The following is a 57671-nucleotide window of genomic DNA, read 5'->3' on the forward strand; positions in this document are numbered from 1 at the left end:
TCTGATTTTTCTGAAGTAATTAATTCAGAGTCTAAGTCTACTTTTGAATAAGCTTCAACACCTAAATACTCTCTTATAGAAGCTGAATTATATGCAACAGTAAGTAAGGAAAAAGAATTTATAATAGGGCGCACATTAAAATTTAGGTTATCCTTGGCTTCTAAAAATAATTTATAAGTTATGTATTGCTTTCTTAATTTATCTGATCTATCACCTACAACTTTTTGAACTTGTTTTATAGATTCTGCAATTGAATGACCTTTTTTTAGTTCCTGTTCTATTACGCTTGCAGTATATGCAGCTTGTGCAAAAGCTTCCCATTTGAGTAATCCAGCTATATGTCTGACGCCAAGATAAGATGAAACATCCTCTCTTTTTTCATAAATTATACAAGGAATGTTTGATATATCTGATATTTTGAGTTGGTCATCAGTCTTTGGATAAAATCGATCTATACCTAATTGTTTCCTGAGACTTAAATCTGTTATTAGTTTTATTGCAGACGTTCTTCTATTTCCTTCAACTACAGTAAAGTTTATTGTATTATTGTCTATCAACCCTTTTAATGCTTGAGCTAATTTATCAGGATTTGGATAATCAGCGAAAACAAATGTTGAAGGAATTTTATTTGGAACTACAACTATTGGTTCTTCATCAAAATAACCGTTTTCAACTAAAGATAAAGCGACAGCTTCAGTATCAAAATTTTCATAAAGTACAGAAATTAAATCTAACTGAGAAGCTTCTTCAGGATTTTCTAAATAAGGAACTAAACGAGGATTTTCTTGATCAACTTGAATTAATTCTATATTGATATCTAATTGTGGTCTTCTATTTCCTTTACCTGCAAAAGTCATTGTGTATATTTTAAGTTACAAATATATGTAATTATATAGTTTATTTTAAAAAACATATTTTCTATATCAACCCAGCACGTTTCAACAATGCTTCTGGCTTAGGTTCTTGTCCTCTGAATTTTTTATATAATTCCATTGGTAATTCTGTTCCACCTTTAGAAAGTATGTTTTCTTTGAATTTTGCGGCAACTTCTTTATCAAAAATTCCTTTTTCTTGAAAATAAGCAAAAGCATCAGCATCCAAAACTTCTGCCCATTTGTAACTATAATATCCAGAAGAATAACCACCTTGAAAAATATGTGAGAAGGAAACACTCATACAATTTTCGGCAACATCTGGATAAAGTTTTGTGTTTTCAAAAGTAGCTTCTTCAAACGCTTTTATGTTGGTAATATCTTTTGGATCATTTGAATGATAAGACATATCTAAAAGTCCAAAACTAATTTGTCGCATTGTAGCCATTCCTTCTTGAAAACTTGCACTTTCTTTGATTTTTTCAACATATTCTTGAGGAATAATTTCTCCTGTTTTATAATGTTTAGCAAACAAAGCCAAAGCTTTTGGTTCGTAACAAAAGTTCTCCATAAACTGACTTGGTAATTCCACAAAATCCCAAAAAACCGATGTTCCAGAAATACTTGGATAAACTGTGTTGGCTAACATTCCGTGTAAACCATGTCCAAATTCGTGAAATAAAGTAGTAACTTCATTAAAAGTTAGAAGTGAAGGTTTGCTTTCAGTTGGCGGAGTGAAATTACAAACGTTAGAAATATGAGGTCTTTCGTTAACACCATTTCTAATACTTTGATTTTTGAATGAAGTCATCCAAGCACCATTTCGTTTTCCTTTTCTTGGGAAAAAATCAGCATAGAATAATGCTACTAATTCTCCAAATTCATCTTTTACTTCATAAGTTGTTACATCTTTGTGATATTTGTCTACATCAAAAATTTCAGTAAATGTTAAACCAAATAATTTTTTAGCAATAGTAAATGCTCCGTTTAAAACATTTTCTAATTGGAAATAAGGCTTTAATTTTTCATCATCTAAACTGAATAATTTTTGTTTCAATTTTTCAGAATAATAAGATCCATCCCATTTTTCTAAATGATCAATTCCGTCAAATTCTTTTGCGAAAGCGGTTAGTTCTGCAAATTCTCTTTCGGCTGCAGGTTTTGCTTTTTCCAATAAATCATTTAAAAACGATTTTACTTTATCCGGATTTTGAGCCATTCGTTCTTCTAAAACAAAATGAGAATGTGTTTTGTAGCCTAGTAAATTTGCTCTTTCAAAACGTAATTTTGCAATATTTAAGGCATTTTCTTCATTGTTGAATTTATTGTCTTGAAACGCTTTTTTTCCGGCAGCAATAGCTAATTCTTTTCGCAATTCACGATTATCAGCATAAGTCAAAAATGGAATATAACTTGGATAATCTAAGGTAAAAATCCAACCTTCTAATTCCTTACTTTTTGCTAAAATTCTTGCAGCTTCGATAGTTCCTTCGGGTAAACCGCTTAAATCTTTTTCGTTAGTAATATGTAATTGATAATTGTTGGTTTCTGCTAAAACATTTTCTCCAAAAGTTAGTTTTAGTTTTGCTAATTGAGTGTCAATTTCTCGTAAACGAGTTTTTTTATCTTCTGAAAGTAAAGCACCATTTCGAGCAAAACCTTTATATTTTTTATCTAATAATGTTGCTTGTTCAGTAGTTAAAGTCAGATTATCTTTTTGGTCATAAACAGTTTTTACACGTTTAAACAAATCTTCGTTTAAGGTAATGTCATTGCTGAATTCAGTTAGTAAAGGAGAAACTTCTTGAGCAATTTTTTGCATTTCTTCAGAAGTTTCAGCCGAATTTAGATTAAAAAATATCGATGATAATCTATCTAAAGCATCACCTGAGAAATCTAAAGCTTCGATTGTGTTTTCAAAAGTGGCTTTTTCAGAATTATTTATAATAGAATTGATTTCTTCTTTTGCTGCTTTAATAGTCTCATTAAAAGCTGGTTCGTAATCTTCCATTTTTATTTGAGAAAATGGAGATGAAGTATATTTTGTGTTGAATTTTTTTAAAAAAAGTGTCATATTATTTTTTTATTATCGATAAAGTGTATATTTTTACCGATGAAATGTTATTTAATAGTTAAAATCCTTTTTGCCCCAAGCAATTTTTTTAATTTTATAACGAAATAGCAAATTGATTTTTAATAGCTCCAGCGATGGAGCTTTTTTATTTTATAAAGATTCAGAAGACTTAATTACAGCTTCTTTTAGGCTTTCTTTATAGAAAATAATTTTGTCTAAAACACATTTATCAGAAGTTCCAATAATTTGTGCTGCTAGAATTCCAGCATTTTTTGCACCATTCAAAGCAACTGTTGCTACAGGAACACCACCAGGCATTTGTAAAATTGACAAAACAGAATCCCATCCATCAATAGAATTACTCGATTTTACAGGAACACCAATTACAGGAAGTGGCGACATTGAAGCAACCATTCCAGGTAAATGCGCTGCACCACCAGCACCAGCAATAATTACTGAAATTCCACGAGTATGAGCATTTTTACTAAAATCATATAATTTTTCTGGAGTTCTATGAGCAGAAACAATATCTACTTCTACTTCTATATCAAATCCTTTTAAAATATCGATGGCATCTTTCATCACTGGCATATCTGAAATACTTCCCATTATTACTGCTACTTTCATTTTATGTATGTTGTTTATTGTTTGTAGTTTTTTTAAAATTTATTGATTTCCATTGAAAATATATAAAAACGATTATCCAGAATATTAAAATATCATATGATAAATTATTAATATTTGTTCCGTGCTGTAATTCATAACAATTTCCAAAACTTCTTACTTCAAATTGATAATAGAAGTCAAAAGGAAAACCAAAATTATAATTTGGAAAACTTCCTTGTAATTTATTGAAAATTATTGAATAAAATAATGACAAAAAATTCATCACACAAAAAGTGATAAAACTATAAAAGCTAATTTTGAAAAACTTTTTTACCATCAATTAATTACATATTCTGAACACTGAACACTGAACACTGAAATCTGTTTTACTGAACACTGATTACTCTAATCGAATTCTTAACTTCCTCAGCAATCTTTCTAGCTTCAACCATATCTTCGTTTACAATTGTAACGTGACCCATTTTTCTAAAAGGTCTTGTTTGTCTTTTTCCGTAAATATGAGGCGTTACACCATCAATTGCCATTATTTTTTCTATGTTTTCATACACAACTTGACCTTCAAAACCTTCTTCTCCAACCAAATTTACCATAATTCCAGCAACTTTACTTGCTGTATTTCCTAAAGGAAGATTTAAAATAGCTCTTAAATGATTTTCAAATTGTGAAGTGTAACTTGCTTCTATTGAGTAATGTCCAGAATTATGTGGTCTTGGTGCGACTTCGTTTACTAAAATTTCATCATTTTCCGTTTGAAACATTTCAACCGCTAATAAACCAACGTGATTAAAGTTTTCAGAAACCTTCAAGGCAACATCAATTGCTTTTTGAGCAACTTTTTCATCAATTCTAGCAGGACAAATTACATATTCAACCTGATTAGCTTCAGGATGAAATTCCATTTCCACAACAGGATAAGTTTTCACTTCACCTGAAAAGGAACGAACAACAATCACGGCTAATTCATTTTTAAACGGAATCATGTCTTCAGCAATACATTCCACATCTGGAAGATTGATTAAATCTATAGCAGAGCGACAAACTTTTACACCATTTCCATCATAACCAAATTGAGCACATTTCCATACAAAAGGAAACTCTAATTCGTCTTTTTCTAAAGATTGTTTTAAATCATTTAAACCTACAAAACGCAAATGTTTTGAAGTAGGAATGTTTTTTTCGACATAAAAATCTTTCTGTTTTCCTTTGTTTTGAATCAAACGCAAGGTTTTTGGAGACGGAAAAACTGCTAAACCTTCTTCTTCCAGTTTATCTAAAGCGTCAAGGTTTACGTTTTCAATTTCGATAGTCAATAAATTAACCATTTTTCCAAATTGATAAACCGTATCAAAATCCATTAAACTTCCTTTGTAGAAAGCATTGCAGCCAAATTGCGATGGTGCTTCTTCGCTTGGATCAAGCACTAAAGTTTGGATGTCAAATTTTCTGGTGTCAGCCAAAAGCATCTTGCCTAATTGACCACCACCTAGGATTCCTAATTTAAAATCAGAAGAGAAATAATTCATTTGTAGTTGTGTTTGAGCAAAGATATAAATTCCATTTTCTAAATGCTAAAAAATCAAATTCAGAAATGACAAAAACTTAAATTTTCTTCAAAATATTACGCGCACAAGATTGATAAGCTGCAGAATGTTCAAATGCATCTTGTGTTATAATAGGCTTTAACTCTTCGTAAATCCAATTATATTTTTTTCCAAAAACGAATAAAGCTTTCATGGAATAAACCTTTGCGGCTACTTTTTCATTTTGAATTAAACGATCTACTAAATTTTCAATAATAGTGTGTTCTTGGTCTTTTGACAATTCAATTCCGTTTTTCCTGTGATTGCTTTTTGCTAAAAACATGCAGATTTTTGTTGCTGGTCGAACTGCTGAATCATCTTTTAATTTAGATAAAACTTCACAAAATTCATCTATGTATGGAATTAGTAGTTTTAATTTTTTATTACAAACAAGTTCTAACGACCAAAAGGCTTTAACGTGATTTTTATGCGAAATATCAAATGCAATATTGATTAATTCAGCTAAATTATCATCGCTTTTCATAGCAAAATTACTCACTGTAATTCTACTTTTTTTGTGAGCGGTACTTTGGTCAATTTTGTTAAACATTTCTGTAATCATGCTGTAAATATATCAAATTTGTAAAAAAGTTGAAATACTTTATTCGTAATCCTTTCATGTTTAGTAAATTTGTTGTTTATTTTTAATTACAAACAACAAAACCGATTTATATCGGAACAACTACACAATGATACAATTACACGATAAACATTTTACACCTTTTATTTCATCAGACGAAATAGATTTTGCAATTCAAAATATGGCAAAACAAATGGATGATGATTTTTTTGACGAAGTTCCTGTTTTTATTGGAGTTTTGAATGGTTCTTTTAAAGTTATTTCAGATTTAATGAAATATTATAGAGGAATGTGCGAAGTAAGTTTTGTAAAACTAGCTTCTTATGAAGGAACAGAAACAACAAATGAAGTAAAACAATTAATCGGTTTAAACGAAGATTTAGAAGGAAAAACGGTTGTAATTGTTGAAGATATAGTTGATACTGGAAACACAATTGAAGAATTAAAAAGAATTTTAAAAGATAAAAAAGTAAAGCATTTAAAAATCGCAACCTTATTTTTTAAACCTGAAGCTTATAAAAAAGACATTAAATTAGATTATATCGGAATTAGAATTCCGAATAAATTCATCGTAGGATTTGGTTTAGATTATGATGGATTAGGAAGAAATTTACCAGACGTATATCAATTAGCCATAGAAAACACACAAACAGAAATGATTAATATAGTTTTATTCGGAAAACCTGGAGCAGGAAAAGGAACTCAAGCCGATTTTTTAAAAGAAAAATATAGTTTAGTACATCTTTCAACCGGAGATATTTTTAGATATAATATCAAGAATGATACAGAATTAGGAAAGTTAGCTAAAACTTTTATGGATAAAGGTGACTTAGTTCCTGATGAAGTTACAATCAAAATGTTGCAAAGTGAAGTTGAAAAAAATCCAGAAGCAAAAGGATTTTTATTTGATGGATTTCCAAGAACCATTGCTCAAGCAGAAGCATTAGATACTTTTTTAAGTTCAAAAAATCAAAAAATTACGGCAACAGTTGCTTTGGAAGCGGATGATAATATTTTAGTACAACGTTTGTTAGAAAGAGGAAAAACTTCAGGAAGACCAGACGATCAAGATGAGGAAAAAATCAGAAATCGTTATGATGAGTACAATCAAAAAACGGCTCCATTAATGGATTATTATAAGGCACAATATAAATTTAAATCTGTTGATGGAATTGGAAGTATTGCTGAAGTAACAGAAAGATTGAGTAAGGTTATAGACACTTTGTAATTTTTTTTAGATATTTGTAATTATTAAAGAGCTATTCATTTAAATAGCTCTTTTTTTATAACCTTTTACTTATGGAAATTCTTATTATATTATTTTTAATTTTATTAAATGGCGTTTTTTCAATGTCTGAAATTGCTTTAATTTCTGCTAGAAAAAATCGTTTAGAAACAGCTGCCAAAAAAGGAAATATAAAAGCAAAAGCTGCTTTAGAATTAGCTAATTCTCCCAACAAATTTTTATCAACCGTTCAAATCGGAATTACTTTAATCGGAATTCTAACAGGTATTTTTTCTGGAGATAAAATCACTACAGATGTTAAAAATTTTGTTATTTCGTTTGAAGTACTACAACCTTATGCAGATTCAATTGCTGTTGCTATAGTTGTAATAATTTTAACTTTTTTTTCCTTAGTTTTAGGCGAATTGTTGCCCAAACGAATTGGTTTGAATCATCCAGAAGGAATTGCAAAAGCTTTAGCTATTCCTATGAAATATATGTCAAAAATAACGATGCCATTTATTTGGTTGTTGACGATTTCAACGGAATTTTTATTAAAAATATTACAAATAAAACCTTCAGCTGACGGAAAAGTTACGGAAGAAGAAATCAAAGCCATAATAAAAGAAGGAACAGAAGGTGGTGAAGTTCAGGAAATCGAACAAGATATTGTTGAACGTGTTTTTCATATAGGAGATAGAAAAGTTAATTCTCTTATGACTCATAGAAATGCAGTAGTTTATTTGTCATATGAAGATACAGTTGAAGAAATAAAAGCAAAAGTTCTTGAAGATTTGCATTCTTTTTACCCTGTTTGTAAGAATAATTTAGATAATGTTATCGGAATAGTTTCCCTAAAAGAATTGTTTTCAAGTTTTGAAAGTGAGTCATTTGATTTAAAAAAAATCACCAATGAAGCCATTTATTTTATTGAATATACGTTAGCTTACAAGGCTTTAGAGCATTTTAAGACTTCAAAAATTCATTATGCATTGGTTACTGATGAACATGGAGTTTTTCAAGGAATGATTACTTTAAATGATATTTTAGAGGCCTTAGTTGGTGATGCTTCTGATTTTTATCAAGAAGATTTTAAATTAACGGAAAGAGAAGATGGTTCTTGGTTAGTAGATGGACATTATTCACTACATGACTTTCTAACCTATTTTGAAATGGATGATTATTTATCTGACTATGAAGTTACAACGGTTAGCGGTTTAATTATTACTGAATTAGGTGCAATTCCGAAACAAGGACAGAAGTTAATTTGGAATAAATTAGAATTTGAAGTCATTGATATGGATGGAGTAAAAATTGATAAAATTTTAGTCAATAATATCAAAGAAGAATAAAACTTCAGTTTAAGTAATAAATCATACCTTTGCAAAAATAAATAACAAGTTGAAAGAATTAAAAACCTTCAACTTACAACTTAGAATAATACAATGACAGAAGGAAATTTCGTCGACTACGTAAAAATATATGTTTCTTCAGGAAAAGGAGGAAAGGGTTCTTCGCATTTACATAGAGAAAAATTTATTGAAAAAGGTGGCCCAGATGGTGGTGATGGTGGTCGTGGTGGACATGTTTATGTAAGAGGAAATAAAAATCTTTGGACCTTATTTAGTCTAAAATTTTTGCGTCACGTAAAAGCAGGTCATGGTGGTGATGGAGGAAGTTCAAGAAGTTCTGGTTCTGATGGTGGTGATAAATATATTGAAGTTCCATTAGGTACGATTGTAAAAGACAAAGAAACAGGTGATGTTTTATTTGAAATTACAGAACACGATGAAACAAAAATATTGGCAAAAGGAGGAAAAGGTGGTTTAGGAAACTGGAATTTTAGAAATTCAGTGAATCAAACGCCAAGATATGCTCAGCCAGGAATGCCAACCGAAGAAGTTGATATCATTTTAGAATTAAAAGTTTTAGCTGATGTAGGTTTAGTAGGATTTCCAAATGCTGGAAAATCGACTTTATTATCAGTATTAACCTCTGCAAAACCAAAAATCGCAGATTATCCATTCACAACTTTAAAACCTAATTTAGGAATCGTTGCTTATAAAGAATTTCAATCCTTTGTAATAGCAGATATTCCTGGAATTATTGAAGGTGCAGCTGAAGGAAAAGGTTTAGGGCATTATTTCTTGAGACATATTGAACGAAATTCGACTTTGTTATTTTTAGTTCCAGCTGATGCTGATGATATTAAAAAAGAATACGAAATTTTATTAGATGAATTAAGAAGATACAATCCTGAAATGTTAGATAAAGACAGATTAGTTGTAATTTCAAAATCAGATATGCTTGATGAAGAGTTAAAAACTGAATTAAAAGCTCAATTAGATAAAGAATTTAAAGGAACTCCTTATATGTTTATTTCTTCAATCACTAACGTTGGTTTAGGTGAGTTGAAAGATAAATTATGGAAAATGTTAAATGTTGAGATAGAGTAAGACTCAAATTAACAATAAGAACAAAAAAGGCTTTCTATATTTAGAAAGCCTTTTTTTGTAACTCAAATTAATCAACTTTAATTGTTGTATTTGTTGAATGTGCTGAAAATTCAGGGGCATACATACTTTGTAAAGTTGCGATTCCATCATTAAAATTTCCTGAGTTGTTTATTCTAACATCATATTCTAAAACATAAGTTCCTTTGTTGATATTGTCAAAAAAGAAATGTGTTGCTACATCTTTTGTGCTTTTATAATAAGATAAATTGTCTCTTCTTTCATAACTAGAAATCACATCAATAGGTTCAAAACATGAAGCTCTTAAATCTTTTAAATGCACAAATTCTAAATCATTTTCGGTTTTTAAAACTAAACGAATAGTAATTAAATCTCCAGTTTTTAAAGTCTCTTTATTCAGATCTATTAGTTCATTTCCTTTTGTTGTTTTAACTTTCTTATAAAGTGTTTTAGTAATGTATAACGTTTTAGTGCTATCTGTTTTGATGTTTTCTAAATTCTCAAAATATTGCCAATAAACACCACCATAACCAGGAACTTTAGATTTATTATCAACTTTAATTGTTCCCATTTCTTTGGTAATTTCATCTGCTTTCCAATTCAGTTTTATATAACCAGTTTCGGCTTCTTTATCTTTTTCAGATAGTTTTTTAGTAAATATTTTTTCATTTCCAATGGTAAACTTTGTGTTGTCTTTTAAAGAAGTCCAATCACTTCCTTGAAGTAATAATGCATAAACAGCTTCTGTTGTTGATTTAGTTGTAGACCATTTATTGACTTGCTTATTTTTTAACAACCAAACTTTTAATTCATCAACAATTTTATCGTCATTTTCAATTTCAGAAAAAGCTTCAATAAGCATAGCTTGCGTTTCTATAGAAGATTGATACCAATAGTAACCGTTGGTATTTTCTATCCAATACATTCCATTGTCTTCATTTCTGGCAGCAGTTTCTTTTAAGCTTGTTAATATTTTTTTCGCGAAAGCTTTATCTCCAAATCTATTCATTGTTAAAGCTAATAATGCTTTAGAATATAAACTATAAGTCAGCCAATCTTTTTTAAATTCTATTTTTTGAATGTTGATTATGGAATCTATTTTTTCAGAAACAGGTTGCTTTTCAACATAAAAACTTCTAGCATATAAATAATGTAAATTAGAATAAGTATAATAATTGATTCTCTGATTTTTCAACGAACTATTACTGATATACTTTTGATCTAGATAAGGAATTGCTTTTTCTGAAACACTCTTGTAAATTGAATCCTTTTCAGGAAAAAGTTTGCCTAAATGACCCAAGCCTTTTACAATATGTTGCGTAATGTAAAGATTATCTTCTCCACCATCAAACCAAGAAAAAGCACCAGAAGGATTCTGTTTTTCTTTCAACTTTTTCAAAGTAGATTCCATCGATTCTTTCATGGTGCTTAAATCCATTAAAAGCGCAAGTCTATTGTTTTTTGATTCTTCATTTTGTGCATCTAATAACCAAGGAGTTTCAGCTAAAACAATTGATTTTAACTCGTCATTCATGTTTAATTTTGTAGTCGAATTTCCTTCTTTTTTCCAAGTTTCAAATAGAGAAGCCACTTTTGGGTTACTGTCAATAATTTGAGTAGCAATATAATTTGCATAATATTTAGAAAAAGTTTGTTCAGCACATTCATGTTCATATTCCATTAAATAAGGAAGCGATTGCAAGGCCAACCAAGTTGGATTTGATGTATATTCTAAAGTAAACAAATGATTTTTTAATGTTTTAGACGAATTGTTTTTAAGATTAAGAAATTCATACTCTTTTTTAGTTTCACCTTTCACCCAAATTGGAATACTTTCTGTCAACAAAATTTTATTAGAAAGAACAGGCAAAATATTTTCTTCACCATCAGAAAAATTACCAGATTTTGCTACGATTTTATATTGCAAACCCTGTAATCCTTCTGGGATTTTAATAATCCACTCTACTGGAACGCTTTCTTTTGCTTTGCATGAAAAGTTTTTAATGTTTTCTTTATTTGAACAAATTTCATCAATAACAGTGTTGGTTGTTGCATCATATAATTGTAACATGGCAATTCCGATTTTAATTTCTGAAGTCATGTTTACGACTTTTGCACTGATTTTAATTTCATCTTTTTCACGCACAAATCTTGGCATGTTGGTTTGGATCATGACATCTTTTTGAGAAATAATATCCGTTTGAAAATAACCTGTTTCAGCTTTTTTGTTATGAGCATAAAGTCTAAAATTCCATCTTGTTAAAGATTCTGGTGTAGTGAAAGTGAATGAAACTTTACCATCTTTATCTGTTTTTAAATTGGGATAAAAGAAAGCCGTCTCCTTAAAATTGGTTCTCGTTTTTACATTCGAAAGTCCTTCAAAACCTTTTTTAGTAGTAACTACAATTACGCCATTTGCACCTTTGTCACCATACAAAGCTGCTCCTTCGGCACTTTTTATAACTCTCATTTCTAAGATTAAATTTGAATTTAATGTTTGTAAATGGTTAGCTGTGCTTATGGTTCCATCAATTATTATTAAAGCTTCATTATTACCTGAGACAGATCGATTTCCTCTTAAAACAATTGATGTAGTCTTTCCATCTGAAGTTGTATTTATCTGTAAACCAGAAACTTTTCCTGCTAAGGCTTGAACAGCATTTTCATTTGCAGCTTGATTAATTTCTTCATGTTTTATTATTTGGTAGGATGAAGTTACTGCATCTACCTTTCTAGAAACACCAATAATGCCAGTTAACACTATTTCATCACCCACAAAGCCTTCTTGTAGAATAACATCATATTGTCTTTTACTACCAATTATAAATGTGTTTTTCTTTTTTCCTGCAAAAGAAACTTCTAAAACTTCACCTGCTTTTGCTTCTATTTCAAAATTACCATCAAAATCTGTCGTTATTCCTCTTATCGTACCTTTTACAACAACTGTTGCACCAGCTAAAGCTCCTAATTCATCAGATACATTACCTGTAATTATTTTTGCGTTTTTAGGTATATTGGTTTTTCCTTTTATTGATTTAAGGTATTTTTTATTTAGATATACATTATAAACTGTATTGAAATCAAAACCAAATGTGTTTATTTCTGTGCTAAATTTGTTTTCATGATCAGGATATTTTAAAGCGAAATTGAAATTTCTGAAATAAATATTTTCTTTGTCTGCATTATAAAATCTTGGAAAAGCTGGATAATTAGATTGATTATAATGAAAAATATCTTCCCAGTTCTTTTCTACAAATTGATCTAATGAACTATCATACATACTAGCCAAAACTTCAGCTTCTAGTTTCGAATTTAAAATTTTAAAAGACCAATTTTGTACGCTGCCTGGTTCTATTTTGTTTTTCAAGCTTTGAATCTCAATGTTAATTCTTGGATTAATTATCTCTTTTTTAATTGAAAAAAATGTGCTCATATACTCATTTTCCCAAAAAGAAGAGAAATGGAAACTCACATCGTTATTGTATTCTTTCTTTTTATTTATTTTAAATACTCCTTTGCCATTAATTAATTGAATAGTTTGCTCTTCAACTAGTAGTTGGTCATCATAAAATCGAGAAGTAATATATAAATCTTGGATTATTGAACGAATTTCTATCTCAAAAAAATCAGAATCTTCTTTAGTTTTGTCTACATAAGAAAATAGCTGTTCGTTCAAAAAAGGAGATTTAGATGATTTTAATTTAAAATATTTATGGTTTTTAATTAAATTTCCATTATCGTCTTCTGATGAAATTAATAAATAATAATCACCAAGCTTTTCTTTAGTTAAAAAATCAAGATTTGTATCATTAGTTAACTTTGTGTCAAAATCAATTGTTTTAATTAATATTTGTTTGCTTTCAGTATCAGTTTTGTCATAAGGTTCAAACGGAAAAAGTTTATTAAATTCTTCTCTTTTTATAGTTTGTATTTCGGGAAATGAAAATTTTCGGTTTTTTAAAAAAGAATTCTTTTCGATAAAATATATTTCAATTTTACCTTTAGCAGTAATAGGATGATTATTTAAAGTAGTAGTTTCAATTTTTAAGTTGTTTTTTTCTTCTATTTCTAATTCTTCTGAAATATATGAAGTTAATGAAAGCGTTTCAAGGCCTACTTTTAGGAATGTTTCAGCTTCTCTAGTTTCGCCATTTATGTCAGTTATTGTCACATTTATAGTATAATCTAATCTAAATATTTCATCTAAGTTTAAGACACTATCATTCGCAATAAATTCTACTATAAAATCCCCATTTTCATTGGTTTGAATTTCTTGACTTTTAAAAGTATTATCTCTAGAATAGCCATTATTTTTTTTATAAACTTGATTGGAAATTTCATAGACTACTTTTGCATTTGTAAGACTATTGCCTGCTAGAGATTTTGCATTACCTTTTATTTTAATTGTATCACCAACATTATAATTTTCTGTAATTTTTGAAAAATTGATTTCAAATGTTGGTCTTTTGTATTCTTCAACATGAAATCTAAATTCAGTATAATTTCTGTACGAAACATTATCCCAAAATGCATGTTCATCGTTTTCTGCATCATAATATTCTGAATCAATTTCATAATCTTCTGGTTCATCAATTGTTATGTAGAATTCTCCTGTCGTACTATTTTTTGGTATTTCAAATTCACCAAAGATTGATCCAAATTCGTTGGTTTGAATATCATATTCTTTCAAAACAGTATCGTTAGCGTCATTAATAAGCACACGAATACTTACAAAGGGAACGACACTTTTTTTATTTTTTTTATTCTGAATTAAAATTGCTTTAAAGAAAACTTTTTGACCAGGTCTGTATATGGCACGATCGAAGTAAACCATTGCTTTTGCTTCGAAATTTCTGTCATTATATTCGTCTTCATTTGTACCGATGTATCCTTTGTTATAGCTTTCTAGGATAGTGTCATTTTCTTTAATAAAGTAGATTTCTGCACGATCGTAGTTGTTTTTAGAGTTATACGCTCTTTTTTTTATAATTGCTTTGCCGTTTTTATCTGAAATAACTGATTCTTCATTATTACGTACAATGACATTCTCTAATGGTTTTCCTGTTTTATTATCATAAAAATAAAATAAATCATTCGCTGCATCTTTATCTTTAAGAACGCCTATATTAGAAACTACAATTTTTGAAAAAGCATATGCAATGTTTTTACTGTCTGAGTTGTTATTTGACTCAATAAACAGTAAATAATTTCCTGTTTCTAATTTTTCTAATAAAATTTCGGTAGAATATTCAAAGTAGTCATTTTTGTTTAAAATTTTTCGTGTAAAGCGCTTAAAAGCTTTGTTTTTTGCAATATAATCAACGTACAATGAATCTCTTTTACGGTAATCGTAGCTGTTTATTTTATTTTCAACTTCAATAGGAAACTTATAGTAATTGATAGTAATTGAATCAATATTCCTATACCTTAAGTAAGCTCTAGTATTTTCGTTAGAATATATTTTATTTTTAATTTCAATGCTTAGTGATTTACCAATTATTAAGTTTTTTAATTTTTCAGCATTTGAAAGAGTAATGAGATTTGCTTTAGCATTTAGTATTGTGTCTATTAATGCTAAAGTATTATGATGTAAAATTTCTTTTGAACTTTTATGAGTTTGAGAATAATAAAAATTAGCTCTCGCTAAACGTAAATCTTGTTTTAAATATTCGTTTTGGGTTCTGTCTTCTAGTTGTTTAATATTGTCAAAATATAAAACGCTTTTTTTAAGACGATAAAGAAATTTTATTCTTTCAATATAATAGATGTCCCTTACATTATCGTTCTTGTTAATACGATAATATTGTTCTTGTGAAACGTAAAGTTCTATTACTTTTTTTACTTCAGGATGTTCAATTTTGTTCAAGTCATAATAACTTGATAGATTGTAATCATATAATCCTGTATCATTGAATTTATTTGTATCTAATTGATTTTTGTAATCCCATTGGCTTACTTTTTTTAAAATATGGTCAGAATATTTTTCTAATAAAAATGCGTAAACACTAATTTCTTTATTATTTGAATAGGGAGACGTTTCAAAAATTTCTTTAAGGTCATCTATGTAAATGTTCATTAAAACTTTTCTGTTTTCTAAAGAATTTTCGAAAGCAAAATTAATTTCTTCATCAAAATCTTCACTCGTCCATGTTAAAAAGTTAGTACTTAAATTGTTTTCAAGATTTGTTCGTTTACCTATAAGATATCTTTTGTTATTGTAATAATCCGTTAGAATTTTAGCATAGATATAATTAAGAATGGCTTTGTTTTCTTTTGAAGCCTCTTTAATTTCTTTTCTAAGATTTGAAATTATTGTTGATTGAGCATCTTCATCAAAAACTTGTTCAAATTTTGACAAATAGAAAAAACATTTAACAATCGTTACATCATCTTTTTTTCGTTTTGCCTTTTTATAAATAGATTCAACTTCTTTTTGAGCAGATTCTATTTTTCCATCTAATTCATATTGATAGACTTTTTTCCAATTTGAATCAAAATTTTGACTGAATCCAAAATTTAAACTTAAAAATAAAATTACGAGGTATATTTTTTTAAACATAAGTGTGTTTTATACTATAGAGATGAAAAATACAAAAAAGGTTGGAAATAAGGATAAATATTTTTTTTATAAATAATAACCAAAATCATTTCACTATTTTTGAGCATAATTTAAAGCAATGAAAATTAAACTATTATTTTTTTTATTATTTTCTACAGTTATGATCGCTCAATCAAGTTTTGATAGAGCAGAAAAATTGTATTCAGAAAATAAACTTTCTGATGCAAAAAAACTATTTGAAGACTATTTAAATGCAAATCCAAGTCATTCAAAATCCATTGAATATTTAGGAGATATTGCTGGAAAAGAAAAAAAATGGGATGAAGCTATTTCAAATTATAAAAAATTAAAAGACAAATTTCCATCTACTGCAAATTTTCATTACAAATATGGTGGTGCAATGGGTATGAAAGCTAAAAGTGTCAATAAATTCAAAGCATTAGGAATGATTGATGATATTGAAAATGCTTTTCTTACAGCAGCAAAATTAGACGAAAAACACATTGATACACGTTGGGCATTAGTAATGTTATATATCGAATTACCCGGAATTGTTGGAGGAAGCGAGACAAAAGCTCAAAAATATGCAACCCAATTAATGAACTTATCTAAAGTTGACGGTTATTTATCAAAAGGATATATTGATGTGTATTTTGAACGTTACTCAAAAGCTGAAGCCAATTATAAAAAAGCACACGAAATAGGAAATTCAAATACAACCTATGAAAAATTATATGATTTGTATTTGAATAAAATGAAGAATAAAACGAAAGCAAGTCAATTAAAAAACGAATTTGAAAAATAGGTTAAAAGTTTATGAGGTTATGAGTTTAAAAGGTTTTGCGACCAAGCTCATAACCTATTAACCTTCTAACCCTTTAACCTAAAAGAATGAGAACACATTTCATAGCCATTGGTGGAGCAGCCATGCACAATTTAGCTCTAGCCTTACACAATAAAGGATATCAAGTTACAGGTAGCGATGATGCTATTTTTGAACCATCTAAGTCAAGATTAGATAAAAAAGGATTATTACCTCAAGAAATGGGTTGGTTTCCAGAAAAAATCACTTCAGATATTGAAGCTATAATTTTAGGAATGCATGCAAAAGAAGAAAATCCAGAATTGTTGAAAGCACAAGAATTAGGGTTGAAAATTTATTCTTATCCTGAATTTTTATACGAACAATCTAAAAATAAAACACGAGTTGTAATTGGTGGTTCACACGGAAAAACTACAATCACTTCTATGATTTTGCACGTGATGCATTTCCATAATATCGAAGTAGATTATATGGTTGGAGCACAATTAGAAGGATTTGACACAATGGTTCATTTAACACACGAAAATGATTTTATCGTTTTAGAAGGTGATGAATATTTATCTTCACCAATTGATAGACGTCCAAAATTTCATTTATATCAACCAAATATTGCTTTGATTTCAGGAATTGCTTGGGATCATATTAATGTGTTTCCAACGTTTGAAAATTATGTTGAACAGTTTGAAATCTTTGTAAATCAAATTACAAAAGGTGGAATTCTAATTTATAATGAAGAAGACGAAGCTGTGAAAAAAGTGGCGGAAGATTCACAAAACACTATTAGAAGACTAGCATACCAAACTCCAAGCTATACTGTTGAAGACGGAACAACTTTGTTAGAAACACCAGAAGGTCCAATGCCAATTGAAGTTTTTGGAGCACATAACTTAAATAATTTAGCTGGTGCAAAATGGATTTGCCAAAACATGGGAGTTGATGAAGCTGATTTTTATGAAGCCATTGCAACATTCAAAGGTGCAAGCAAACGTTTAGAAAAAATCGCAGAAGGTAAAGGTAAAGTAGCTTATAAAGATTTTGCACATTCACCAAGTAAAGTTTCTGCCACTACAAAAGCTGTAAAAAACCAATATCCAAATAGAAAATTAATGGCTTGTTTAGAATTGCATACTTACAGTAGTTTGAATGCAGAATTTTTAAAAGAATATCAAGGAGCATTAGATTCTGCTGATGTTGCTGTAGTTTTCTATTCACCAGATGCTGTAAAAATCAAACAATTAGAAGAAGTGACTTACGACCAAATAGCTCAATCATTTCAAAGAGAAGATTTAATTATTTATACGAATCCAAAAGAGTTTAAAGAGTTTTTATTTGCTCAAAATTTTGATAATTCTGCTTTACTATTGATGAGTTCAGGAAATTATGGTGGTTTGGACTTTGAGGAAGTGAAAGGGTTGATGATTTAATTTGGAAATTTGAAGATTTGGAAATCATTTTCAAATCTTCAAATTGTTTAATTTTCAAATTTATAATGTCCAACAATCTTATAACTAAACAAACAATCTTGTAAAACTTGTCCACCACCAACATTGTGAACAATTAGATTTCGTTTTTCTCCCGAAGCGTCGGGATTAGATTTTAAATGAGTTACAATTCCTATATGAGGTAATTTTCCGTTAATCATCCAAGTTACTAATTCACCCGTTTTGTAATCAGAAGCATTTTGGCTAACCTTTAATTTTTCTCCTTTTCTTTCAAAAAAGACTTCTAAATTTGGAACTCTTCTGTGATCAATATTTGTGTCAGTTTTAGTTAAGCCCCAAGTTTTTGGATATTTTGAAAAATTAGATATCATGTCTTCATGAACTTCTTTTTGTAAATCAATATTCAATTTTCTGTAAGCACGAATTATAACATCTGTACAAACACCTGTTTTTGCAGGAACATCACCATTTGGATATTTAATCGAAACATAACTTGGTGTATAAACTACTTTGTCATCAATTATAGAAATAGCAGCATTTGATAATTTTTCTGCAAAAGATTTCGGATTTTTAATATTAATATCTTGAACAATTTCCTTTTGATTTAAAGAAATCACTTCAGTTAGTTTAGTCTCTTCTTTGCAAGAAAAAATAGAAAATAGTATTGATATTAATAGAAATAATTGCTTCATCATTTATTTTAATTTGTGAAAATTTGTGAAATCTGTGTGATAATCAAAAAATTCTAACGTTTTTATTTTGAAGTTATTATAAAATTATTTTCATTTGTACTTTAATATAAGCCAAATAAAAATATGTACACACCAATCAACCAATGGGCTGAAGACGATCGTCCACGTGAAAAATTTCTACTTAAAGGAAAATCTTCCTTATCTGACTCCGAATTACTTGCTATTTTAATTGGTTCTGGTTCTCGAAACGAGAGTGCCGTTCAATTATGTCAACGTATTTTAGCATCAACAAACAACAATCTTAATCAGTTAGGAAAAATTTCGGTAAACAAACTCACAAGTTTTAAAGGAATTGGTGAAGCAAAAGCCATTTCAATCGCAGCAGCTTTAGAATTAGGAAGACGAAGAAGAGCAGAAGAATCTGTTGAATTAAAGAAAATCACATCTAGTAAAATGGTTTTCGAAATCATGCAACCCATTATTGGTGAATTGCCTCACGAAGAATTTTGGGTTTTGTATTTGAATAATTCCAATAAAGTAATTCATAAATCACAACTCTCAAAAGGTGGTTTAACAGGAACAGTTGTAGACGTTCGTTTGATTTTTAAAACTGCTTTTGAAAACAATGCAATCTCAATTATTCTAACTCACAATCATCCTTCAGGAAAATTATTGCCTAGTGATGCTGATATTCAAATTACCAAAAAAATTAAAGAAGCTTCAAGACATCTTGAAATAAACGTTTTAGACCATATTATCATCACAGAAAATGGTTATTATAGTTTTAATGATGAAGGTATTTTTTAGAAAAGTTTAAGAAATTAATACGTTTCAAATTCATATCTTGCCACTTGTAAAATTAGAATTCAAAATTCAGAAATTAGAATTTAAAAAGTATGATAAGTACTAAAGACATTACATTTCAATATCCAAAAGGAGAATTATTTCACATGCCAGCATTATTTTGCACAGCAGGAAATACAATTCTTATTACAGGGAATTCAGGAAGAGGAAAAACAACGTATTTGCATTTGTTGGCAGGTTTATTACGTCCAAAATCAGGCACAATAGAAATTGATAAAACAGATATAGTTACATTATCCGAAAGAAAAAACGATTCTTTTAGAGGAAAAAATATCGGAATTGTTTTTCAAAAACCACATTTCATTGCTTCTTTAACAATTTTAGAGAATTTAGAAATGACAAGTTGGTTAGCAACAGGAAAGAAAAATTCGGCTACAGCCAAAAAACTATTAGGTCAATTAGGATTAACAGATCATGCATCGAAATTGCCTTCACAATTAAGTGTTGGACAACAACAACGTGTTTCAATTGCTAGAGCTTTAATCAACGAACCAAAAGTACTTTTAGCTGATGAACCAACATCTAGTTTAGATGATAAAAACACTGAAACTGTAATAGAATTGTTAACTTCTTTATCAAAAGAATACAAAGCAGCTTTAATTATAGTAACGCATGATAACAGAATTAAAGAGAAGTTTCACAACCAAATAACAATGATATGATAGCAAAATTAGCTTGGAGAAACATTTGGTTTAAACCTTTGAACACTATTTTGAGTGTCATTTTATTGATGTCAAGTGTCGCGATAATTACGGTTTTAATTTTACTAGAAAAACAATTTGAAGAAAAATTCAACAGTAATATTGATGGAGTAGATTTAGTAATGGGAGCACAAGGAAGTCCTTTGCAATTAATACTTTCGTCAGTTTATCAAGTTGATGCACCAACAGGAAATATTAGTTATGATTCTACAAAAGTTTGGATGAAAAGTCCTTTTGTTGAAAAAGCAATTCCCCTAGCGTTTGGAGATAATTATAGAGGTTTCAAAATTCTTGGAACAACGCATGATTATTTAGAAAAATATGGTGCAATTCTTTCAGAAGGAAAGTTGTTTGAACATAATTTTGAAGTTGTAATAGGAAATGATATTGCTCAAAAATTAAACATTAGAGTAGGAGATAAGTTCTTTGGTTCACATGGTGATGCAGCAGAAGGAGAAGTTCACGAAAATGAAGCGTACACTGTTGTTGGAATTACTGAAAAAACCGGAAAAGTTGTAGATAATTTGATTTTATGCAACATTCCAAGTGTTTGGCAAATGCACGGAAGTCACGAAGAACATAATCATGATGAGGAAGTTTCTACAAATCCTGCTCACGGAGAAGAAGGCCACATACATAGTGATGATGAGCACGAACATGTTTCAGAAAGTCCAGCACATGGAGAAGAAGGACATATTCACGATGATCATGAAAACGATTTAACTATAGATGAACCAGGAATGGAAATTACAGCTATTTTATTGAAGTTCAGAAATAAAATGGGAATTGTAACTTGGCCAAGAATCATTGCACAAAATACAAAAATGCAAGTAGCTTCACCAGCAATTGAAGTCAATCGTTTATTCAAATTATTCGGAATCGGAATTGATGCATTACGTTATCTAGCTTACGGAATCATGTTGATTTCTGGAATTTCAATATTCATTGCTTTATTCAATACTTTAAAAGAAAGAAAGTTTGAATTTGCCTTATTAAGAGTAAGTGGAGCAGGAAGATTTAAGCTTTTAATGTTAGTAATGATAGAAAGCTTATTATTATGTGTTGTGGGATTTCTTTTTGGAACGATTCTTGGAAGAATTGCCTTGATGGTGCTTTCCAATTCAGCAGAAGATGATTTTAAAATGAGTTTCAATCCTTATGAATTTATTTGGGATAAAGAAGGAATTCTATTTTTACTAACTATCTTTGTAGGAATCATTGCAGCGTTAATTCCGGCTATAAAAGCCTATAATTTAAATATATCAAAAACATTAGCAAATGGGTAATTTTACCAAAATAGTAGCAGCATTTTTTATTGCATTTTTCTTATTTAGTTTTTCAAATTCTGAAAAAACTTCATTAAAAATTAAATCTAAATCATCTTCAAATGCATTTTTTGCAGAAGATACTTTGACTTGGAAATTATTAGGAGAAATTAAATACAGTAAAAAAACAGTTAAAGATTACGGAGAAGTTGAATTTCCTGTTGTAAATCCTAAATTAAAAGCATTAGGAAAAAAGACTGTTGTAATAAGTGGTTTTATTATACCAATTGATTCAAAGAGTTTTGCAATTAGTAAAAACGTTTTTGCAGCTTGTTTTTTCTGTGGAAAATCTGGGCCAGAAACTTTAGCAGGAATTAAGTTTAGAGGAAGTTTGCCAAAACTAAATACAGATCAATACGTAACTTTAAAAGGAACTTTTAGATACAACGAAACAGATATTGAAGATTGGATTTATCATATCGAAGATGCTGTAATTGTAAAAAAATAAGATGTTCAAACATAAAAAACATTTGTTCTTTGATTTAGATCATACGCTTTGGGATTTTGATAAGAATTCAGGTTTTGCATTTGATGCCATATTTAAAAATCAAGGATTTGATATTTCTTTACAAGAGTTTCTAAATATTTATATTCCAAGAAATCAATATTATTGGAAGTTGTATCAAGTCAATCAAATTTCACATCAAGACTTACGTTATTACAGATTAAAAGATGTTTTTGATGCTTTACATTTTGAAGTTTCTGATGAAATCATACATCAATTATCGGATGATTATATTAAATATTTACCTGAATACAACCATCTTTTTGACGGTGCAATTGAGTTGTTAGATTATTTGAAGCCAAATTATCAATTACATATTATTACCAACGGTTTTAGTGAAGTTCAAGATAAGAAGTTGCATAATTCAAACATCGGACATTATTTTGAGACCATAACAAATTCAGAATTAGCAGGACAAAAGAAGCCAAATCCTATTATCTTTGATTATGCTCTAGCTATTGCAAAAGCATCAAAAGAAGAAAGTATTATGATTGGTGATAGTTTTGAAGCCGATATTTTAGGAGCTTTAGATTTTGGAATAGACGCAATCTTTTTCAACGAAAATAAAACAGAAATAAAACACGATGTTTACCAAGTAAATCATCTTTTAGAATTAAAAAACATATTATAAAATGAAGAAAATTATTTTTTTATCAATGTTGCTGTTTTCACTGATGTCAGTAGCTCAAGATTATTATGAAGTAATCATTATGCCTAAAAAGTTTGATTTTTTAACTGAAGAAAATCAATATAATTTAAATGTATTATGTAAATCATTTTTTGAAAAAGAAGGATTTAAAGTTTATTATACAACAGACAACTTACCAAAAGATATTGCAAATAATAGATGTAATGCTTTGTTTTTAGACTTAGAAGAAGAGAGTAATATGTTTAAAACAAAGATTAAAGTTGAATTAAAAGATTGCCAAAATAACACAGTAACTTTTAGCGAAGAAGGAGAGTCAAGAGATAAAAGTTTTGACAGAGCTTATAATGAAGCAACTCGAATTGCCTTAGTGTCCTTAAGAGGTTTTACAAAATTTAAGAATCCAAACAGCTCAAAAATAGCTGTTTCTAAAAATGAAGTTGAAGTTACAAAAATAGAAGAACCAGAAATACATGTAGATGTAAACCCTATAAAAATTAATGATTCAAATTCTAAAGGTTTAAATTCAGAAATTACAAAAAACGGTTACAATTTAGTTGATGAAAACAAAAACATAAAATTTGAATTATTAAAAACTTCAAATCCAACAATATTTATTGCAAAAAAAGGAAATTTTCAAGGAATTTTTACTTTAAACGGAATGAACTCAAAGTTTGAAAGCTATCAAAACAATGAATTAGTAGTTGAAAAAGTTGAGGTAAAGTTTTAATTTTATTGATAAATCTTCACAAAAACGACATCACCTTTTTTGTCAACCTTTATAACCAAAAACTTAGAATGCAATGGCCAAAAACCTAAACGTTCTTGAGCAATCATGTAATATAAATGATTTTCATTAATTCGTTCTGGTTTACCAAGTAATTCTAAAATTGAGTCTTTTTTCAATTTTTTCAACGTGTCACTTTTTATCAAACCATGAAGCATTTGATTTCTAAAAGGATAATCCATTTCTTTTTTAATACTCCATTTTGAAGCATCAAAAGAAATCTCATCAACAACTTCTTTTTGACAACTTATAAAAAGAATCAGAATAAAAAAAAATATTTTTTTCATGATTTACTATTTTCACCCCATAACCTATAACCCATAACCCATAACCTAATACCCATATTTCCCTTTCCAACGATTCTTCAAAAACTGACGAATTTCCTTTTCACGAGCATTTTCTCCAGGATCAAAGAATTTAGTTTCCGATAAATCATCAGGTAAGAATTCCTGTTCAGCAAAATTATTGGCAAAATCGTGCGAATATTTATATTCATCACCATAACCTAACTCCTTCATTAATTTCGTTGGAGCATTTCGCAAATGTAAAGGAACAGGCAAATCACCAGTTTGTTTTACAATTTGTTGCGCTTTTCCAATGGCCATATAGCTCGCGTTACTTTTAGCGGAAGTTGCCAAATAAACCGCACATTGACTCAACAAAATTCGGCTTTCAGGATAACCAATCGCAGTCACAGCCTGAAACGTATTGTTTGCCATTATCAAAGCTGTCGGATTTGCATTTCCAATATCTTCACTAGCTAAAATCAGCAATCTTCTAGCAATAAACTTTACATCTTCACCACCTTCAATCATTCGAGCCAACCAATAAACCGCACCATTTGGGTCACTTCCACGAATCGATTTTATAAAAGCCGAAACAATATCATAATGCATTTCACCTGTTTTATCATATAAAACTGTGTTTTTTTGCGCTAATTGCATTACTTTTTCATTCGTAATTTCAATTAAATCTCCTTCACTTGCATTAATGACTAATTCAAAAATATTCAATAATTTTCGACCATCACCACCAGAAAGTCGCAATAAAGCTTCCGTTTCTTTCAGTTGAATATCTTTTGTTTTCAAATAAGCATCGGTTTCCATCGCTCTATGCAACAAAGCTTCCAAATCAGTTTTCGAAAACGGATTCAAAACATAAACCTGACATCTTGACAACAAAGCCGGTATCACCTCAAAACTCGGATTTTCTGTCGTAGCACCAATTAAAGTCACCCAACCTTTCTCAACAGCAGCCAACAATGAATCCTGTTGCGATTTACTAAATCTGTGAATCTCATCAATAAACAAAATCGGATTTTTTGCCGTAAACAAGCCACCACTTTGTTTTGCTTTGTCCAAAACCTCACGAATATCCTTCACACCACTGTTAATTGCGCTCAAAATGTAAAATGGACGTTTACTTTCTTCAGCCATAATTTGAGCCAAAGTCGTTTTTCCCGTTCCAGGTGGTCCCCACAAAATCAAGCTAGGAATAATTCCTTTCGCAATCTGATGCGTTAACGAACCTTGTTCACCAACTAAATGCAGTTGACTAATATATTCAGATAATTGTTTTGGTCGAATTCTTTCGGCTAGTGGTGCTTCCATTTGGTAAAATTACATTTTTTCATTTTTAAGGAAAACAAAAAGGTTCGAAACTTTACTTTCAAACCTTTTTTATTTGTAAATGAAGATGTCTGTTATTCAGATTTATCGTTATTAGTTGATAATAATAAATCTCGTGTGTTTTTTTGAACCGTTATGGCAGAAAATAAACTTAATAAAAATGACATCCCATAAAACCCTTTTTCACTCAATAGTAAGTCAGCATTCCAAAGCCCAATTACTAAAAGAAGAATAGATGTTAATGTTGTAAACCAGCTAATTCCATAATACATATCCGTTACAGGAATTCCTTCTAATCGATCTCGAACCGATTTTTGAACCGATATAACAGAAAATAGTCCAAATAATAAAATAGCAAAATAATATCCTTTTTCATTGAGTAGCATTTCTGCATTCCATAGGCCAATGCAATATGAAACCATTCCAGCTAAAAGAGCAATCCATGAGGCTCCAATAAAAGCATTAGTAGGTTTTTGCAGTACAAATGCTTCTAGATTTTTGTTTTTTGAATTGTAAGTCATTTTTTCAGTGTTACTTAATTGATTTGCTTCCATAATTTTTTAGTTTAAATTTCTAAAGCAAAGAAAACAAGATGTTGTACTGAAAACAATGAACTTGGGTTAACAAATTCGCTATTATTAAATTTTTCCGCGAATTCTACTCAAGGCTTGTGGAGTTATTCCAATATAGGAAGCCAAATATTTTTGAGGAATTTCTTGAATTAATTGAGGCTGTTCTTTTACTAAATTTAAATAGCGGTCAGTTGGTGATTCAATTAGGAAACTCAATTCTCGTTTTGATTTATATCTAAAAAATTCTTCAGCAAAAATTCGTCCTATTGATTCTCCAACTTTAGTGTGATTATATATTTCAAACAAATCTTCTCGCGATATAAATATAACTTTTGATTTAGTTAAACTTTGAATGCATGCAACACTTGGAGTTTGTGTTAAAAAAGAAGAATAACTACTTAAAAACTTGTTTGGAAATCCAAAATCAATGGTGACATCCTTTTCAGCTAGCCCTATAAATAATAGAAAAACACCTTCTAAGACAAAATAAACTTTATCTTCAATGGCATTTGATGTGATTAGGAATTCTTTCTTTTTAAATTCTTTTTCTTGCAGTTTAGAAGCAATAAATTGCCAATTACTTTCAGAAATACTTACTTTTTCGGATAATATTTTTCTTAATCTTTCCACGAAATAAATATAATAGCTTTTTGTCGACTGTACAATGTTATACTACAGTAAATGTGTTTTTATGACAAAATATGTTTTTTTATGACAAATAAGCATAAAAAAACATTTGGCTTTATCTTTGAACAAACACAAACAATTCTTTGTGAAACTTTGCGTTTCCTTTGAGAAACTCTGTGTAATAAAAATGATTTCCGTTTTCACGGAAAATAAATATGAACAAAATAAAAGACAATCCATTCAAATTCACACCATCGGTAATTCTATTTCCGTTGTTGTTTGTATTAGTATTATGGATTGTGTTTTGGGTAGAACATCATTATCACGTAGATTTAGCACATTACGGAATTTATCCAAGAACAGGTTTTGGATTAAAAGGAATTATTTTTAGCCCATTTCTTCATGGAGATTTAGAACACTTGTTTAATAATTCGATTGCATTGTTTGTACTCTTATTGTTCTTACGATATTTCTATAGAGAACAATCTGTAACCGTAGTCATAATAGGAATCCTGTTTTCAGGATTAGGAACATGGCTTATTGGAAGACCAAGTTATCACATTGGAATTAGTGGATTGGTTTATGCTTTAGTCAGTTTTATTTTCTTCAAAGGTATTTTTACCAAATACTTTAGATTAGTTGCGGTTTCCTTAACCGTAATCTTATTATATGGAGGAATGATTTGGTACATGTTTCCAGAAGTTGGTAAAAATAACATTTCGTGGGAAGGCCATTTATTTGGATTCCTAACCGGATTTGTATTGAGTTATTTCTTAAAAACACCACAGTTTGACAAAGCTATTTTCTATGATTGGGAAAGTCCAGATTTCAATCCAGAAAATGATCCTTTTATGAAAAACTTTGACGAAGACGGAAAATTCGCTCCACCACCAAAACCCGAAGAAGTGGTGAGAGAATATTTCAATTCATCCATAAAAGTGATTTATGATTTTATTGGAATTAAGAAAGATTGACGATTGTAGATTAACGATTTTTGATTTCAGAAGTTTTATTTAAATCTTGTCATGCTGAACTTGATTCAGCATCTTTTTTTTTAAGTTAATAGATTAAAAGTTAAACGATTATTATTCTATTTTAAATTCAATTATTGGTTTATAATCAAAATATAATAGTAAGGATCTTCCATTTTTTAAATCTGATAAATTCAATTCAAACTCTAAATTATTTTCATTTTTAAAATTAGATATAATGTAGTTTTTTCTGTCTATATTATAAGAAATAGAACTAACTTTTTTATCTGTTAAAAATTTGAAATTAATTTTACTAACTTCTTTTTTATTAATAATTCCACTTATTGGATATATTAGTTCAAAGTCATAATTATGAATGAGCGGTGAGTTTAAAAAATCTTGTTTATCTATTTTTTCTATTAAAATTGCATCTTCGTAATTGTCTGGATAATGCTGTTTTATGAATAAATTAGGTTTAGTTAAAAAGTAAAAATAATCAACTTTTTTTTCAAAACCATTATTATAAGTTCCTGCACCCCAAGTTGCGTCAATCAGATATTCTTTGTTGTCAATTGTAACTATATTCCAAGCGTGATCAGAATAATATCTATTGCCAATATCTCTAACATGAGCTTTTGCATTTCCTGAAACTACTTTTGAATTAATGTTTAAATCATCACAGATAACTTTAAATAATGTCGAATAACCTTCACAGACAGCTTTCTTTTTTGATATGACTCTTGATGAAAGCTTTTTTTCAAACTCAGCTTTATTTTCATTAAATTCTGACTCTGTAGAATATGAAAAGTTGTATATACCATATTCTTCTGGGTCGTAAACAATGTTGTTAGTAATCCAAGTATAGACAGCTCGAGTTTTTTCAAAGTCGTTTGAGAAATCTGAAGATATTTGTTTAGCAATTTTTACTGTAGAACTAAATTTATTTGGATATTTTAAAACAATAGAATCAACTTTCGTATAATTTTGAGAACTACTTAAGGTTGAAAAAAGACTACACGATATTAAAATAAAAATATACTTTTTCATAAATCTAAAATCAATATTCTTCAATCAGCAATCTATTGTCTCTGTCTTACAACCTCATATAAAAAAGCACCACAAGCTACAGAAACATTCAATGATTCAATAGTTCCGTACATAGGTAATTTTGCTTTTTCATCTACAATTTTCAAAACAGATGGGTTTACACCTCTATCTTCGCTTCCCATAATGATAGCCAAAGGTTCGTTTAAAGCTAAACTATAAATAGTGCTTTCTGTTTTTTCTGTGGCAGCAATAGTTTTTATACCACTTCCTTGCAAATGAAAAATTGCATCTTTAATATGATCTACTTTACAAATTGGCACATTAAAAACAGCACCAGCACTTGTTTTAACCGTGTCACCATTTACAGGAGCTGAACCTTGTTTTTGAACAATAATTCCATCAACACCTGTGCATTCAGCAGTTCTGATAATTGCTCCAAAGTTACGAGCATCAGATAATTGGTCTAAAATTAAAAATAAAGGGGTTTTTTCTTTAGCCAAAACAGATTCAATTAAAGTTTCTAAATCATGAAAAGAAACCGGAGAAATAGTAGCCACAGCACCTTGATGATTTCCAGAAGTCAAACGGTTTAATTTTTCTACAGGTACGTAAGAAAAATTAACGTTGTTCTGTTTCATAGCTTTCATCAAATCCTTCATCAAGTCACCTTGAAGTTCCTTTTGTAAAAACACTTTATCAATTTCTGTTTTTGATTGAATTGCTTCAATTATAGCACGTATTCCAAATATTTGATTATCTCTTTCCATTTGGCAAAAATAGTGTTTTTATTAGAATTTTAAATATTTTAATGTCCGAATATCTGAAAATCTGAATATCCGAAAATCTATTTAAAAATATGTCTTAAAACTCACGTGAACAATTGAGTTGGAAAGTTTAATGTTTTGGTCGTTTGTAGAACCATTGGCATAAATGAAATTAAACAATCCGTTTTTGGTAAAAAGTCCAAAACCAAAACCCAATCCCAATAAACTATCGCTCAAATTAGAAGTTTTATCTTGAAAATAGCCATAATCAATTATCGAATGTGCATAAATACTTGGTGCCATCATGTAGCGATATTCAGTTAAAATTCCGCTGTAAGCATTAGCTTGCAAACTGTTTTCACTAAAACCACGAATCGAATTTATGCCGCCAAAACGATGTAACTCATTGATTATATAGTCATCACTTTGTAAATAGAAAGTTTCGTTTTTAATATTGATAATGTTCTTATCGTTCAAATATAAATTGTGACTAAAATTGACTTGTCCAAAAAATTGATTCGTTTTTAAAGAACTAATGGTTCGATTTCCTGTTCCTAATTTAATATTGAATTTTGTTTTTTCAGGAAATAGAAAATCATCAGTATTAAAGTCAACAAAATCAAAAGTAGAAGTCAAAAATGTATTCGTAAAATCATTGATACTAAAAGAATTTGTGTTTTGAATATCAACCGAAGTCGTTTTTTGGTAACCCAAATATACTTTCGAATTGTACTTGAAGTAGTAACCTAAATTTAAATCAGTCTTTGTATTTTGAAAGGTGCTGTCTTGTTTGAAAATTCGCAAATCAGCTTTAATTCCAAACGGACTTTTAAACATGTACGGAATTTCAGTTCCTAAATTAAAACTCGATTGTTGTTTTCCATCATTTTTCCAAAACAAACTCAATTTTTCACCAGAATTTAGAATATTCTGCAATTGTAAATCCAAATAACCATTAAAACGAAGATTGGAATTTTCATCATTGGCAAATCCTATAAAACCATCAAATTTATTAGGTTTGGCTTTTTCGAGATAAACATAAACTTTAGTAGAATCTTTTGTGAAAAGAATTTCAGGATATTTGGTTTGAGTAACAAAGCGCAATTCATTAAAATCTTTATAAATTTTAGAAACATTATCTTGATTGAATTCCAATCGTCGTGCTTTTTTTAAAATCGCTTTTTTAATTCCGTATGGAAATTTATCATAACCTTCAATTACGATATTGGTTAAATTTCTTTTTTGATTTAAATCTAAAACTAATTTAGCTTCCAAATAATTATCAACCTGATTGTAGTCTGTTAATTTTAGTTTTGCCAATGAATATCCTTTCTTTTCAAGTAAAGAGATTTTATTTTGCATAAAAGATTCAACATTCTCAATAGGTAGTTTTATGGAATCATTTTCTAGACTTAAAAGTTCTTTTTCTTCTGCTGAATTTATACCTATATATATACGTACAAGTTGAACTTTGTTTTTTAAACTGTATTTGAAAAAGAATATACTATCATTTAATTTTGATTGAAGTAATAATTTATTTTGAAAATAACCTTTGTATTGAAATTTCTGTTCTAAAGACTTTTGTTCTTCAATTATGGAAGCAACGTTTATGTGTTTTTTGATATAGCCTATGCTGTCAATTATTTTTGTTTCTGCTGCGTTATTTCCTTCAACAATAATTTCAAATTGTTGTGAAAAAGAGAGTTGAAAACAAAATAGAATTAATAAAAAAAATAAGTTTTTCATAGCATTTATCTAACGCAAAAAAACAAAATTAATTTCAAATAAACTTTTAAAACTATAAATGATTATTTAAAATGTAAAAGTATTGAGTAACAAAGTTTTGAAAATTAATAAATTAGATTTGTTTTGTTAAAATATATTCATACATTTGCAACCCGTAAAAAAGCGGGAATTAATAAATCACAAGAAAAATTAGTATTTAATTATGCCAACAATTCAACAATTAGTAAGACTAGGGAGAACCCAAATGACTAAGAAGAGTAAATCGGCTGCTTTAGATTCTTGTCCTCAAAGAAGAGGAGTATGTACGCGTGTTTACACTACTACACCAAAAAAACCAAACTCTGCAATGCGTAAAGTAGCAAGGGTTCGTTTGACAAATGGTAAAGAAGTGAATGCTTACATTCCTGGAGAAGGACACAATCTACAAGAGCACTCGATAGTATTAGTTAGAGGTGGAAGAGTAAAAGATTTACCAGGAGTTAGATACCACATCGTACGTGGTGCTTTAGACACTGCCGGAGTAAGCGGTAGAACACAAAGAAGATCTAAGTATGGTGCAAAACGTCCAAAAGACGCTAAAAAGTAAATCAAAAATCAGTCTAAAGGTTAATGTCTAAAGGTTTGAAAGTATTGTGCTTTCTTCTTTTGATTGTTAAACTTTGACACAAACGAAAAGAAATGAGAAAAAGAGCGGCAAAAAAAAGACCCCTTTTACCAGATCCAAAATTTAACGATCAGTTGGTAACACGTTTTGTGAACAACTTGATGTGGGATGGTAAGAAATCAACAGCTTTTAAAGTTTTTTATGATGCATTAGACATTGTAGAAGCAAAAAAAGGTGATAATGAAAAATCAGCTTTAGAATTATGGAAAGACGCTTTAACAAACGTTATGCCTCACGTAGAAGTACGTAGTCGTAGAGTTGGTGGAGCTACATTCCAGATACCAATGCAAATTCGTCCAGATAGAAAAATTTCTACTGCAATGAAATGGTTAATTCTTTATGCTAGAAAAAGAAATGAGAAATCTATGGCTGGAAAATTGTCATCAGAAATTTTAGCAGCAGCTAAAGAAGAAGGTGCAGCAGTTAAGAAAAGAATGGATACTCACAAAATGGCAGATGCAAATAAAGCATTCTCTCACTTCAGATTTTAATAAATAAGAAATGGCAAGAGATTTAAAATATACAAGAAATATAGGAATTGCTGCTCATATTGATGCTGGTAAAACAACAACAACTGAGCGTATATTGTTCTATACTGGAAAATCACACAAAATTGGTGAAGTACATGATGGTGCTGCAACAATGGACTGGATGGCACAAGAGCAAGAAAGAGGTATTACAATTACTTCTGCTGCTACAACTTGTGAATGGAATTTTCCAACAAAACAAGGTGCAATTTTACCGGAATCAATACCTTATCACTTTAATATTATCGATACTCCAGGTCACGTTGACTTTACAGTAGAGGTAAACCGTTCGTTACGTGTATTAGATGGTTTAGTTTTCTTATTTAGTGCAGTTGATGGTGTTGAGCCTCAATCTGAAACTAACTGGAGATTAGCTGATCAGTACAGAGTTCCAAGAATGGGGTTTGTTAACAAGATGGACCGTCAAGGGTCTAACTTTTTAATGGTATGTCAACAAGTTAGAGATATGCTAAAATCAAACGCAGTTGCAATTACATTGCCAATTGGAGAAGAAAATGATTTTAGAGGTGTAGTTGACTTAGTGAAGAATCAAGCTATTGTATGGCATGATGAAACATTAGGCGCTACTTTTGATATTATTGACATTCCAGCTGATATGGTTGATGAAGTTAAAGAATACAGATCTATCCTTATAGAAGCAGTTGCTGATTATGATGAGAATTTGTTAGAAAAATTCATGGAAGATGAAAACTCTATAACAGAGGAAGAAATCAATAACGCTTTAAGAGCGGCTACTATGGATATGGCTATCATTCCAATGATCGCAGGTTCTTCTTTTAAAAATAAAGGAGTTCAGTTTATGTTGGATGCAGTTTGTAAATATTTACCATCTCCAATGGATAAAGAAGGTATCGAAGGGATTCATCCTGATGATGCTGATTTATTAGAAGAAGATCAAACAAAAATATTACGTCGTCCTGATACAAAAGAGCCATTTGCTGCTCTTGCATTTAAAATTGCTACTGACCCTTATGTTGGTCGTTTAGCTTTCTTCCGTGCATATTCAGGTCGTTTAGATGCAGGTTCGTATATTTTGAATACACGTTCTGGAAATAAAGAAAGAATTTCTCGTATCTACCAAATGCATGCTAACAAGCAAAACCCAATCGATTATATCGAAGCAGGTGATATTGGAGCAGCAGTTGGATTTAAAGATATCAAGACTGGAGATACAATGTGTGATGAAAAACACCCAATTATTCTTGAGTCAATGAAGTTCCCTGATCCAGTAATTGGTATCGCTATTGAACCTAAAACAAAAGCTGACGTTGATAAGATGGGTATGGCTTTAGCTAAATTAGCTGAAGAAGATCCAACATTTACAGTTAGAACTGATGAAGCTTCAGGTCAAACTATTATTTCAGGAATGGGTGAGTTACACTTAGATATTCTTGTAGATAGAATGAGACGTGAATTCAAAGTTGAGGTTAACCAAGGTGAGCCTCAGGTTGAATATAAAGAAGCATTTACAAAATCAGCTACGCATAGAGAAACATATAAGAAACAATCTGGAGGACGTGGTAAATTCGGTGATATCGTATTTACACTAGAACCAGCTGAAGATGTAGATGGTAAACCAGCTGTAGGATTACAGTTTGTTAATGCAGTAAAAGGTGGTAACGTTCCTAAAGAATTTATACCAGCTGTTGAAAAAGGTTTCCGTGAAGCAATGAAAACTGGTCCATTAGCAGGATATGCTGTGGATAGTTTAAGGGTTACATTGTCAGATGGATCTTTTCACCCTGTGGATTCTGATGCTCTTTCTTTCGAGTTAGCAGCAAAAATGGGATACAAAGAAGTAGCTAAAGCTGCAGGAGCTGTAGTTCTTGAACCAATCATGAAAATTGAAGTTATTACTCCAGAAGAAAATATGGGTGATATCGTAGGTGATTTGAATCGTCGTCGTGGTCAAGTAAATGATATGGGTGATAGAAGTGGTGCAAAAACTATTAAAGCAGATGTGCCTTTATCTGAAATGTTTGGATATGTAACAACATTAAGAACATTATCATCAGGTAGAGCAACTTCTACAATGGAGTTTTCACACTACGCAGAAACACCTTCGAATATTTCAGAAGAGGTAATCAAAAAAGCAAAAGGTAACGCTTAATTCTAAAGAAAATGAGTCAAAAAATCAGAATAAAATTAAAATCTTACGATCACATGTTGGTAGATAAATCTGCTGAAAAGATTGTAAAAACTGTTAAAAGTACAGGTGCTGTTGTAACTGGACCAATTCCATTACCAACACACAAAAAGATTTTTACTGTGTTGCGTTCACCACACGTAAACAAAAAATCACGTGAGCAATTTGAACTTAGTTCATACAAAAGATTATTAGACATTTATAGTTCTTCTTCTAAGACTATTGATGCTTTAATGAAATTGGAATTGCCAAGTGGTGTTGAAGTAGAAATTAAAGTATAGTTTCAAACACTGTTAAGTCAGTTTAAAATAAAAGCCGCTAGTATTTGTTTACTGCGGTTTTTTTAATCTTTAATACTAAGTTGATTGCTGAATTATTCATTTAAAAATAGTTAAGTAATTAAGTTTGTATTAATTAAATAATATTTATATATTTGCACCCTTGTAAAAAAGAGTGTATGTATATAAATGTGCACAAAAAATAAGTAGTAATTAATAATTAGTTTAATATGTCTGGGTTAATCGGAAGAAAAATTGGCATGACTAGCATCTTTGATGAGAACGGGAAGAATATTCCTTGTACTGTAATTCAAGCTGGTCCGTGCGTAGTTACCCAAGTCAGAACCATAGCGGTTGACGGGTACGAAGCTCTTCAACTTGGTTTCGATGACAAAACTGACAAACACTCTATTAAAGCTGAAGAAGGTCACTTCAAGAAAGCAGGAACAGATGTTAAGAAGAAAGTCGTTGAATTCAAGTATTTTGAAGAAAAACACAACTTAGGTGATGTGTTGAATGTGAATTTATTCATAGAAGGAGAATTTGTAGATGTACAAGGTGTATCTAAAGGTAAAGGTTTTCAAGGGGTTGTTAAACGTCACGGATTTGGTGGTGTAGGACAAGCAACTCATGGTCAACATAACCGTTTAAGAGCACCGGGTTCAGTTGGAGCTTCTTCTTATCCATCTAGAGTATTCAAAGGAATGCGTATGGCTGGAAGAATGGGTACAGATAACGTAACAATTCAGAATCTTAGAGTTTTAAAAGTCGTTGCAGACAAAAACCTTTTAGTAGTAAAAGGATGTGTGCCAGGACATAAAAACTCTTACGTAATCATTCAGAAGTAATGGAAGTAAAAGTATTAGATGTAAACGGAAAAGAAACTGGGAGAAAAGTACAACTTTCTGATTCAGTATTCGCAATTGAACCAAATAATCACGCAGTATACCTTGATGTTAAGCAATATTTAGCTAATCAAAGACAAGGAACGCACAAAGCTAAAGAAAGAGCTGAAGTTGCTGGAAGTACTCGTAAGATTAAGAAACAAAAAGGAACAGGAACTGCCAGAGCTGGTAGTGCTAAAAACCCTTTGTTTAAAGGTGGAGGAACAGTATTCGGACCTAGACCAAGAAGTTATTCATTTAAATTGAATAAATCTTTAAAGCGTTTAGCAAGAAAATCTGCCTTCTCAATCAAAGCAAAAGAAGAAAATTTAGTAGTAGTTGAAGACTTCAATTTTGAAGCTCCAAACACTAAAAATTTCATTAACGTTTTGAAAGCTTTAGGGTTAGATAATAAAAAATCTCTATTTGTGTTGGGTGATTCAAATAAAAATGTATATTTGTCGTCACGTAATTTAAAAGGGTCTAGTGTAATAACTACTTCAGAATTAAGTACTTATGGTATTTTGAATACTAATAAATTAGTATTAATGGAGAGTTCGTTAGAAGGAATTGAAACTAATTTAAGTAAATAAGAAGGTATGAATGTTATAATTAAACCTATCATTACTGAAAAAATGACAAAAGACGGTGAAATTTTTAACCGTTTTGGTTTTGTGGTTGACAAAAAAGCAAACAAAATACAAATTAAGAAAGCTATCGAGGCTTCTTATGGAGTTACTGTTGAAAACGTTAACACAATGAATTACAGATCTGATAGATCGGTTAAATACACTAAGAGTGGTTTAATCGTTGGTAAAACAAATGCTTATAAAAAAGCAGTTGTACAACTGAAAGAAGGAGAAGCAATAGACTTTTATAATAATATCTAATAAAACAAGATGTCAGTTAGAAAATTAAAACCTATTACCCCAGGACAGCGATTTAGAGTTGTAAATAGCTTTGACACTATTACAACTGATAAGCCGGAGCGAGCATTGCTAGCACCGAAAAAACGTTCAGGAGGTAGAAATAGTCAAGGAAAGATGACCATGCGCTACACAGGTGGTGGTCACAAACAAAAGTATCGTATTATCGATTTTAAAAGAACTAAGCATGGAATTCCTGCTACGGTTAAAACAATCGAATACGATCCAAATCGTTCAGCATTCATTTCATTGCTTGCATATGTAGATGGAGAAAAAACTTACGTAATTGCGCCAAATGGTTTACAAGTTGGTCAAACAGTAGTTTCAGGTCCAGATGCGATTCCAGAAATTGGAAACACTTTACTTTTAAGTAAAATTCCTCTAGGAACAGTTATATCATGTATTGAATTAAGACCAGGTCAAGGAGCTGTTATTGCTCGTTCGGCAGGTACTTTTGCTCAATTGATGGCAAGAGATGGAAAATATGCTACAATTAAAATGCCTTCAGGTGAAACAAGATTAATCTTGCTTACTTGTTCAGCAACAATTGGAGCGGTTTCAAACTCTGATCACCAATTAATCGTATCTGGTAAAGCAGGTAGATCAAGATGGTTAGGAAGAAGACCAAGAACTAGACCAGTAGCTATGAACCCAGTTGATCACCCTATGGGAGGTGGAGAAGGACGCTCTTCAGGAGGTCATCCACGATCAAGAAAAGGAATACCAGCTAAAGGTTATAGAACTCGTTCTAAGGTTAACCCGAGTAGTAAGTATATTGTTGAACGCAGAAAGAAATAATTAGATAGACATGGCACGTTCATTAAAAAAAGGACCATTTGTACATTACAAGCTAGAGAAAAAAGTTCAAGCTAATATTGAAGGAGGTAATAAAGGTGTTGTTAAGACTTGGTCTAGAGCATCAATGATTACTCCAGATTTTGTTGGACAAACGATAGCTGTTCATAATGGTCGTCAATTTGTTCCAGTATATGTTACTGAGAACATGGTAGGACATAAATTAGGAGAATTTTCACCTACAAGATCTTTTAGAGGTCACGCAGGTGCGAAAAATAAAGGTAAAAAATAAGAAGCAATGGGAGTTCGTAAAAGAGAAACAGCAGATGCAAGAAAAGAGGCTAATAAGTCTATAGCTTTTGCCAAATTAAATAACTGCCCTACTTCACCTAGAAAAATGCGCTTAGTTGCGGATATGGTAAGAGGTCAAAAAGTAGAACTAGCTCTTAATGTTTTAAGATTTAGTACTAAAGAAGCTTCAAGAAAATTAGAAAAACTATTGTTATCAGCTATTAATAACTGGACACAAAAAAATAGTGAAGCTAGTATTGAAGATGCAGGTTTATTTATAAAAGAGATCAGAGTAGACGGTGGTGCGATGTTAAAAAGACTTCGTCCAGCTCCACAAGGTCGTGCACACAGAATAAGAAAACGTTCTAATCACGTTACAATCGTATTAGGGCAATTAGATAACACACAAAGCAATTAATAAACAGTATGGGACAAAAGACAAATCCAATAGGGAATAGACTTGGTATCATCAGAGGGTGGGACTCAAACTGGTACGGTGGAAATGATTACGGTGATAAAATCGCTGAAGATTATAAAATCAGAAAGTATATCCACGCTCGTTTATCAAAAGCTAGTGTATCAAAAATAATTATCGAGAGAACTTTAAAACTTGTAACCGTTACTATCACTACTGCTAGACCTGGTATTATTATCGGAAAAGGTGGCCAAGAGGTAGACAAGTTAAAAGAAGAACTTAAGAAAATTACTGACAAAGAAGTTCAAATCAACATTTTCGAAATCAAAAGACCCGAAATTGATGCCTTATTAGTAGGTGCAAGTATCGCGCGTCAAATTGAGAATAGAATTTCTTACAGAAGAGCAATCAAAATGGCTATTGCAGCAGCTATGAGAATGAACGCAGAAGGTATTAAAGTACTTATCTCTGGTCGTTTAAATGGAGCTGAAATGGCACGTTCTGAGCAATTCAAAGAAGGTAGAATTCCTTTGTCAACTTTCAGAGCTGATATTGATTATTCATTATCTGAAGCACATACTACTTATGGTAGAATGGGTATCAAGGTATGGATAATGAAAGGTGAGGTTTACGGTAAAAGAGATCTTTCTCCGTTAGTTGGTATGGACAAAAAACAGTCTAAATCTTCAGGATCTTCGCCAAAAAGAGATGGTGGTAGACCAAACAATCGCAAAAGAAAGTAATTATTTAAACTAAAGAAAAAATGTTACAGCCTAAAAGAACAAAATACCGTAAGGTACAAAAGGGTAGAATGAAAGGAAATTCTCAAAGAGGACATGTACTTTCTAGTGGAATGTTTGGAATTAAATCGGTTCATGAAAAAGGAGTATTCTTAACTTCACGTCAAATCGAAGCTGCACGTATCGCTGCAACTCGTTTTATGAAGAGAGAAGGCCAATTATGGATTAATGTATTCCCAGACAAGCCTATAACTAAGAAGCCTCTTGAAGTACGTATGGGTAAGGGTAAAGGTGCAGTCGAATATTGGGCTGCAGTTTGTAAACCTGGAAAAATAATGTTTGAAGTTGGTGGTGTTCCACTATCAGTTGCAAAAGAAGCTTTACGTTTAGCAGCACAAAAACTTCCAGTGAAAACTAAGTTTGTTGTTGCAAGAGACTTTGAAGCATAATCAAAATTAATTATGAAACAATCAGAAATTATAAGTCTATCAGCAACTGAGTTACAAGAAAAACTTAGCCAGTTAAAGAAAACATACGCTGATCTAAAAAATGCTCACGCGATTTCTCCAATTGAGAATCCGTTACAACTAAGAGCTTTAAGAAGATCTGTTGCAAGAGTTACTACTGAATTGACTAAAAAGTTACAATAATTGTACACTGCTGAAAGATGGAAAAAAGAAATTTAAGAAAAGAGAGAATTGGGGTTGTTACTAGCAACAAAATGACAAAATCTATTGTTGTTTCTGAAACAAGAAGAGTAAAACACCCATTATACGGTAAGTTCGTGTTAAAAACTAAGAAATACGTTGCACACGACGAAACAAACGACTGTAACATTGGAGATACTGTAAAGATCATGGAAACACGACCTATGAGTAAATTGAAATGTTGGAGATTAGTTGAAATCATTGAAAGAGCTAAATAATTATGGTACAACAAGAATCAAGATTAAAAGTAGCAGACAATACAGGAGCAAAAGAAGTTTTGACTATCCGTGTATTAGGAGGAACGAAACGTCGTTATGCCTCTGTAGGTGATAAAATTGTAGTTTCTATAAAAGACACTGCTCCTAACGGAAGTGTAAAAAAAGGAGCTGTATCAACTGCAGTTGTTGTACGTACTAGAAAAGAAGTGAGAAGAGCTGATGGATCTTACATCCGTTTTGACGATAACGCATGTGTATTGTTAAACGCTGCAGGTGAAATGAGAGGGACTCGTGTTTTTGGACCAGTTGCCAGAGAACTTCGTGAAAAACAATTCATGAAAATTGTATCATTAGCACCAGAGGTGCTTTAATTCTAAAAAATGATGACAAAGTTAAAAGTAAAATCAGGAGATTTAGTTAGAGTAATTGCTGGAGACCATAAAGGTGAAGAAGGTAAAATCGTAACTATTCTACGTGAAAAAAATAAAGCGATTGTTGAAGGTGTAAATATGGTTTCAAAACATACTAAACCTAGCGCAACTAATCCACAAGGTGGAATCGTAAAGAAAGAAGCAGCTGTTCATATTTCTAACCTGTCTTTAATCGACCCTAAGTCAAATGAAACGACTAAAGTTGGTTTTAAACAAGAAGGAGATAAGAAAGTGAGATTCTCAAAAAAATCTAATCAAGTATTATAGTGATGGCTTACATACCTAGACTAAAAGAAGAATATAAGAGCAGAGTAATTTCTGCACTTACGGAAGAATTCGGTTACAAAAACGTAATGCAAGTGCCAAAACTTGAAAAAATCGTTGTAAGCCGTGGAGTTGGAGCAGCTGTTTCTGATAAGAAATTAGTAGATTATGCTGTTGAAGAAATGACAAAAATTACCGGACAACAAGCGGTAGCTACTATTTCTAAGAAAGACGTTGCGTCTTTCAAATTAAGAAAAGGTATGCCAATTGGAGCTAAAGTAACTTTGCGTGGTGAAAGAATGTATGAGTTTTTAGATAGACTTGTAACTTCAGCTTTACCACGTGTAAGAGATTTTGGTGGAATTAAATCTGATGGATTTGATGGAAGAGGTAATTATAATTTAGGAGTTTTAGAGCAAATCATTTTCCCAGAAATTGATATTGATAAAGTTAACAAAATCTCTGGTTTTGATATTACATTCGTAACGTCAGCACCTACAGACAAGGAAGCAAAATCTTTATTAACAGAACTAGGATTACCTTTTAAAAAGAACTAAGATATGGCTAAAGAATCAATGAAAGCCCGCGAGGTAAAAAGAGAAGCAACAGTTGAAAAGTATGCTGAAAAAAGGAAAGCTTTGAAAAAAGCTGGAGATTATGAAGGTTTACAAAAATTACCTAAAAATGCATCTCCTGTACGTTTACACAATCGTTGTAAATTAACAGGAAGACCAAGAGGGTATATGCGTCAATTTGGACTTTCTCGTGTTACATTCCGTGAAATGGCTAATCAAGGATTAATTCCAGGTGTTAAAAAAGCATCTTGGTAATCTCGCAATAAGTTTGTACTTTTGCAATCCAAAAAATAATTTTAACTGGTTATAGGTTCATTTGGTGAGTACCATTTGAAAACCATAATCGTAATTCATACATGTTATGTATACAGATCCAATAGCGGATTATCTAACGAGAGTTAGAAATGCTGTGAGAGCTAATCACAAAGTGGTTGAGATTCCAGCATCAAACCTTAAAAAAGAAATCACAAAGATTTTATTTGATCAAGGTTATATTTTAAGTTACAAATTCGAAGATGCTACTGTTCAAGGTACTATCAAAATCGCACTTAAGTACGATAAAGAAACAAAAGAATCTGTAATAAAAGATATTCAAAGAATTAGTAAACCAGGTTTACGTAAATATTCAGGTTCTTCAGAGATTCCTAGAATTCTTAACGGTTTAGGTATTGCAATTGTTTCTACATCAAAAGGTTTGATGACAGGAAAAATGGCAAAACAACAAAACGTTGGTGGAGAAGTAATTTGTTACGTATACTAATATAAAAGAAAAATGTCAAGAATAGGTAAAAATCCAATTGCAATTCCAGCAGGAGTAACAGTAGATGTTAAAGACGCTGTGGTTACAGTAAAAGGAAAATTAGGCGAGCTTACTCAAGAATTTTCTGATGTAACGGTAAAAATAGAAGATAACCAAGTTATCGTTGAACGTTCATCAGATCACAAAGACGAGAGAGCGAAACACGGACTATATCGTTCTTTGATCAACAACATGATTGTTGGTGTTTCTGAAGGTTTTTCAAAACAATTAGAGCTAGTAGGAGTAGGTTATAGAGCATCTAATCAAGGTCAAAGACTTGATTTAGCTTTAGGATTCTCTCACAATATTGTACTAGAAGTTGTTTCTGAAGTAACTGTTGAAACAGTATCAGAGAAAGGTAAAAATCCTATAGTAAAATTATCATCATTTGACAAACAATTATTAGGTCAAGTTGCTGCTAAAATCAGAGCTTTTCGTAAACCTGAACCTTACAAAGGAAAAGGAATTAAGTTTGTAGGTGAAGTATTAAGAAGAAAAGCAGGTAAATCAGCTTAAAATTTAAGACTATGTCATTAACAAAAACGGAAAGAAGACAAAGAATAAAATTCAGAATTAGAAAGATTGTGAGCGGAACTGCTGCACAACCTAGACTAGCTGTTTTTAGATCTAATAAAGAAATCTATGCTCAAATCATAGATGATGTAAACGGTGTTACATTAGTAGCAGCATCTTCAAGAGAGAAAGGTGTTACTAAAGGAACAAACATTGAAACTGCAAATGCAGTAGGTAAGTTGGTAGCTGAAAAAGCTCTTAAAGCAGGTGTATCTACTATCACTTTTGATAGAGGAGGGTATTTATACCACGGACGTGTTAAATCATTAGCTGAAGGCGCAAGAGAAGCTGGACTTAAATTCTAAGATATATGATCAATAATTATAAAAACGTAGAACTAGTAAAACCAGGAGGACTTGATTTAAAAGACCGTTTGGTGAATGTTAATCGTGTTACTAAAGTTACAAAAGGAGGTAGAGCATTTGGTTTTTCTTCTATTGTAGTGGTGGGTGATGAAAATGGAGTTGTTGGACATGGTACTGGAAAATCTAAAGATGTTGCTGAATCAATTGCAAAAGCAGTTGAAGATGCAAAGAAAAATCTTGTTAGAATTCCATTACAAGGACAATCAGTTCCTCACGAACAAAAAGGTAAATTTGGTGGAGCAAGAGTATTTTTAATACCAGCTTCTCATGGTACTGGAGTTATTGCAGGTGGTGCAGTACGTGCGGTACTTGAGTCGGTAGGTATTCATGATGTATTATCAAAATCTCAAGGTTCATCAAACCCTCATAATGTGGTTAAAGCAACTTTCGATGCATTATTGCAAATGAGAAGCGCTTACACAGTTTCAAAACAAAGAGGAATATCTTTAGAAAAAGTATTTAAAGGTTAATAATTCAAGGAAAAAATGGCAAAAATATTAGTAAAACAAGTAAAAAGCAAAATCAATTGTCCTCTTACACAAAAGAGAACTCTTATTGCTTTAGGTCTAAAAAAAATGGGACAAGTTGTTGAGCATGATGACAACCAAGCTATCCTTGGAATGGTAAACAAAGTAAAACACTTAGTTTCTGTTGAAACTAAATAACATATACAGTTATGAATTTAAGTAATTTACAACCAGCGGAAGGTTCAACGCACAACCAAAATAAAAGATTAGGTAGAGGAGAAGGTTCTGGTAAAGGTGGTACCGCGTCACGTGGACACAAAGGAGCTAAATCTCGTTCTGGTTATTCTAAGAAAATTGGTTTTGAGGGAGGGCAAATGCCTCTTCAAAGACGTGTGCCTAAGTTCGGATTTAAAAATATTAACAGAAAAGAATATCAAGGTGTTAATCTTGATACACTTCAAATGTTAGTTGACAACGGAGTAGTAACTGATACTGTAGATTTTACAGTTTTAGTTGATACAAGATTAGCAACAAAAAATGAACTAGTTAAAATTTTAGGTAGAGGCGAATTAAAAGCGAAACTTAAAGTGAGTGGACACAAATTTACTGCTACTGCAAAAGCCGCTATTGAAGCAGCTGGTGGAGAAGTAGTAATCTTATAACAAATAGTATAGTAAAATGAAGAAATTTATAGATTCTTTAGTTAATGTTTGGAAAATCGAAGAGTTAAAAAACAGAATTCTGTTAACTCTAGGATTGTTATTGGTGTATCGTTTTGGTGCTCAAGTAACACTTCCAGGTATTGATGCTACTAAACTAGGAAATTTAACTAGCCAAACCGATCAAGGTATTGGCTGGTTAATTGACGTTTTTACAGGTGGAGCATTTTCTCAAGCATCTATTTTTGCTTTAGGAATTATGCCTTATATCTCTGCATCGATTGTAGTACAATTGATGGGAATAGCAGTTCCTTACCTACAAAAACTTCAAAAAGATGGTGAAAGTGGAAGAAAAAAGATAAACCAAATAACAAGATGGTTGACTATTGCAATTACTTTAGTTCAAGGTCCTGGTTATATTTATAATCTTTATTCAACGCTTCCTCCTGATGCATTTTTATTAGGATTTAATTCATTCCAATTTTTATTCTCAGCAGTATTAATCTTAGTTACAGGTACTATTTTTGCTATGTGGTTAGGAGAAAAGATTACTGATAAAGGTATTGGAAATGGTATTTCATTATTAATTATGGTAGGAATTATCGCTAGAATGCCACAAGCATTCATGCAAGAGATAGCATCAAGAACTTCTCAAGCAAATGGTGGTGCACTTATGATCGTAATAGAAATAATAATATGGTTACTAGTAATAGTAGCATGTGTATTGTTAGTCATGGCTGTTAGAAAAATTCAAGTTCAATATGCACGTAGAACAGTTTCTGGTGACTTTGAACAAGACTTAATGGGTGGTGGTGATAGACAATTTATACCATTAAAATTAAACGCATCGGGTGTAATGCCAATCATTTTTGCACAAGCAATTATGTTTATCCCTGCTGCATTAGCAGGATTATCACAATCTGATAATGCACAATCAATCGCAACAATGTTTAAAAATCCATTTGGATTAGTATATAATTTAGTATTTGCATTATTAATTATAGTGTTTACTTATTTTTATACTGCGATTACAATTCCAACTAATAAAATGGCGGATGATTTAAAGAGAAGCGGTGGATTTATTCCTGGTATTAAGCCAGGTTCAGAAACTTCAGACTTTTTAGATAAAATCATGTCATTAATTACGTTTCCAGGTTCATTATATTTAGCTTTAATTGCTGTGTTCCCTGCAGTTGCTGTTAGTTTATTAGGTGTTCAAGGATCGTGGGGTTATTTCTACGGAGGTACTTCGTTGTTAATTATGGTTGGAGTTGCAATAGATACTATTCAACAAATAAATTCTTATTTATTGAATAAACATTACGATGGGTTGATGAAAAGTGGTAAAAACAGAAAAGCAGTAGCTTAATTATTTATGGCAAAACAATCAGCAATAGAACAAGACGGAACAATAATTGAAGCATTATCAAATGCTATGTTTCGAGTAGAATTAGAAAACGGGCACATTGTAATTGCTCACATCTCTGGAAAAATGCGTATGCATTATATCAAATTATTACCTGGTGATAAAGTGAAACTAGAAATGAGTCCTTACGATTTGTCTAAAGCAAGAATCACATATAGATACTAAATCTAATAGCATGAAAGTAAGAGCATCAGTTAAAAAAAGAAGTGCCGAGTGCAAAATTGTACGAAGAAAAGGCAGATTATACGTAATCAACAAAAAGAATCCTAGATTTAAACAAAGACAAGGATAATTATGGCAAGAATAGCAGGGGTAGATATACCTAAACAGAAAAGAGGAGTTATTGCTTTAACATACATTTTTGGTATTGGTAATAGCAGAGCTAAAGAGATTTTAGAAAAAGCTCAAGTTAGCGAAGACAAAAAAGTTTCAGATTGGAACGATGAAGAAATCGGAGCAATTCGTGAAGCTGTATCATTTTTCAAAATTGAAGGTGAATTACGTTCAGAAGTTCAATTAAACATCAAACGTTTAATGGATATTGGTTGTAATAGAGGAATTCGTCATAGAGCGGGTCTTCCTTTAAGAGGTCAAAGAACTAAAAACAACTCAAGAACAAGAAAAGGTAAAAGAAAAACTGTTGCTAACAAGAAAAAAGCAACTAAATAATAAGTAATATGGCTAAGGCAACTACAAAAAAACGTAAAGTTATTGTTGAATCAACAGGAGAAGCTCATATTAGTGCAACTTTTAACAACATCATTATTTCTTTAACAAATAAGAAAGGTGAAGTTATTTCTTGGTCTTCAGCTGGTAAAATGGGTTTTAGAGGTTCTAAAAAGAACACTCCATACGCAGCTCAAATGGCAGCAGAAGATTGTTCAAAAGTAGCTCTTGACGCTGGTCTTAAGAAAGTAAAAGTTTACGTTAAAGGACCAGGAAACGGTAGAGAATCTGCAATCAGATCATTACATAATGGTGGAATTGAAGTTACAGAAATTATTGATGTAACACCAATGCCTCATAATGGATGTCGTCCTCCAAAAAGAAGAAGAGTTTAATCAAATATATTTACTATATTTGCACTCTTAAAAAAAATATTTTAGTATAAACTAGATAGAATTACGATTATCGAAGGATTAGACCTGAATTCATAATCTCTATCTTAAACAATTAAAAATGGCAAGATATACTGGTCCAAAAACTAAAATTGCTCGTAAATTTGGCGAAGCAATATTCGGAGAAGACAAAGCCTTCGAAAAAAGAAATTATCCTCCTGGACAACATGGAATGTCTAAAAGAAGAGGAAAAAAATCTGAATACGCAATCCAGTTAATGGAAAAGCAAAAAGCTAAATATACTTACGGTATTTTAGAAAAACAATTCAGAAACTTATTCAAAAAAGCATCTGCAGCTTCTGGTGTAACTGGAGAAATCCTTTTACAACTTTGTGAGTCAAGATTAGACAACGTAGTTTACAGAATGGGTATTGCTCCTTCTCGTAGAGGTGCACGTCAAATCGTTTCTCATAGACACGTTACTGTAAATGGTGAATTAGTGAACATTCCTTCTTATCACATCAAACCAGGTGATAAAGTAGCTGTTCGTGAAAAATCTAAATCTCTTGAAGCTATCGATCGTTCTTTATCTAATGCATCTCAAGTTTATGAGTGGATTACTTGGAACAATGATACTAAGGAAGGTACTTTTGTATCTATTCCTCAAAGACTTCAGATTCCAGAAAACATTAAAGAGCAACTAATCGTAGAGTTGTATAACAAATAAAAATACACATTAAGCGAATTATGGCAGTATTTAATTTTCAGAAGCCCGATAAAGTTATCATGATCGATTCAACCGATTTTGAAGGTAAGTTTGAATTCAGACCTTTAGAACCTGGTTACGGATTGACCGTTGGTAATGCACTTAGAAGAGTTTTACTTTCTGCATTAGAAGGTTTTGCAATAACATCAGTAAGAATTGAAGGTGTAGAACATGAGTTCTCTACAATTCCTGGTGTAGTTGAAGACGTTACAGAAATTATCCTTAATCTTAAACAAGTACGTTTTAAACGTCAAATTGAAGATATTGATAACGAATCTGTTTCAATGTCTCTATCAGGTAAAGAAGTGTTAACAGCAGGTGATTTTCAAAAATTCATCTCTGGTTTCCAAATCTTAAACCCAGATTTAATTATCTGTAACCTTGATAGCAAAACTTCAATTAATATGGAACTTACTATCGAAAAAGGTAGAGGATATGTTCCAGCAGAAGAAAACAAAAAAGCAAATGCACCAATTGGTACAATTTATACTGACTCAATTTACACACCAGTAAAAAACGTTAAGTATTCAATTGAAAACTTTCGTGTGGAACAAAAAACTGACTATGAAAAGTTAGTTTTCGAAATCCAAACAGATGGTTCAATCAATCCAAAAGACGCATTAACTGAAGCAGCTAAAACGTTGATTCATCACTTTATGTTGTTTTCTGACGAAAGAATTACACTTGAGGCTGACGAAATTGCTCAAACAGAATCTTATGACGAAGAGTCATTACACATGAGACAGTTGTTAAAAACTAAACTTGTGGATATGGATTTATCAGTAAGAGCATTAAATTGTTTAAAAGCAGCTGAAGTAGACACTTTAGGAGACTTAGTATCTTTCAACAAAAACGACTTAATGAAATTCCGTAACTTCGGTAAAAAATCTTTAACAGAATTAGACGAATTAGTCGCTGTAAAAGGTCTTACTTTCGGTATGGATTTAGCAAAATACAAATTAGATAAAGAATAAATTACTTCATATTTTGCTCTCCAATAGTGGATTGTAGCAAGATGAGGGTTAAATAAAAAGTCATGAGACACGGAAAAAAATTCAATCACTTAAGTAGACAAAAAGGACATAGAGCATCTATGCTTGCAAATATGGCTTGTTCACTTATTGAGCACAAACGTATCAATACAACAGTTGCAAAAGCGAAAGCTTTAAGAGTGTTTTTTGAGCCGTTAGTTACAAAATCAAAAGATGATACTACACATAACCGTCGTATTTGCTTCGCTTATTTAAGAGACAAATATGCTGTTACTGAGTTATTCAGAGAAGTTGCTGCTAAAGTTGGAGATCGTCCAGGTGGATACACACGTATCATCAAATTGGGTAATCGTTTAGGAGATAACGCTGATATGGCAATGATTGAGTTAGTTGACTTCAATGAATTGTACAACGGTGGTAAAAAAGAAGAGAAAAAAGGAAGAAGCCGTAGAGGTGGTAAAGCTAAAAAAGCTGAAGATACTACTACTGCTCCTGTTGCAGAAACTCCTGCTCCTGAAACTTCTGAAGAATCTACTGATAAAGCAGAATAATGAATATCAATTCATAAATACAAAAAAGGATAAGCTAATTTTTAGTTTATCCTTTTTTTTTGAATTTTAGTTTTTTGGAGCAGTAAGGTTTGGGCTTTATCTGGCTATGTAATTCCTGCTGTCCATTCTATTCCCGATAAATCGGGAGATGCCATTCCCATCAGGGCTAGAAGAGAATCTATTCAAATGTTTATAAACTTATTTTTTTAAAAAAAAGAATTACACTAAATTTGCAAAACAACACACACAACAAATGCAATACACTACAAAACAAAAAGCCATCGTATTACTAGCAGATGGAACTATCTTTCACGGTAAATCAATTGGAATTAGCGGTACAACTTTTGGAGAAGTTTGTTTCAACACTGGAATGAGCGGTTACCAAGAAATTTTTACAGATCCTTCTTATTTTGGACAAATCATGGTAACAACCAATCCTCATATTGGTAATTATGGTGTAAACGTTAACGAAGTAGAATCAAATGGAGTGAAAATTGCCGGATTAATTTGCAAAAACTTTAGTTTCAATTATTCACGACCAGATGCTTCTGAAAGTTTGTATGATTATTTTGAAAAACAAAATATCGTAGCGGTTTCAGATGTTGACACAAGAGCTTTAGTAAGTTACATTAGAGAGAATGGTGCACAAAATGCCATCATTTCTACAGACGGAACATCAATTGAAGATTTAAAAGCTCAATTAGCAAACGTTCCAAACATGAAAGGATTAGAATTATCTTCTAAAGTTTCTACGAAAGAACCATATTTTTATGGTGACGAAAAAGCTACTTATAAAGTTTCAGCCTTAGATTTAGGAATTAAAACTAATATTTTAAGAAACCTAGCCAAAAGAGATTGCTACATAAAAGTTTTTCCTTTTGATGCATCTTACGAAGATTTAAGCAGTTTTAATCCTGATGGATATTTCTTATCTAACGGACCTGGTGATCCAGAACCATTACATCAAGCACAAAAAACTGCGAAAGAAATTATAGCCAACAACAAACCTTTATTCGGAATTTGTTTAGGACATCAAGTAATAGCTTTAGCCAACGGAATTTCGACATACAAAATGTTCAACGGTCACAGAGGAATTAATCATCCTGTAAAAAATCTATTGACAGGTAAAGGAGAAATTACTTCGCAAAATCATGGTTTTGCAGTAAATAAAGAAGAATTAGAAAAACATCCAGATTTCGAAATCACACATTTACATTTAAATGATGATACTGTAGCCGGAATGCAAATGAAATCTAAAAACTGTTTTTCTGTACAATATCATCCAGAAGCAAGTCCAGGACCACATGATTCTGAATATTTGTTTGATACGTTTATAGAGAATATAAAAAAATATAAGTTACAAGAAGTTTAAAAAATGGTCAAACCTTACAGGTTTTTAAAACCTCTTAGGTTTTTTTATAAAATTCACAAAAGGTTTAAGATAAATTATCTAGCCCTGATTGTAATGGCATCCTTTTTACACCTGATAGGTTTTTATAACCTGTTAGGTGTAAAAAGATAGAATGAAAAGCAGGAAAATGATACCTAAATAAGGCCCAAGCCTTTCGCTTCTAAACTACTAAAACGTTATCGTTTATAAGTTTTAAAAGGATAGCATTGAATTGTTTTTCAATTTCGTAAGTTTGTAAAGTTTCAAAAATTCTTAAATCAAAAATCGTTAATCTTAAATCATAAATCTAAATGAGTATAATTATCAAAGTACACGCAAGACAAATATTAGATTCTCGCGGAAACCCAACAGTAGAAGTTGATGTAATTACAGAAAACGGAATTTTAGGTAGAGCAGCTGTGCCAAGTGGAGCTTCAACCGGAGAACACGAAGCAGTAGAATTACGTGATGGTGGAAAAGCCTACATGGGAAAAGGAGTTTCTAAAGCTGTTGAAAATGTAAACACGACTATTGCTGCAGAAGTTGTAGGAATGTCTGTTTTTGAGCAAAATTCTATTGATAAAATGATGATTGAATTGGATGGAACTCCCAATAAATCTAATTTAGGAGCTAATGCCATTTTAGGAGTTTCTTTAGCCGTTGCAAAAGCAGCAGCAAACGAATTAGGAATGCCTTTGTATAGATATGTTGGTGGAGTTTCTGCTAACACATTACCTGTTCCAATGATGAATATCATCAACGGTGGTTCGCATTCTGATGCTCCAATTGCATTTCAAGAATTTATGGTTATGCCGGTTAAAGCGAAAAACTTTACGCATGCTATGCAAATGGGAACTGAAATTTTCCACAATCTTAAAAAAGTATTACACGATAGAGGTTTATCAACAGCAGTTGGTGATGAAGGTGGATTTGCTCCAAATTTAGAAGGTGGAACAGAAGATGCTTTAGATTCAATCAAATTAGCCGTTACAAATGCAGGTTATACTTTTGGTGATGATGTAATGATCGCTTTAGATTGTGCTGCAGCAGAATTTTTTGTAGACGGAAAATACGATTACTCAAAATTTGAAGGAGCAACTGGAAAAGTAAGATCTTCACAAGAACAAGCTGAATATTTAGCTGATTTGACAACAAAATATCCTATCATTTCTATCGAAGACGGAATGGACGAAAATGACTGGGCTGGTTGGAAAACATTAACAGAATTAGTTGGTGATAAAGTACAATTAGTTGGGGATGATTTATTCGTGACAAACGTAGAAAGATTAGCAAAAGGAATTGCAAACGATACAGCAAACTCGATCTTAATTAAAGTCAACCAAATCGGAACTTTAACAGAAACAATTGCAGCTGTAAATATGGCACATAATGCTGGTTATACGTCAGTAATGAGTCATCGTTCTGGAGAAACAGAAGACAATACTATTGCAGATTTAGCAGTAGCTTTAAACTGTGGACAAATCAAAACGGGTTCAGCTTCACGTTCAGATAGAATGGCAAAATACAACCAATTATTAAGAATCGAAGAAGAATTAGCTGAAGTAGCTTACTTCCCAGGAATGAGAGCTTTTAAGCAGAAATAAAACAATATTATCATATTGAACTCTTGTACTGAATTTATTTCAGTATGTTTCAGTATCTAAGCCCTTCTAGAGTTTTAAACTCTAGAAGGGTTTCTTTTTTACATCAAATTCTAATTCAAAACACTCAAATTCTAAATCACCCTAAATTCCTAAAAAGTAAATGTTACATTTGTTTATCAATAGTATTAAGATGAAAGCAAAAATATTTATATATCTCTTTTTATTCCTTTCGATAGGTATTCAAGCACAAGATAAAGTGATGGATAGTTTACAAAATGAATTTAAAAAAGCAAAAAACGATATTGATAAAACAATGGTTTTAAATGCTATTGCAGATCAATACAAATATTCTGATCCAACTAAAATGGCTGAATATGGAAATCAAGCGTTACAATTAGCTAAAAAAATCAAATATAAAGTTGAAGAAGGGAATGCTTATTTAAACATTGGAACTTCAAACATTATTTTAGGCGATTATAAAAAAGCATTGGATAATTTTATTTTAGCTAAAGCTATTTTTGAAGAAAACAACACTTCATCTACTAAAAAAGAAGTGGCTCAAGGTTTAGCTAAAGCTTATGGTAGCATGGGAATTGTTTTTTCAGAACAAAGCAATTATGCAAAAGCTCTAGAATATTACCTAAAATCTGTGAAAATTTATGAAGAATTAAAGGACGAAAGTAAATGTTCTAAAATTTACAATAATATTGGAGTAGTCTATAAATCTCAAAGTTCAGATTTTAAAGCCTTAGAATATTTTATTAAAGCACAAAAAATTCAAGATAAATTACAAGATGTAAATGTCGGAATCACTTTAACCAATATTGCAAACATTTACCTTAAACAAAAAAGTTTAGACAAAGCTTCAGAATATTACACTTTAGCGAAAAAAGCTTTAGAGAAAAATCCAAATCCAAGAGCTTTAGGTGAATGGTATAATAATAAAGGTTTGTATTTTAAAGAGAAAAATCAAGATAATGATGCTGTTTCAAGTTGGGAAAATGCTATAGCAACCTTTAAAAGTATTGATGATAAATTCGGTTTAGCAGATACTTACATTTTTCTAGGGGAATTTTATTTGGAGGAAAATCAATTAGATGAAGCACTACTTAATACAAATAAAGCATTGACTTTAGCCACTGAAATTAATGTATTAGAACAAAAAGCAGTTTCAGAAAAATTATTGAGTGAGATTTATGCTAAAAAAGGTAACTCAAATTTAGCTTTAGAACATTTTCAGAAATATAGTGTAGCCAAAGACAGTTTGACTAATGAAGAAAACATCAGAAAATCGGTTGAAGCTTCCATGAATTACGAATTCGAAAAGAAGGAATTACTTCAAAAAGAAGAAAATGAAAAAAGAGAATTAGTTTTACAAGAAGAAGCTAAAAGCTCAAAACTAAAATTATTATTCGGTGCATTAATCGCTTTGTTGTTATTCGGAATTGGATTTTTAATTTACAACAGAACGCAACTGAAAAAGACTTTAACGCTACAAAAAGAATTAGCTGAATACGAACAAAAAGCCTTGCACTTACAAATGAATCCTCATTTTGTATTTAATTGTTTGGGTTCAATTTCTAGTTTTATTGTACAAAACGGAACAGATTCAGCCATAAAATATTTGTCAAAATTCTCAAAATTAATGCGTTTGACTTTAGAATATTCTAAAGAATCGTTAATTCCAATTGATAAAGAAATAGAAAGTTTGCAAAATTATTTGGAGCTGGAGCAACTACGATTTAATCACAAATTTAATTTTGATATTCAAAAAAGTGCTGATATTGAAGATGATGTAGCTTTGCCACCTTTATTAATTCAGCCTTTTGTAGAAAACGCAATAATTCATGGAGTAATTCCGAAAAAAGAAATGGGAAATGTAACAATCGATTTTTCAATAAAGGATGATTCCCTAATTTGTACTATTTTAGATGACGGAATTGGAATCAATCAATCTAAAATAAATAAAGAAAATTCAGTCGTAGCACACAAATCAATGGCTTTAGATATCATTACCAAACGATTAGAAATGATTGCTTCCTCAACAGCCAAAAAAGCTACCATTGAAATTGAAGAGTTAAATGAAAATAATGAAATTAAAGGAACAAAAGTGATTTTACAATTACCGTTACAATATGTTTTATAAATTTTGCACAAACTCTTTTAACCTTTTAACCATTTAAACTCATAACCTAAAAAAGAATGATAAAAGCCATATTAATAGACGATGACCAAAACCTGAGAGAAGGAATGAAAGGTTTGTTGGAACGATTTGCACCCAATATAGAAATCATTGGTGAAGCAGATAGTGTTGCAACTGGTATCGAAGCAATGGATACTTTAAAGCCACAAGTTGTCTTTTTGGATATTCAATTAAATGACGGGACAGGTTTTGATATTTTGGAACAATTGGCTGCGAAAAATGGAGCTATTAAGTCGAACATCGTTTTTATTACAGCACACGAACAATATGCCATAAAAGCATTTCGATTTAGTGCTTTGGATTTTTTATTGAAACCCGTTGATCCAGATGAGTTACAAAAAGTGATTGTAAAAATCGAATCGGTTTTAGAGAAAACTAATGATTATGCTCACATTGATTTGTTGTTGGAAAACATTAGAAAAAAAGTAGATAATTTCAAACGAATAGCCCTTTCTACTTCAGATGGAATTCATTTGTTTGATATCAGCGACATTATAAGATGTGAAAGTGAAGACAATTATACCAAGTTTTACATAAAAAATAATAAACCAGTACTGATTTCAAAAACGTTGAAAGAATACGAAGAATTATTAACCGAACACGGATTTGAAAGAATACATCAATCGCATTTGATTAATTTAAATTATTTGAAATCTTACATTAAAAAGGACGGTGGTTATGTAATTATGGCTGATGAAAGTCATTTACCAATTTCACAACGAAAACGAGAACGATTGCAAGAAATTTTGAAAACCATTTAATCTTTGTCATTCTGAACCTCTTGTGCTGAATTTATTTCAGTATGATTCAGAATCTAATAATCTAAAGAGGCTTCGAATTCTAACTCAAAACACTAGTTTACTCATTGAGTAATTAAAATAACAAAAAACAATATTAAATTTATATAAAATATTAAAGTCATGAAGAAAATTATACTCTTGCTTCTTTTTATAACAGGAACATTATATGCACAACCACCAATTGCGCAACCAAATGATTTAATTGTTTGTGATGATGTTTCTGGTGATGGAATTGAAGTTTTTGATTTAACCATAAATGAATCTCAAACTTTAAACGCATTAAATCCTGCTTTATATTCAATAAAATACTTTACTTCATTAGGTGATGCTCAAAACAACCTTACTCCAATTATAAGTGAAAATAGTTATATTAATACAACAAATCCTCAAACTATTTATGTAAGAGTTGAAGAAATTGCAAACTCAACAAATTTTGCTACAACGACTTTTAATTTGATTGTTAATCCATTACCATCAGCTGCAATTTCCCCTAATCCTTCTACGTGTTCAGGTGAATCGTTTAATTTAGGATTTCTTGGTACACCAAACGCAACACTTCAATATACAGTTGATGGAACTCCACAAACAATTATTTTAGATTCAAATGGATCAGCAACATTGTCATTTGCTAATTTGATTGTTAGCACTACAATATGTTTAGTTGATATTACATCTTCAACTACAGGTTGTACTCGCATATTAACAGCTTGTGAAATGATTCATGTGTTTCCTGCTCCAAACATCAATCAACCACCAAACTTGATAGTTTATGAAAATCCTTTTGATGGTTTGGCAATCTTTGATTTGACTCAAAATGAAGTAACTATGGCTAATGGTGACCCAACATTGATTTTCACTTACCATACAACATTAATGGATGCACAAAACAATACCAATGCAATTCCAAATCCAACAGCACTTGTAAATTCTACCAATCCACAAACAATATATGTAAACGCAATTAATAATGCAGGTTGTACTACTACAACTAATTTCGATTTAATAGTAATCGATTCAGTAAACGGTATCGTTTATATTCCAGATGCTAATTTTAAAGCTAAATTAATTGCTTTAGGAGTTGATACCAATACTGATGGAGAAATACAGTTTTCAGAAGCATTAGTTCCAACAGTTTTGGATGTTTCCAATTCCAATATTGCAGATTTAACCGGAATTGAAGCCTTTACTAATCTTTCAACTTTAAATTGTTCTATAAATAATTTAACAACTCTTAATCTATCTAGTAACTTGATTTTAACTAGTCTTTATTTTCCTTTTAATCCGCAATTACAAACGGTGTTTATTAAAAACGGAAGTGATGAAAGTTTAAATATAGGTTCAGGAAGTTGGTTGGAAAATTTCCTAAGTACAAATAATCCAAGTTTAGTTTATATTTGTGCAGATCAAAATCAAGTAGCAAACATTCAATCATTAGTAAGTGGTTCAGTAAATGTGAATTCGTATTGCACTAATAATCCTGGAGGAAATTATAACAGTATTTCTGGACTTATACAATATGATTTTAATAGTAATGGCTGTGATGCTTTAGATAGTCCAGCTTCTTATATGGCATTAAATTTAAGTTTGAATGCAGTTTCATTAAATGGCTCAGTTTTTACAAATTTTAATGGAAACTATATTTACAATACAAACCAAACAGGAACATACGAATTAACACCAAACATAGAAAATCCAACTTATTTTAATGTTAGCCCAAATCCAGCCAGTGTAAACATTTCGGTTATTGATAATACTACAACTACTCAAGACTTCTGTATTACACCTAACGGAGTTCATCCAGATTTAGAAATCGTAATTGCACCCATAACTCCAGCAAGACCAGGATTTGATGCTGTTTATAAAATTGTTTACAGAAATATTGGAAATACTACTTTAAGTCAACAATACGGAATCAACTTTTTCTATGATGAGAATGTGCTAGATTTTGTTTCAACTACTTATGCAACATCTTCAGTGGGTTCAGGTTCTTTGAGTTGGGATTATGCCAATTTAAAACCATTTGAAAACAGAAGTTTTTATGTTACACTTAATGTAAATGGTCCAACAGAAACTCCAGCCGTAAATATTGGTGATGTTCTAACTTTAACCGCTTCAATCTTACCTTCAGCAGGAGATGAAAACACGTTTAATAATTTATTTCAATTCAATCAAACGGTTGTGGGTTCTTATGACCCAAATGATATTACTTGTCTTCAAGGTGATGTAGTTGCGCCATCTTACATAGGACAATATCTTCATTATGTAATAAATTTTGAAAATACAGGAACGTATCAAGCAGAAAATATTGTGGTGAAAACACAAATAAATCCGGCTGACTTTGATATTACTACTTTACGTTTAATGGAAGCTTCTCATAATGTGACAACAAGAATTAATAATAATTTAGTCGAATTTATCTTTCAAACCATAAATCTAGACACAGGTGGACACGGAAATATATTATTAAAAATTAAGACTAAAGGAGATTTGCTAACAAGTGATATAGTAACCAATAAAGCCGATATTTATTTTGATTATAACTTTCCAGTGGAAACTAATTTTGCAAATACAACTTTTCAGGTTTTAAGTAATTCAGTTGTAACAATTGATAATTCAGTTGGTGTTTATCCTAACCCTGTAAATGATATGGTAAATATTAAAGCAAATACAGCAATTAGTTCTATTGAAATTTATGATGTTCAAGGAAGAATTATTCATAAGAAAATTACAAATCAAAAAACAGAATCAATTGATGTCTCTGCTTATTCAAACGGAATTTATTTCCTAAAAATAAAAACAGAAGTTGGTGAAAAAGTAGAAAAAATAGTTAAAAAATAATAATTTTGATAGTTTGTTACTTAACCCTTTTAGAATTCAAACTCTAAAGGGGTTTCTTTTTTTTAGATCAATAAAAGATTAAGAAAAATTAAGGATTTTCTAAATGAACCTAAATATCTTAATGGTTTAGAATTCTGATGAGGCTTTTTTACTACACAAAGCTAAAT

General features: G+C 30.8%; 63 protein-coding genes (1 of these 63 only partly in view). 49 read left to right on the plus strand and 14 right to left on the minus strand.

All coding sequences use genetic code 11. The features are described 5' to 3' along the window. The 5 genes from AAC008_RS10840 to AAC008_RS10860 all read right to left on the minus strand — a co-directional run. Positions 1-857, minus strand: partial view of a hypothetical protein gene (locus tag AAC008_RS10840; protein WP_339889318.1) — the 5' portion only. It extends 334 nt beyond the left edge of the window; the window shows 857 of its 1191 coding nt (coding positions 1-857); the start codon lies at positions 855-857; its stop codon lies beyond the left edge, outside the window. Positions 858-918: 61 nt separating this feature from the next. Beyond that, positions 919-2946: a M3 family metallopeptidase gene (locus AAC008_RS10845; protein ID WP_339889319.1), complete on the minus strand. Its 2028-nt coding sequence runs from the start codon at positions 2944-2946 to the stop codon at positions 919-921. Between the two features lie 150 nt (positions 2947-3096). After that, positions 3097-3573 carry a 5-(carboxyamino)imidazole ribonucleotide mutase gene (gene purE / locus AAC008_RS10850; RefSeq protein ID WP_339889320.1) on the minus strand — a complete coding sequence of 159 codons (477 nt, stop codon included), beginning with the start codon at positions 3571-3573 and terminating at the stop codon, positions 3097-3099. Positions 3574-3938: 365 nt separating this feature from the next. Further along, complete coding sequence (locus tag AAC008_RS10855; protein ID WP_339889321.1) at positions 3939-5096, minus strand: 5-(carboxyamino)imidazole ribonucleotide synthase; 1158 nt, start codon at positions 5094-5096, stop codon at positions 3939-3941. A gap of 76 nt (positions 5097-5172) precedes the next feature. Beyond that, complete coding sequence (locus AAC008_RS10860) at positions 5173-5703, minus strand: hypothetical protein (protein ID WP_339889322.1); 531 nt, start codon at positions 5701-5703, stop codon at positions 5173-5175. A gap of 139 nt (positions 5704-5842) precedes the next feature. Here AAC008_RS10860 and AAC008_RS10865 point away from each other — a divergent pair, with 139 nt between their 5' ends. The 3 genes from AAC008_RS10865 to obgE all read left to right on the plus strand — a co-directional run bounded on the left by AAC008_RS10865 (position 5843) and on the right by obgE (position 9414). Next, entirely contained in the window at positions 5843-6961 is a 1119-nt protein-coding gene (locus AAC008_RS10865) for an adenylate kinase (protein ID WP_339889323.1), read from the plus strand. A gap of 71 nt (positions 6962-7032) precedes the next feature. After that, a complete protein-coding gene (locus AAC008_RS10870) occupies positions 7033-8310 on the plus strand; it encodes a hemolysin family protein (protein WP_339889324.1) in 1278 nt (425 codons plus the stop codon). A gap of 93 nt (positions 8311-8403) precedes the next feature. Beyond that, complete coding sequence (obgE, locus tag AAC008_RS10875; protein WP_339889325.1) at positions 8404-9414, plus strand: GTPase ObgE; 1011 nt, start codon at positions 8404-8406, stop codon at positions 9412-9414. Positions 9415-9481: 67 nt separating this feature from the next. On the opposite strand, the gene AAC008_RS10880 is transcribed toward obgE, so the two are convergent. Then, complete coding sequence (locus AAC008_RS10880) at positions 9482-15991, minus strand: alpha-2-macroglobulin family protein (protein ID WP_339889326.1); 6510 nt, start codon at positions 15989-15991, stop codon at positions 9482-9484. A 118-nt stretch (positions 15992-16109) separates the two neighbouring features. On the opposite strand from AAC008_RS10880, the gene AAC008_RS10885 reads away from it, so the two are divergent. Both AAC008_RS10885 and AAC008_RS10890 read left to right on the plus strand, forming a co-directional pair. Beyond that, a complete protein-coding gene (locus tag AAC008_RS10885) occupies positions 16110-16796 on the plus strand; it encodes a hypothetical protein (protein ID WP_339889327.1) in 687 nt (228 codons plus the stop codon). Between the two features lie 86 nt (positions 16797-16882). Then, positions 16883-18238 (plus strand): Mur ligase family protein, encoded by a 1356-nt coding sequence (locus AAC008_RS10890; RefSeq protein ID WP_339889328.1) that lies wholly within the window; start codon positions 16883-16885, stop codon positions 18236-18238. 47 nt (positions 18239-18285) lie between these two features. On the opposite strand, the gene AAC008_RS10895 is transcribed toward AAC008_RS10890, so the two are convergent. Then, positions 18286-18948 carry a DUF1287 domain-containing protein gene (locus AAC008_RS10895; RefSeq protein ID WP_339889392.1) on the minus strand — a complete coding sequence of 221 codons (663 nt, stop codon included), beginning with the start codon at positions 18946-18948 and terminating at the stop codon, positions 18286-18288. Between the two features lie 123 nt (positions 18949-19071). Between AAC008_RS10895 and radC the strand changes: the two genes are divergently transcribed. The 6 genes from radC (at position 19072) to AAC008_RS10925 (ending at position 23719) form a co-directional block, all read left to right on the plus strand. After that, complete coding sequence (gene radC / locus AAC008_RS10900; RefSeq protein WP_339889329.1) at positions 19072-19755, plus strand: DNA repair protein RadC; 684 nt, start codon at positions 19072-19074, stop codon at positions 19753-19755. Between the two features lie 89 nt (positions 19756-19844). Next, positions 19845-20474, plus strand: coding sequence for an ABC transporter ATP-binding protein (locus tag AAC008_RS10905; RefSeq protein ID WP_339889330.1), 630 nt, complete (start codon positions 19845-19847; stop codon positions 20472-20474). Further along, positions 20471-21799, plus strand: coding sequence for an FtsX-like permease family protein (locus AAC008_RS10910; RefSeq protein ID WP_339889331.1), 1329 nt, complete (start codon positions 20471-20473; stop codon positions 21797-21799). Before AAC008_RS10905 ends, AAC008_RS10910 begins: the two co-directional genes overlap by 4 nt. Then, positions 21792-22286 (plus strand): hypothetical protein, encoded by a 495-nt coding sequence (locus tag AAC008_RS10915; protein WP_339889332.1) that lies wholly within the window; start codon positions 21792-21794, stop codon positions 22284-22286. Before AAC008_RS10910 ends, AAC008_RS10915 begins: the two co-directional genes overlap by 8 nt. Before the next feature lies 1 nt (position 22287). Further along, the gene (locus tag AAC008_RS10920; RefSeq protein ID WP_339889333.1) at positions 22288-22974 is read left to right on the plus strand and encodes a YjjG family noncanonical pyrimidine nucleotidase; all 687 of its coding nucleotides are present in this window, start codon (positions 22288-22290) and stop codon (positions 22972-22974) included. 1 nt (position 22975) lies between these two features. Further along, positions 22976-23719, plus strand: a complete 744-nt coding sequence (locus AAC008_RS10925) for a hypothetical protein (RefSeq protein ID WP_339889334.1) — start codon at positions 22976-22978, stop codon at positions 23717-23719. Positions 23720-23721: 2 nt separating this feature from the next. Here AAC008_RS10925 and AAC008_RS10930 read toward each other — a convergent pair whose 3' ends face one another. The 4 genes from AAC008_RS10930 to AAC008_RS10945 all read right to left on the minus strand — a co-directional run bounded on the left by AAC008_RS10930 (position 23722) and on the right by AAC008_RS10945 (position 26606). Beyond that, positions 23722-24063 (minus strand): hypothetical protein, encoded by a 342-nt coding sequence (locus AAC008_RS10930; RefSeq protein WP_339889335.1) that lies wholly within the window; start codon positions 24061-24063, stop codon positions 23722-23724. Positions 24064-24108: 45 nt separating this feature from the next. Beyond that, positions 24109-25386, minus strand: a complete 1278-nt coding sequence (locus AAC008_RS10935) for a replication-associated recombination protein A (protein WP_339889336.1) — start codon at positions 25384-25386, stop codon at positions 24109-24111. Positions 25387-25478: 92 nt separating this feature from the next. Continuing rightward, complete coding sequence (gene yiaA / locus AAC008_RS10940; RefSeq protein ID WP_339889393.1) at positions 25479-25925, minus strand: inner membrane protein YiaA; 447 nt, start codon at positions 25923-25925, stop codon at positions 25479-25481. A 117-nt stretch (positions 25926-26042) separates the two neighbouring features. Then, complete coding sequence (locus AAC008_RS10945; RefSeq protein WP_339889337.1) at positions 26043-26606, minus strand: Crp/Fnr family transcriptional regulator; 564 nt, start codon at positions 26604-26606, stop codon at positions 26043-26045. A gap of 212 nt (positions 26607-26818) precedes the next feature. Here AAC008_RS10945 and AAC008_RS10950 point away from each other — a divergent pair, with 212 nt between their 5' ends. Continuing rightward, positions 26819-27577 (plus strand): rhomboid family intramembrane serine protease, encoded by a 759-nt coding sequence (locus tag AAC008_RS10950; RefSeq protein ID WP_339889338.1) that lies wholly within the window; start codon positions 26819-26821, stop codon positions 27575-27577. Positions 27578-27688: 111 nt separating this feature from the next. Here AAC008_RS10950 and AAC008_RS10955 read toward each other — a convergent pair whose 3' ends face one another. From AAC008_RS10955 to AAC008_RS10965, 3 genes are all read right to left on the minus strand, one after another. Next, positions 27689-28621 carry a transglutaminase domain-containing protein gene (locus AAC008_RS10955; RefSeq protein WP_339889339.1) on the minus strand — a complete coding sequence of 311 codons (933 nt, stop codon included), beginning with the start codon at positions 28619-28621 and terminating at the stop codon, positions 27689-27691. Between the two features lie 32 nt (positions 28622-28653). Beyond that, the gene (gene rlmB, locus AAC008_RS10960; protein WP_339889340.1) at positions 28654-29388 is read right to left on the minus strand and encodes a 23S rRNA (guanosine(2251)-2'-O)-methyltransferase RlmB; all 735 of its coding nucleotides are present in this window, start codon (positions 29386-29388) and stop codon (positions 28654-28656) included. Between the two features lie 81 nt (positions 29389-29469). Further along, positions 29470-31131: a hypothetical protein gene (locus tag AAC008_RS10965; protein WP_339889341.1), complete on the minus strand. Its 1662-nt coding sequence runs from the start codon at positions 31129-31131 to the stop codon at positions 29470-29472. 202 nt (positions 31132-31333) lie between these two features. Here AAC008_RS10965 and rpsL point away from each other — a divergent pair, with 202 nt between their 5' ends. The 37 genes from rpsL (at position 31334) to AAC008_RS11150 (ending at position 57504) form a co-directional block, all read left to right on the plus strand. Continuing rightward, the gene (gene rpsL / locus AAC008_RS10970) at positions 31334-31717 is read left to right on the plus strand and encodes a 30S ribosomal protein S12 (RefSeq protein WP_026717850.1); all 384 of its coding nucleotides are present in this window, start codon (positions 31334-31336) and stop codon (positions 31715-31717) included. A gap of 92 nt (positions 31718-31809) precedes the next feature. After that, positions 31810-32286 carry a 30S ribosomal protein S7 gene (gene rpsG / locus AAC008_RS10975; RefSeq protein WP_026717851.1) on the plus strand — a complete coding sequence of 159 codons (477 nt, stop codon included), beginning with the start codon at positions 31810-31812 and terminating at the stop codon, positions 32284-32286. A 10-nt stretch (positions 32287-32296) separates the two neighbouring features. Beyond that, positions 32297-34453 carry an elongation factor G gene (gene fusA / locus AAC008_RS10980; RefSeq protein WP_339889342.1) on the plus strand — a complete coding sequence of 719 codons (2157 nt, stop codon included), beginning with the start codon at positions 32297-32299 and terminating at the stop codon, positions 34451-34453. A gap of 11 nt (positions 34454-34464) precedes the next feature. Continuing rightward, on the plus strand, positions 34465-34770 hold the full coding sequence (gene rpsJ / locus AAC008_RS10985; protein ID WP_008254495.1) for a 30S ribosomal protein S10: 306 nt from the start codon (positions 34465-34467) through the stop codon (positions 34768-34770). A 227-nt stretch (positions 34771-34997) separates the two neighbouring features. Beyond that, the gene (rplC, locus tag AAC008_RS10990) at positions 34998-35615 is read left to right on the plus strand and encodes a 50S ribosomal protein L3 (protein WP_339889343.1); all 618 of its coding nucleotides are present in this window, start codon (positions 34998-35000) and stop codon (positions 35613-35615) included. Next, complete coding sequence (gene rplD, locus AAC008_RS10995; RefSeq protein ID WP_339889344.1) at positions 35615-36244, plus strand: 50S ribosomal protein L4; 630 nt, start codon at positions 35615-35617, stop codon at positions 36242-36244. The genes rplC and rplD overlap by 1 nt, the downstream gene beginning before the upstream one ends. Positions 36245-36250: 6 nt before the next feature. Then, positions 36251-36541, plus strand: coding sequence for a 50S ribosomal protein L23 (rplW, locus tag AAC008_RS11000; protein ID WP_026717855.1), 291 nt, complete (start codon positions 36251-36253; stop codon positions 36539-36541). 9 nt (positions 36542-36550) lie between these two features. Then, a complete protein-coding gene (rplB, locus tag AAC008_RS11005; protein WP_026717856.1) occupies positions 36551-37375 on the plus strand; it encodes a 50S ribosomal protein L2 in 825 nt (274 codons plus the stop codon). A 10-nt stretch (positions 37376-37385) separates the two neighbouring features. After that, on the plus strand, positions 37386-37664 hold the full coding sequence (rpsS, locus tag AAC008_RS11010; protein WP_026717857.1) for a 30S ribosomal protein S19: 279 nt from the start codon (positions 37386-37388) through the stop codon (positions 37662-37664). 6 nt (positions 37665-37670) lie between these two features. After that, on the plus strand, positions 37671-38081 hold the full coding sequence (gene rplV / locus AAC008_RS11015; RefSeq protein WP_339889345.1) for a 50S ribosomal protein L22: 411 nt from the start codon (positions 37671-37673) through the stop codon (positions 38079-38081). A gap of 8 nt (positions 38082-38089) precedes the next feature. Then, entirely contained in the window at positions 38090-38821 is a 732-nt protein-coding gene (rpsC, locus tag AAC008_RS11020) for a 30S ribosomal protein S3 (protein WP_339889346.1), read from the plus strand. 20 nt (positions 38822-38841) lie between these two features. Further along, positions 38842-39267: a 50S ribosomal protein L16 gene (gene rplP / locus AAC008_RS11025; protein WP_026717860.1), complete on the plus strand. Its 426-nt coding sequence runs from the start codon at positions 38842-38844 to the stop codon at positions 39265-39267. Positions 39268-39279: 12 nt separating this feature from the next. Next, on the plus strand, positions 39280-39468 hold the full coding sequence (rpmC, locus tag AAC008_RS11030) for a 50S ribosomal protein L29 (protein ID WP_026717861.1): 189 nt from the start codon (positions 39280-39282) through the stop codon (positions 39466-39468). A 17-nt stretch (positions 39469-39485) separates the two neighbouring features. Continuing rightward, positions 39486-39743: a 30S ribosomal protein S17 gene (gene rpsQ, locus AAC008_RS11035; protein ID WP_338378160.1), complete on the plus strand. Its 258-nt coding sequence runs from the start codon at positions 39486-39488 to the stop codon at positions 39741-39743. A gap of 2 nt (positions 39744-39745) precedes the next feature. After that, positions 39746-40114 carry a 50S ribosomal protein L14 gene (rplN, locus tag AAC008_RS11040; RefSeq protein WP_339889347.1) on the plus strand — a complete coding sequence of 123 codons (369 nt, stop codon included), beginning with the start codon at positions 39746-39748 and terminating at the stop codon, positions 40112-40114. 12 nt (positions 40115-40126) lie between these two features. Beyond that, positions 40127-40441: a 50S ribosomal protein L24 gene (rplX, locus tag AAC008_RS11045; RefSeq protein ID WP_339889394.1), complete on the plus strand. Its 315-nt coding sequence runs from the start codon at positions 40127-40129 to the stop codon at positions 40439-40441. A gap of 2 nt (positions 40442-40443) precedes the next feature. After that, complete coding sequence (rplE, locus tag AAC008_RS11050; RefSeq protein ID WP_026717865.1) at positions 40444-40995, plus strand: 50S ribosomal protein L5; 552 nt, start codon at positions 40444-40446, stop codon at positions 40993-40995. Positions 40996-40998: 3 nt separating this feature from the next. Next, on the plus strand, positions 40999-41268 hold the full coding sequence (rpsN, locus tag AAC008_RS11055; RefSeq protein ID WP_026717866.1) for a 30S ribosomal protein S14: 270 nt from the start codon (positions 40999-41001) through the stop codon (positions 41266-41268). A gap of 106 nt (positions 41269-41374) precedes the next feature. Then, positions 41375-41773 (plus strand): 30S ribosomal protein S8, encoded by a 399-nt coding sequence (rpsH, locus tag AAC008_RS11060; protein WP_339889348.1) that lies wholly within the window; start codon positions 41375-41377, stop codon positions 41771-41773. Between the two features lie 12 nt (positions 41774-41785). After that, positions 41786-42328, plus strand: coding sequence for a 50S ribosomal protein L6 (gene rplF, locus AAC008_RS11065; protein ID WP_339889349.1), 543 nt, complete (start codon positions 41786-41788; stop codon positions 42326-42328). A gap of 11 nt (positions 42329-42339) precedes the next feature. Then, on the plus strand, positions 42340-42690 hold the full coding sequence (rplR, locus tag AAC008_RS11070; RefSeq protein WP_339889350.1) for a 50S ribosomal protein L18: 351 nt from the start codon (positions 42340-42342) through the stop codon (positions 42688-42690). 5 nt (positions 42691-42695) lie between these two features. Then, positions 42696-43220 (plus strand): 30S ribosomal protein S5, encoded by a 525-nt coding sequence (rpsE, locus tag AAC008_RS11075; protein WP_339889351.1) that lies wholly within the window; start codon positions 42696-42698, stop codon positions 43218-43220. 15 nt (positions 43221-43235) lie between these two features. Then, complete coding sequence (gene rpmD / locus AAC008_RS11080; RefSeq protein ID WP_026717871.1) at positions 43236-43415, plus strand: 50S ribosomal protein L30; 180 nt, start codon at positions 43236-43238, stop codon at positions 43413-43415. Between the two features lie 11 nt (positions 43416-43426). Further along, positions 43427-43879 (plus strand): 50S ribosomal protein L15, encoded by a 453-nt coding sequence (gene rplO / locus AAC008_RS11085; protein WP_026717872.1) that lies wholly within the window; start codon positions 43427-43429, stop codon positions 43877-43879. 16 nt (positions 43880-43895) lie between these two features. Next, entirely contained in the window at positions 43896-45245 is a 1350-nt protein-coding gene (gene secY, locus AAC008_RS11090) for a preprotein translocase subunit SecY (protein WP_339889352.1), read from the plus strand. A gap of 6 nt (positions 45246-45251) precedes the next feature. After that, entirely contained in the window at positions 45252-45467 is a 216-nt protein-coding gene (infA, locus tag AAC008_RS11095; RefSeq protein ID WP_008254466.1) for a translation initiation factor IF-1, read from the plus strand. Between the two features lie 10 nt (positions 45468-45477). Continuing rightward, a complete protein-coding gene (gene ykgO, locus AAC008_RS11100) occupies positions 45478-45594 on the plus strand; it encodes a type B 50S ribosomal protein L36 (RefSeq protein WP_073370549.1) in 117 nt (38 codons plus the stop codon). Positions 45595-45596: 2 nt separating this feature from the next. Further along, positions 45597-45971, plus strand: a complete 375-nt coding sequence (gene rpsM / locus AAC008_RS11105) for a 30S ribosomal protein S13 (protein ID WP_026717874.1) — start codon at positions 45597-45599, stop codon at positions 45969-45971. A gap of 8 nt (positions 45972-45979) precedes the next feature. Continuing rightward, positions 45980-46363, plus strand: a complete 384-nt coding sequence (gene rpsK, locus AAC008_RS11110; RefSeq protein ID WP_026717875.1) for a 30S ribosomal protein S11 — start codon at positions 45980-45982, stop codon at positions 46361-46363. A gap of 118 nt (positions 46364-46481) precedes the next feature. Continuing rightward, positions 46482-47087, plus strand: coding sequence for a 30S ribosomal protein S4 (gene rpsD, locus AAC008_RS11115; RefSeq protein WP_339889353.1), 606 nt, complete (start codon positions 46482-46484; stop codon positions 47085-47087). Positions 47088-47107: 20 nt separating this feature from the next. After that, complete coding sequence (locus tag AAC008_RS11120; RefSeq protein ID WP_339889354.1) at positions 47108-48100, plus strand: DNA-directed RNA polymerase subunit alpha; 993 nt, start codon at positions 47108-47110, stop codon at positions 48098-48100. 62 nt (positions 48101-48162) lie between these two features. Then, on the plus strand, positions 48163-48669 hold the full coding sequence (gene rplQ / locus AAC008_RS11125; RefSeq protein WP_339889355.1) for a 50S ribosomal protein L17: 507 nt from the start codon (positions 48163-48165) through the stop codon (positions 48667-48669). A gap of 253 nt (positions 48670-48922) precedes the next feature. Further along, on the plus strand, positions 48923-50041 hold the full coding sequence (gene carA, locus AAC008_RS11130) for a glutamine-hydrolyzing carbamoyl-phosphate synthase small subunit (protein ID WP_339889356.1): 1119 nt from the start codon (positions 48923-48925) through the stop codon (positions 50039-50041). Positions 50042-50370: 329 nt separating this feature from the next. Then, the gene (gene eno, locus AAC008_RS11135; RefSeq protein ID WP_339889357.1) at positions 50371-51663 is read left to right on the plus strand and encodes a phosphopyruvate hydratase; all 1293 of its coding nucleotides are present in this window, start codon (positions 50371-50373) and stop codon (positions 51661-51663) included. A 190-nt stretch (positions 51664-51853) separates the two neighbouring features. Next, a complete protein-coding gene (locus AAC008_RS11140; protein ID WP_339889358.1) occupies positions 51854-53809 on the plus strand; it encodes a histidine kinase in 1956 nt (651 codons plus the stop codon). 56 nt (positions 53810-53865) lie between these two features. Continuing rightward, on the plus strand, positions 53866-54627 hold the full coding sequence (locus AAC008_RS11145) for a LytTR family DNA-binding domain-containing protein (RefSeq protein WP_339889359.1): 762 nt from the start codon (positions 53866-53868) through the stop codon (positions 54625-54627). A gap of 159 nt (positions 54628-54786) precedes the next feature. Further along, positions 54787-57504 (plus strand): T9SS type A sorting domain-containing protein, encoded by a 2718-nt coding sequence (locus AAC008_RS11150; protein ID WP_339889360.1) that lies wholly within the window; start codon positions 54787-54789, stop codon positions 57502-57504. Positions 57505-57671 lie beyond the last annotated feature (167 nt).

It is taken from the genome of uncultured Flavobacterium sp. (genome assembly GCF_963975515.1).
Taxonomy (GTDB): domain Bacteria; phylum Bacteroidota; class Bacteroidia; order Flavobacteriales; family Flavobacteriaceae; genus Flavobacterium.

What these genes read in the sequence shown, in the direction of transcription:
- rlmB (WP_339889340.1), bottom strand. Translation starts at nt 29,388, where the DNA reads ATGGAAAGAGATAATCAAATATTTGGAATACGTGCTATAATTGAAGCA.
- rpsS (WP_026717857.1), top strand. Translation starts at nt 37,386, where the DNA reads ATGGCACGTTCATTAAAAAAAGGACCATTTGTACATTACAAGCTAGAG.
- radC (WP_339889329.1), top strand. Translation starts at nt 19,072, where the DNA reads ATGTACACACCAATCAACCAATGGGCTGAAGACGATCGTCCACGTGAA.
- rpmC (WP_026717861.1), top strand. Translation starts at nt 39,280, where the DNA reads ATGAAACAATCAGAAATTATAAGTCTATCAGCAACTGAGTTACAAGAA.
- rpsJ (WP_008254495.1), top strand. Translation starts at nt 34,465, where the DNA reads ATGAGTCAAAAAATCAGAATAAAATTAAAATCTTACGATCACATGTTG.
- rpsG (WP_026717851.1), top strand. Translation starts at nt 31,810, where the DNA reads ATGAGAAAAAGAGCGGCAAAAAAAAGACCCCTTTTACCAGATCCAAAA.
- fusA (WP_339889342.1), top strand. Translation starts at nt 32,297, where the DNA reads ATGGCAAGAGATTTAAAATATACAAGAAATATAGGAATTGCTGCTCAT.
- rplN (WP_339889347.1), top strand. Translation starts at nt 39,746, where the DNA reads ATGGTACAACAAGAATCAAGATTAAAAGTAGCAGACAATACAGGAGCA.
- rplR (WP_339889350.1), top strand. Translation starts at nt 42,340, where the DNA reads ATGTCATTAACAAAAACGGAAAGAAGACAAAGAATAAAATTCAGAATT.
- AAC008_RS10870 (WP_339889324.1), top strand. Translation starts at nt 7,033, where the DNA reads ATGGAAATTCTTATTATATTATTTTTAATTTTATTAAATGGCGTTTTT.
- rplX (WP_339889394.1), top strand. Translation starts at nt 40,127, where the DNA reads ATGACAAAGTTAAAAGTAAAATCAGGAGATTTAGTTAGAGTAATTGCT.
- rplC (WP_339889343.1), top strand. Translation starts at nt 34,998, where the DNA reads ATGTCTGGGTTAATCGGAAGAAAAATTGGCATGACTAGCATCTTTGAT.
- eno (WP_339889357.1), top strand. Translation starts at nt 50,371, where the DNA reads ATGAGTATAATTATCAAAGTACACGCAAGACAAATATTAGATTCTCGC.
- yiaA (WP_339889393.1), bottom strand. Translation starts at nt 25,925, where the DNA reads ATGACTTACAATTCAAAAAACAAAAATCTAGAAGCATTTGTACTGCAA.
- rplE (WP_026717865.1), top strand. Translation starts at nt 40,444, where the DNA reads ATGGCTTACATACCTAGACTAAAAGAAGAATATAAGAGCAGAGTAATT.
- secY (WP_339889352.1), top strand. Translation starts at nt 43,896, where the DNA reads ATGAAGAAATTTATAGATTCTTTAGTTAATGTTTGGAAAATCGAAGAG.
- AAC008_RS10855 (WP_339889321.1), bottom strand. Translation starts at nt 5,096, where the DNA reads ATGAATTATTTCTCTTCTGATTTTAAATTAGGAATCCTAGGTGGTGGT.
- purE (WP_339889320.1), bottom strand. Translation starts at nt 3,573, where the DNA reads ATGAAAGTAGCAGTAATAATGGGAAGTATTTCAGATATGCCAGTGATG.
- rpsE (WP_339889351.1), top strand. Translation starts at nt 42,696, where the DNA reads ATGATCAATAATTATAAAAACGTAGAACTAGTAAAACCAGGAGGACTT.
- rplP (WP_026717860.1), top strand. Translation starts at nt 38,842, where the DNA reads ATGTTACAGCCTAAAAGAACAAAATACCGTAAGGTACAAAAGGGTAGA.
- AAC008_RS10955 (WP_339889339.1), bottom strand. Translation starts at nt 28,621, where the DNA reads ATGAAAAAGTATATTTTTATTTTAATATCGTGTAGTCTTTTTTCAACC.
- rpsQ (WP_338378160.1), top strand. Translation starts at nt 39,486, where the DNA reads ATGGAAAAAAGAAATTTAAGAAAAGAGAGAATTGGGGTTGTTACTAGC.
- AAC008_RS10880 (WP_339889326.1), bottom strand. Translation starts at nt 15,991, where the DNA reads ATGTTTAAAAAAATATACCTCGTAATTTTATTTTTAAGTTTAAATTTT.
- AAC008_RS10935 (WP_339889336.1), bottom strand. Translation starts at nt 25,386, where the DNA reads ATGGAAGCACCACTAGCCGAAAGAATTCGACCAAAACAATTATCTGAA.
- AAC008_RS10965 (WP_339889341.1), bottom strand. Translation starts at nt 31,131, where the DNA reads ATGAAAAACTTATTTTTTTTATTAATTCTATTTTGTTTTCAACTCTCT.
- rpsH (WP_339889348.1), top strand. Translation starts at nt 41,375, where the DNA reads ATGTATACAGATCCAATAGCGGATTATCTAACGAGAGTTAGAAATGCT.
- rplV (WP_339889345.1), top strand. Translation starts at nt 37,671, where the DNA reads ATGGGAGTTCGTAAAAGAGAAACAGCAGATGCAAGAAAAGAGGCTAAT.
- AAC008_RS10885 (WP_339889327.1), top strand. Translation starts at nt 16,110, where the DNA reads ATGAAAATTAAACTATTATTTTTTTTATTATTTTCTACAGTTATGATC.
- AAC008_RS11145 (WP_339889359.1), top strand. Translation starts at nt 53,866, where the DNA reads ATGATAAAAGCCATATTAATAGACGATGACCAAAACCTGAGAGAAGGA.
- rpsD (WP_339889353.1), top strand. Translation starts at nt 46,482, where the DNA reads ATGGCAAGATATACTGGTCCAAAAACTAAAATTGCTCGTAAATTTGGC.
- obgE (WP_339889325.1), top strand. Translation starts at nt 8,404, where the DNA reads ATGACAGAAGGAAATTTCGTCGACTACGTAAAAATATATGTTTCTTCA.
- rpsN (WP_026717866.1), top strand. Translation starts at nt 40,999, where the DNA reads ATGGCTAAAGAATCAATGAAAGCCCGCGAGGTAAAAAGAGAAGCAACA.
- carA (WP_339889356.1), top strand. Translation starts at nt 48,923, where the DNA reads ATGCAATACACTACAAAACAAAAAGCCATCGTATTACTAGCAGATGGA.
- AAC008_RS11150 (WP_339889360.1), top strand. Translation starts at nt 54,787, where the DNA reads ATGAAGAAAATTATACTCTTGCTTCTTTTTATAACAGGAACATTATAT.
- AAC008_RS11120 (WP_339889354.1), top strand. Translation starts at nt 47,108, where the DNA reads ATGGCAGTATTTAATTTTCAGAAGCCCGATAAAGTTATCATGATCGAT.
- rplO (WP_026717872.1), top strand. Translation starts at nt 43,427, where the DNA reads ATGAATTTAAGTAATTTACAACCAGCGGAAGGTTCAACGCACAACCAA.
- AAC008_RS10905 (WP_339889330.1), top strand. Translation starts at nt 19,845, where the DNA reads ATGATAAGTACTAAAGACATTACATTTCAATATCCAAAAGGAGAATTA.
- rplW (WP_026717855.1), top strand. Translation starts at nt 36,251, where the DNA reads ATGAATGTTATAATTAAACCTATCATTACTGAAAAAATGACAAAAGAC.
- rpmD (WP_026717871.1), top strand. Translation starts at nt 43,236, where the DNA reads ATGGCAAAAATATTAGTAAAACAAGTAAAAAGCAAAATCAATTGTCCT.
- AAC008_RS10865 (WP_339889323.1), top strand. Translation starts at nt 5,843, where the DNA reads ATGATACAATTACACGATAAACATTTTACACCTTTTATTTCATCAGAC.
- AAC008_RS10895 (WP_339889392.1), bottom strand. Translation starts at nt 18,948, where the DNA reads ATGAAGCAATTATTTCTATTAATATCAATACTATTTTCTATTTTTTCT.
- rplD (WP_339889344.1), top strand. Translation starts at nt 35,615, where the DNA reads ATGGAAGTAAAAGTATTAGATGTAAACGGAAAAGAAACTGGGAGAAAA.
- rpsC (WP_339889346.1), top strand. Translation starts at nt 38,090, where the DNA reads ATGGGACAAAAGACAAATCCAATAGGGAATAGACTTGGTATCATCAGA.
- rplQ (WP_339889355.1), top strand. Translation starts at nt 48,163, where the DNA reads ATGAGACACGGAAAAAAATTCAATCACTTAAGTAGACAAAAAGGACAT.
- AAC008_RS10950 (WP_339889338.1), top strand. Translation starts at nt 26,819, where the DNA reads ATGAACAAAATAAAAGACAATCCATTCAAATTCACACCATCGGTAATT.
- AAC008_RS10915 (WP_339889332.1), top strand. Translation starts at nt 21,792, where the DNA reads ATGGGTAATTTTACCAAAATAGTAGCAGCATTTTTTATTGCATTTTTC.
- AAC008_RS10930 (WP_339889335.1), bottom strand. Translation starts at nt 24,063, where the DNA reads ATGAAAAAAATATTTTTTTTTATTCTGATTCTTTTTATAAGTTGTCAA.
- rpsM (WP_026717874.1), top strand. Translation starts at nt 45,597, where the DNA reads ATGGCAAGAATAGCAGGGGTAGATATACCTAAACAGAAAAGAGGAGTT.
- rplF (WP_339889349.1), top strand. Translation starts at nt 41,786, where the DNA reads ATGTCAAGAATAGGTAAAAATCCAATTGCAATTCCAGCAGGAGTAACA.
- ykgO (WP_073370549.1), top strand. Translation starts at nt 45,478, where the DNA reads ATGAAAGTAAGAGCATCAGTTAAAAAAAGAAGTGCCGAGTGCAAAATT.
- rplB (WP_026717856.1), top strand. Translation starts at nt 36,551, where the DNA reads ATGTCAGTTAGAAAATTAAAACCTATTACCCCAGGACAGCGATTTAGA.
- AAC008_RS10860 (WP_339889322.1), bottom strand. Translation starts at nt 5,703, where the DNA reads ATGTTTAACAAAATTGACCAAAGTACCGCTCACAAAAAAAGTAGAATT.
- rpsK (WP_026717875.1), top strand. Translation starts at nt 45,980, where the DNA reads ATGGCTAAGGCAACTACAAAAAAACGTAAAGTTATTGTTGAATCAACA.
- AAC008_RS10845 (WP_339889319.1), bottom strand. Translation starts at nt 2,946, where the DNA reads ATGACACTTTTTTTAAAAAAATTCAACACAAAATATACTTCATCTCCA.
- AAC008_RS10925 (WP_339889334.1), top strand. Translation starts at nt 22,976, where the DNA reads ATGAAGAAAATTATTTTTTTATCAATGTTGCTGTTTTCACTGATGTCA.
- AAC008_RS10910 (WP_339889331.1), top strand. Translation starts at nt 20,471, where the DNA reads ATGATAGCAAAATTAGCTTGGAGAAACATTTGGTTTAAACCTTTGAAC.
- infA (WP_008254466.1), top strand. Translation starts at nt 45,252, where the DNA reads ATGGCAAAACAATCAGCAATAGAACAAGACGGAACAATAATTGAAGCA.
- AAC008_RS10890 (WP_339889328.1), top strand. Translation starts at nt 16,883, where the DNA reads ATGAGAACACATTTCATAGCCATTGGTGGAGCAGCCATGCACAATTTA.
- rpsL (WP_026717850.1), top strand. Translation starts at nt 31,334, where the DNA reads ATGCCAACAATTCAACAATTAGTAAGACTAGGGAGAACCCAAATGACT.
- AAC008_RS10920 (WP_339889333.1), top strand. Translation starts at nt 22,288, where the DNA reads ATGTTCAAACATAAAAAACATTTGTTCTTTGATTTAGATCATACGCTT.
- AAC008_RS11140 (WP_339889358.1), top strand. Translation starts at nt 51,854, where the DNA reads ATGAAAGCAAAAATATTTATATATCTCTTTTTATTCCTTTCGATAGGT.